At 54.9% G+C, this 41,445-nt stretch carries 38 protein-coding genes and 1 tRNA gene; 25 read left to right on the plus strand and 14 right to left on the minus strand.

The genetic code is table 11. The annotated features are described in order from the left end of the window. The first annotated feature begins 323 nt into the window (after positions 1-323). A complete protein-coding gene (locus tag Q0932_RS19175; RefSeq protein WP_299356668.1) occupies positions 324-569 on the plus strand; it encodes a hypothetical protein in 246 nt (81 codons plus the stop codon). Positions 570-787: 218 nt separating this feature from the next. Beyond that, positions 788-2,224: a DUF1214 domain-containing protein gene (locus Q0932_RS19180; protein ID WP_083599411.1), complete on the plus strand. Its 1,437-nt coding sequence runs from the start codon at positions 788-790 to the stop codon at positions 2,222-2,224. 409 nt (positions 2,225-2,633) lie between these two features. On the opposite strand, the gene Q0932_RS19185 is transcribed toward Q0932_RS19180, so the two are convergent. Beyond that, entirely contained in the window at positions 2,634-3,665 is a 1,032-nt protein-coding gene (locus Q0932_RS19185) for a Hint domain-containing protein (protein ID WP_299356674.1), read from the minus strand. Positions 3,666-4,155: 490 nt separating this feature from the next. Between Q0932_RS19185 and Q0932_RS19190 the strand changes: the two genes are divergently transcribed. Next, a complete protein-coding gene (locus Q0932_RS19190; RefSeq protein ID WP_299356676.1) occupies positions 4,156-4,551 on the plus strand; it encodes a nuclear transport factor 2 family protein in 396 nt (131 codons plus the stop codon). 807 nt (positions 4,552-5,358) lie between these two features. Here the strand turns inward: Q0932_RS19190 and Q0932_RS19195 are convergent. Further along, positions 5,359-7,410 (minus strand): ASKHA domain-containing protein, encoded by a 2,052-nt coding sequence (locus Q0932_RS19195; protein ID WP_299356678.1) that lies wholly within the window; start codon positions 7,408-7,410, stop codon positions 5,359-5,361. Positions 7,411-7,651: 241 nt separating this feature from the next. On the opposite strand from Q0932_RS19195, the gene guaB reads away from it, so the two are divergent. From guaB to Q0932_RS19210, 3 genes are all read left to right on the plus strand, one after another. Continuing rightward, positions 7,652-9,100: an IMP dehydrogenase gene (gene guaB, locus Q0932_RS19200; protein ID WP_299356680.1), complete on the plus strand. Its 1,449-nt coding sequence runs from the start codon at positions 7,652-7,654 to the stop codon at positions 9,098-9,100. Beyond that, entirely contained in the window at positions 9,100-10,263 is a 1,164-nt protein-coding gene (locus Q0932_RS19205) for an RsmB/NOP family class I SAM-dependent RNA methyltransferase (protein WP_299356682.1), read from the plus strand. Before guaB ends, Q0932_RS19205 begins: the two co-directional genes overlap by 1 nt. A gap of 91 nt (positions 10,264-10,354) precedes the next feature. After that, positions 10,355-12,649: an ATP-binding protein gene (locus tag Q0932_RS19210; RefSeq protein ID WP_299356685.1), complete on the plus strand. Its 2,295-nt coding sequence runs from the start codon at positions 10,355-10,357 to the stop codon at positions 12,647-12,649. Here the strand turns inward: Q0932_RS19210 and Q0932_RS19215 are convergent. Then, positions 12,646-13,242 carry a gamma-glutamyl kinase gene (locus Q0932_RS19215; RefSeq protein WP_299356688.1) on the minus strand — a complete coding sequence of 199 codons (597 nt, stop codon included), beginning with the start codon at positions 13,240-13,242 and terminating at the stop codon, positions 12,646-12,648. The two genes, Q0932_RS19210 and Q0932_RS19215, sit on opposite strands and share 4 nt — an antisense overlap. Positions 13,243-13,436: 194 nt before the next feature. Here Q0932_RS19215 and recA point away from each other — a divergent pair, with 194 nt between their 5' ends. From recA to Q0932_RS19235, 4 genes are all read left to right on the plus strand, one after another. Continuing rightward, on the plus strand, positions 13,437-14,519 hold the full coding sequence (gene recA / locus Q0932_RS19220; protein ID WP_299356690.1) for a recombinase RecA: 1,083 nt from the start codon (positions 13,437-13,439) through the stop codon (positions 14,517-14,519). A 180-nt stretch (positions 14,520-14,699) separates the two neighbouring features. After that, positions 14,700-17,357, plus strand: coding sequence for an alanine--tRNA ligase (gene alaS, locus Q0932_RS19225; RefSeq protein WP_299356692.1), 2,658 nt, complete (start codon positions 14,700-14,702; stop codon positions 17,355-17,357). A 4-nt stretch (positions 17,358-17,361) separates the two neighbouring features. Then, positions 17,362-17,649 (plus strand): DUF1330 domain-containing protein, encoded by a 288-nt coding sequence (locus tag Q0932_RS19230; protein WP_299356693.1) that lies wholly within the window; start codon positions 17,362-17,364, stop codon positions 17,647-17,649. Between the two features lie 108 nt (positions 17,650-17,757). Further along, positions 17,758-18,540, plus strand: coding sequence for a class II glutamine amidotransferase (locus tag Q0932_RS19235; RefSeq protein ID WP_299356694.1), 783 nt, complete (start codon positions 17,758-17,760; stop codon positions 18,538-18,540). Positions 18,541-18,543: 3 nt separating this feature from the next. Here Q0932_RS19235 and Q0932_RS19240 read toward each other — a convergent pair whose 3' ends face one another. The 4 genes from Q0932_RS19240 to Q0932_RS19255 form a co-directional block, all read right to left on the minus strand. Beyond that, a complete protein-coding gene (locus Q0932_RS19240; RefSeq protein ID WP_299356696.1) occupies positions 18,544-19,611 on the minus strand; it encodes a hypothetical protein in 1,068 nt (355 codons plus the stop codon). Positions 19,612-19,721: 110 nt separating this feature from the next. Beyond that, positions 19,722-21,542 carry a translational GTPase TypA gene (gene typA, locus Q0932_RS19245; protein WP_299356698.1) on the minus strand — a complete coding sequence of 607 codons (1,821 nt, stop codon included), beginning with the start codon at positions 21,540-21,542 and terminating at the stop codon, positions 19,722-19,724. Between the two features lie 60 nt (positions 21,543-21,602). Continuing rightward, the gene (locus Q0932_RS19250) at positions 21,603-21,938 is read right to left on the minus strand and encodes an SMR family transporter (RefSeq protein ID WP_299356701.1); all 336 of its coding nucleotides are present in this window, start codon (positions 21,936-21,938) and stop codon (positions 21,603-21,605) included. A 108-nt stretch (positions 21,939-22,046) separates the two neighbouring features. Further along, entirely contained in the window at positions 22,047-23,261 is a 1,215-nt protein-coding gene (locus Q0932_RS19255; RefSeq protein WP_299356702.1) for an NADP-dependent isocitrate dehydrogenase, read from the minus strand. 179 nt (positions 23,262-23,440) lie between these two features. Between Q0932_RS19255 and Q0932_RS19260 the strand changes: the two genes are divergently transcribed. Further along, positions 23,441-25,270, plus strand: coding sequence for a glycerophosphodiester phosphodiesterase family protein (locus Q0932_RS19260; RefSeq protein WP_299356703.1), 1,830 nt, complete (start codon positions 23,441-23,443; stop codon positions 25,268-25,270). Then, positions 25,257-25,847, plus strand: coding sequence for a hypothetical protein (locus tag Q0932_RS19265; protein ID WP_299356704.1), 591 nt, complete (start codon positions 25,257-25,259; stop codon positions 25,845-25,847). The genes Q0932_RS19260 and Q0932_RS19265 overlap by 14 nt, the downstream gene beginning before the upstream one ends. 35 nt (positions 25,848-25,882) lie before the next feature. Here Q0932_RS19265 and Q0932_RS19270 read toward each other — a convergent pair whose 3' ends face one another. The 3 genes from Q0932_RS19270 to Q0932_RS19280 are packed head-to-tail and all read right to left on the minus strand — an operon-like array spanning position 25,883 to position 27,375. Next, positions 25,883-26,485, minus strand: a complete 603-nt coding sequence (locus Q0932_RS19270; RefSeq protein WP_299356705.1) for an HD domain-containing protein — start codon at positions 26,483-26,485, stop codon at positions 25,883-25,885. Further along, entirely contained in the window at positions 26,482-26,715 is a 234-nt protein-coding gene (locus tag Q0932_RS19275) for a hypothetical protein (RefSeq protein WP_299356706.1), read from the minus strand. Before Q0932_RS19275 ends, Q0932_RS19270 begins: the two co-directional genes overlap by 4 nt. A gap of 3 nt (positions 26,716-26,718) precedes the next feature. After that, positions 26,719-27,375: an alpha/beta hydrolase gene (locus Q0932_RS19280; protein WP_299356707.1), complete on the minus strand. Its 657-nt coding sequence runs from the start codon at positions 27,373-27,375 to the stop codon at positions 26,719-26,721. 159 nt (positions 27,376-27,534) lie between these two features. Here Q0932_RS19280 and Q0932_RS19285 point away from each other — a divergent pair, with 159 nt between their 5' ends. The 12 genes from Q0932_RS19285 (at position 27,535) to Q0932_RS19340 (ending at position 35,856) form a co-directional block, all read left to right on the plus strand. Next, on the plus strand, positions 27,535-27,996 hold the full coding sequence (locus Q0932_RS19285; RefSeq protein ID WP_299356708.1) for an Rrf2 family transcriptional regulator: 462 nt from the start codon (positions 27,535-27,537) through the stop codon (positions 27,994-27,996). 46 nt (positions 27,997-28,042) lie between these two features. Continuing rightward, the gene (locus Q0932_RS19290; protein WP_299356709.1) at positions 28,043-29,086 is read left to right on the plus strand and encodes an aminotransferase class V-fold PLP-dependent enzyme; all 1,044 of its coding nucleotides are present in this window, start codon (positions 28,043-28,045) and stop codon (positions 29,084-29,086) included. A 17-nt stretch (positions 29,087-29,103) separates the two neighbouring features. Further along, positions 29,104-30,627: a Fe-S cluster assembly protein SufB gene (gene sufB / locus Q0932_RS19295; protein WP_299356710.1), complete on the plus strand. Its 1,524-nt coding sequence runs from the start codon at positions 29,104-29,106 to the stop codon at positions 30,625-30,627. Then, positions 30,620-30,826 (plus strand): hypothetical protein, encoded by a 207-nt coding sequence (locus Q0932_RS19300; protein WP_299356711.1) that lies wholly within the window; start codon positions 30,620-30,622, stop codon positions 30,824-30,826. Before sufB ends, Q0932_RS19300 begins: the two co-directional genes overlap by 8 nt. 1 nt (position 30,827) lies before the next feature. Then, entirely contained in the window at positions 30,828-31,034 is a 207-nt protein-coding gene (locus Q0932_RS19305; protein WP_299356712.1) for a hypothetical protein, read from the plus strand. After that, positions 31,034-31,348, plus strand: coding sequence for a heavy metal-binding domain-containing protein (locus Q0932_RS19310; protein ID WP_299356713.1), 315 nt, complete (start codon positions 31,034-31,036; stop codon positions 31,346-31,348). Before Q0932_RS19305 ends, Q0932_RS19310 begins: the two co-directional genes overlap by 1 nt. A 58-nt stretch (positions 31,349-31,406) precedes the next feature. Beyond that, positions 31,407-32,162, plus strand: coding sequence for a Fe-S cluster assembly ATPase SufC (sufC, locus tag Q0932_RS19315; RefSeq protein WP_299356714.1), 756 nt, complete (start codon positions 31,407-31,409; stop codon positions 32,160-32,162). Further along, entirely contained in the window at positions 32,162-33,448 is a 1,287-nt protein-coding gene (sufD, locus tag Q0932_RS19320; protein ID WP_299356716.1) for a Fe-S cluster assembly protein SufD, read from the plus strand. Before sufC ends, sufD begins: the two co-directional genes overlap by 1 nt. Further along, entirely contained in the window at positions 33,448-33,933 is a 486-nt protein-coding gene (locus Q0932_RS19325; protein ID WP_299356718.1) for a YIP1 family protein, read from the plus strand. The genes sufD and Q0932_RS19325 overlap by 1 nt, the downstream gene beginning before the upstream one ends. Then, a complete protein-coding gene (locus tag Q0932_RS19330; protein ID WP_299356720.1) occupies positions 33,930-34,508 on the plus strand; it encodes a Yip1 family protein in 579 nt (192 codons plus the stop codon). Before Q0932_RS19325 ends, Q0932_RS19330 begins: the two co-directional genes overlap by 4 nt. Continuing rightward, entirely contained in the window at positions 34,508-35,728 is a 1,221-nt protein-coding gene (locus Q0932_RS19335; RefSeq protein ID WP_299356722.1) for a cysteine desulfurase, read from the plus strand. Before Q0932_RS19330 ends, Q0932_RS19335 begins: the two co-directional genes overlap by 1 nt. A 51-nt stretch (positions 35,729-35,779) precedes the next feature. Then, a tRNA-Arg gene (locus tag Q0932_RS19340) sits at positions 35,780-35,856 on the plus strand. A 1,151-nt stretch (positions 35,857-37,007) separates the two neighbouring features. Here the strand turns inward: Q0932_RS19340 and Q0932_RS19345 are convergent. Both Q0932_RS19345 and Q0932_RS20590 read right to left on the minus strand, forming a co-directional pair. Beyond that, positions 37,008-38,186: a cation:proton antiporter gene (locus Q0932_RS19345; RefSeq protein ID WP_299356723.1), complete on the minus strand. Its 1,179-nt coding sequence runs from the start codon at positions 38,184-38,186 to the stop codon at positions 37,008-37,010. A 605-nt stretch (positions 38,187-38,791) separates the two neighbouring features. Further along, positions 38,792-39,178 (minus strand): GFA family protein, encoded by a 387-nt coding sequence (locus tag Q0932_RS20590; protein WP_366141436.1) that lies wholly within the window; start codon positions 39,176-39,178, stop codon positions 38,792-38,794. A 135-nt stretch (positions 39,179-39,313) separates the two neighbouring features. Between Q0932_RS20590 and Q0932_RS19350 the strand changes: the two genes are divergently transcribed. Further along, entirely contained in the window at positions 39,314-40,114 is an 801-nt protein-coding gene (locus tag Q0932_RS19350) for a methyltransferase domain-containing protein (RefSeq protein WP_299356725.1), read from the plus strand. A gap of 217 nt (positions 40,115-40,331) precedes the next feature. Here the strand turns inward: Q0932_RS19350 and Q0932_RS19355 are convergent, their stop codons facing one another. Together Q0932_RS19355 and Q0932_RS20595 are read right to left on the minus strand one after the other, a co-directional pair. After that, entirely contained in the window at positions 40,332-40,769 is a 438-nt protein-coding gene (locus Q0932_RS19355; RefSeq protein ID WP_299356727.1) for a thermonuclease family protein, read from the minus strand. 133 nt (positions 40,770-40,902) lie between these two features. Continuing rightward, positions 40,903-41,382, minus strand: coding sequence for a Hint domain-containing protein (locus tag Q0932_RS20595; protein ID WP_366141438.1), 480 nt, complete (start codon positions 41,380-41,382; stop codon positions 40,903-40,905). Positions 41,383-41,445: the final 63 nt, after the last annotated feature.

Raw genomic sequence — 41,445 nt, forward strand, 5'->3', positions numbered from 1 at the left:
TCAACAGGCCGGATACATATGAGCGACTTCCGAAAGCGTGCAAGAAATCATTTGCGAACAGCAGCCGGTACATACATTTGGGCCGTCTATACAATGGCCCATGGCAGAAATGCGCGGTTTGCATACGTTCATGCGAAGTGAAGCATCGGTCAAGATGGGCTCATTGCCGCCATTCGCTGCTCTGTGAGCGAACATTGCCCAGTTTCTAGCGATCAACACTGAACCCCCGCGAATTACCCAAGCAGGATATGGTGCGCCATCGTCATAGATTTTCTGGTTTGCATATAATTCGAAGCGGCGAGTAAAAAAACTTTGCAGGGGCAATGACCAAAACTTTGCGCGATTTCAATTGGGGAAATTCTGCCCGCTCTTTGCCCTTCTTGAAAAACACGGTGGGCAATTCAGAAACCAAAAAAACCTCTGACCCGTTGGGGTTAGAGGTTTTTTATGGCTCCGGCGGTAGGGATCGAACCTACGACCAATTGATTAACAGGCTCTTGTTGGAAGTCGATAACAAATTGTTTCAAAAAGCTAATTCCAAGCCTCTACAGGCGAACATTCCAGACTGAGTGAGCTTATGCCAATTTAGCAAATGCACCGGGATTTAGCGCGTAGCTCCGCAATACCTGAAGGACCGCAAAGCGGACAGTGCAGCCGTTGGACTTATTTCCAGAAACGGCAACACTCTCCCCTATGCTGACCTTGCTGGTCAGTCGGCTAATGTCCGGTCTGGGTGGAATTTTGATTTGCCCCCTAAAACCTTCTTAGTTGACTTACAGAAGTGACTATGTGCTCATTTCTGAGGTCCAATTTGGAGGAGGTTTTCATGCGCTCTGTTATTCTAGTATCTGCATCAGTCATCGGACTATCCAACCCGGTTGCTGCGGAATTCAGTTCAGCACAGCATGACTTGATATCTCGGCGCGCTTGTGAAGCTGCAATCTGGGCTATGCCGGCAGTCGCTGCATATGACATCGAGCTTTCTCTACAGCGTGACGCAGGTGCCACCCCCGGCGTCGTGGGTTACATGAGCGCGCCGATGGACGCGCGTCACGGGTTTCTGACAGCAAACGACGTCACGCCCTATACTTTTTCCGGACTTACGACAAAGGACGGGCCCATAGTCATCGAAGTACCGCCTGCCGGAGAAAAGGCTGCGTTCTTTGGAACCATCGTAAACGCATGGCAAGTACCGATTGTTGATGTTGGCACCACTGGTGAAGACGCCGGTTTGGGAGGTCGCTACTTGATCCTGCCTCCAGGCTATGACGGTGAGGTGCCTGAGGAAGGCTATATAATACATCGGTCCAACACCTTTGGAGTTCACTTCGCTTTCCGGCCCGTCGCAAAGAACGGTGGAACCCATGCCGATCAGGCAGCTTATGCTCAAACACTGCAATGGTACTCGTATGGGCAGGCTGATAACCCGCCGCCGACGGAATTTGTGGACACTAAGAAAAACCCTGTAAACACTTTGCCAGTTTACGACATGACCTATTTCACTGACATGAATACAGTCGTTCAAAGAGAACCGGTTCTGGAGCAGGACAAGGTGATGATGGCAATGCTCGCTTCACTTGGCATTGTTCGAGGCGAACCATTCGAACCCGACGAAGAAACGAAATCTGCTCTTCTTGAGGGTCTTGCCTGTGCATATGACTATTTACAGGAAGTTTTTGTTACTGAGGGCGGCGGCTTCAAACAGATTTGGGGCGATCGCCAATGGGGTGCATTCGCAATAAACCCGGAGCAAGCCAAACTTGGCTTCCCCTTCGTGAGTGACACTGAAGTCCTTATTGACCAGCGGGCGGCGCAGTACTTCTATCTCACCTATCTGCCAAAAAACCTCGGAGGCGGGACCTTTTACCTTGGCGGGTTGCGCGACAGTAGCGGCGAGATGCTGAACGGCACTGATACCTACAAATTGACCATTCCCGCTGACACTCCCGCAGAGGATTTCTGGTCGGTCATCGCCTACAGTATGAAGACAAAGGGCTTTTTCCAAGGTGCCGAACGGGTGGGTTTGGCGACGCCGAACTTGCCTGATATGCAGGTAAATGACGATGGATCAGCAGATGTTTTCTTTGCGCCACAACCGCCAGCAGGCATGGAGAACAACTGGATACCGACTGGCGAAGACTTTTTCTTGCTGTTCAGGCTTTATGGCCCAACCAAGGGCTGGCTTGAAAGTGGTTGGAAGCTGCCGGACGTTGTAAGACAGTAAGGATAAATCGCGGACCTTTTTTGGCTGAACAGCCGCGCTGCAGAAGTTAGTGTTGAGTACTTCAACGGATTTTCGTGCAAAAAGCAGCGAAGGTCCGGTTTCCACCCTTACAACCAGTTCGTGCGGATTGCAGCATTTGGAAGAATGGGCTCAAACGGGACCTTAGCTGTGCGATACCCGAAGGACCGGTGAGCGGACAAGGCGACCGTTGATCAGCCGAGTGTCAACGACAACTCCCGACCCAATGCTGACCTTGGTGCAAGCCGCAGCGAATGGCAGGAAAGAACTAAGCGACAAATGCTGAGCCTCGCAAAATCCAGTACTTCGGGCGGGAATGCGGCAGTTTACATCTGTTGGTTTGGAGAACCGCCATGCGAGAGAAGCAGGCTTTGGGCATTTTGGCCAAGATTTAACCCCAGCCCACCAATTTAGCCTCAAACTTTTTCAAAATAGGATAGGCAGAATTGTTTTCAAATCCTGCATCAGAGTGAGCGTATTTCGAAAAAATCTCGAGAAACTCAGCCTTGGCTTTTAGCGCTGAACCTGAGGCCGCCCATTCGCTTAGAAGAAGAGTTTCTGCGCTCAAGCCGTTGGCTTTTACGATGTAATGACTATCAAGCAAAAGATGGAAGTACTCGACCTCATCCATTCCCTCTTCAATGATGATAGTCGATCCATTGACCATGTGCTTTGCCGCAACAAGAACGCCGGAAACTCCAAACAGAAGCTCATTCAGGGCGCTCTCACAATACACGCGATGCTGCTGTGACAGCAAAATGTCACGGTATGGTCGATTGTGCCCTAAACTGCCGGCTGAAAGCCGGACGGGTCGTAGGTGGCGTGTTTTTAACCCGCTTAGCTTAACCTTTGAACCGCCAACCCAGAGAATTGGTTTTGGGCCATCTGAAGTGGACACCCTCTGTCCTACGTGGAGATGTTCGATTGGGACAGGACCGTTCGGAGTTTGTAGAAGCGTACCAGCGACAAAACAAGGTGGGGGTAAGGGCTCTAGGTCCGTTGGGGGGGGGCTGGTTTCCCATGGGGGCCCATTTGAATACCACGGGCCATCGCCAGGAGCGTAGTTGCCATCGCCTGGGCTAATCGTGATACCATCACCGGGGCCGCCGATTAGATCAAAATCGTCATCCTTTCCCCACCCAACGGCATCAACAGCTGTCAAAGTATCGTCCACCAGTACAAGAGCGTCCCTCTGCCCAGAGGGGGAAGACATTGGCCCCAGAACTTGAAGGTAATAAATGTAGCCGTCATCTGGATCAGACACGTAGGGTACTGATGTATCGACACGGTCAGCATCAACCGGAGTTGAACCATTTCCGGAGTGGTCATACTGCACCAGAAACCAATCGGCTAAATCTTCCCCGGGCGCGGCCCGAATGAAGACTTCACCTGTATCGATATTGAACGAGCTGATTTCAGCCATACTGTTCCCACACTTTACTTGAATACATCGATAATGGACAAATTTGAACAGGATTTGACTAGATTGTGCCTTTGGTTTGTTACTTCAGACCAGTCTTTGCGGCCAGTTCATGTCCGGACGCACAGGCCCTCGTCGACCTCAGGCCTCTAATTAGTTGAACACCGTACGAAAGCCGACTTTGGGTGCGCGAGCACCGGTTCGAGCCAGATTGTGAAATAGCTGCTCCGTTTTGCATAGCAGGCCTTAGCATATCCCGGAGCAGATGTCCGCTTCCCGCCCTTCTTACAGTTCGTGCTGATTGCAGCATCCGTCAGTTTGGGCTCATTGCGGTCATTCGCTGCATCTGCGAGCAATGAAACCCGTCGAAGGTCCGGTTAGCGGGACAAAGCTGTCATCTGTGAAACGCTCAAAGATGCAATCTTGATTGCACACGAATGTCCAATTAACGTTTCTGAAATTATGCTGTTTGGCGGTTTAGTAGGATATTTTGATGACACCTGATGTGCACACAGCCCGTAGCATTGCCCAAAGCCATTGCGATGCGTGGACGAACCAGACGCCTGACGTTGTTGCTGGCCGTTATGCAGAGCAAGCAACCATGATCATGAACGGTGGTGACCCAATGGCGAGCCCATCCCAAATTGGCGATATGGTGGCAGGTTTCATGGCTGACTTTCCCGACCTCGTTCTTAGCCTCGACAAGGTTCTCGTCGCAGATCATCATATGGTTTACGCATGGACGTTCGAAGGTCACTATAAAAAGACTGGAAACCGTGTTCGCTTCTCTGGTTGGGAAGAATGGGACTTGGATGACAATCTAAACGTGATCAAGTCGCTCGGTTGGTATGATGGCGCGGATTACGAACGCCAAGTTTCGGGAACATGACGGTATGTTAGCTCTCCCAACGTTCTGAAAGCTGCGCTTGTGACTTAGGTCCGCTCTAGGCTCATTGCTTCCATTCGCCGTTCCTGCAAAGTGCCGATATCAACCTTCAGGCAGTATAGTCAATCGCACGCCAAGGTCGAGGTAGAGAATCGCGTCGAGATGGTCAAGACCTCGTGCCTCTTGCCAGAAGCTGGCAAGCGGGGCAAACTTTCCATCAATTGGACGTGGGGTGGAGTAGCTATGCTGTATACGCGGATTTCGATTTTGGGAGTCGCACTGTGCGTGGGCTCAGCAGCACATGCGCAAGATTGGACCTATGCAAAGAGTTTTTTGCATCCTGAGGTGCCTGCGGAAGCGGTTTGCTTTGGAGTCGACTCACGTAAAGGATGGCAACGCATACCGGTATCTCCCGCGCCTGAAGGGAGGCGTATGGTTTATCTGGACAAAAGCGAATTGCCCGACGACGTGGACCCGATCTATGGAGATTGGACGGTAGATCGCAATGTGTACAGTCGCGTCGACAAGATGGGGCACAGGGGCCGAGATGAGGAGTCTTTAGAGCCATACAAAGCCTGAAAGTTCGATCAGAACCAACAGTTTGGCATCGTACTTCTTCGCGTGGACAATGGGACCAATTTGGTTCCGAGGGCGGACTCCAATATTTATTCAGTTTTCGCACGCAGTTCTATGGATTTTAGGATCAACGACGCAGATCAAGCGCTTGGCGACAATGCAGGAATCATGGTTTTGTGTTTCAACGCAGATTGAGCCACTGCTGCAACAGAAATCGTGGGCAGTGTGGCGGGCTTAGCCGCGCCGCCGCCGCCGTCTGCGCCCGCCGTCTTCTGCGTCACTTCCACCGCCGCCTGTATTGAAATTCACATCCGGGATGGTGACGATGGAATTCAGGATCGGGAAGGGTTCGACCGAGTTCGGAATGGCAGAGGCATTGACGAAGTGTTCCTGAAAGCGTGGCTCGATCGCTGTCTCGATCTTGTGGATCGCTCGCACGGTGTCTTCGATCTCGGCGCGGGCCTCTTGGTTCAACAGGGCAATGCGCGCGCCGGTGCCCGCGGCGTTACCAGCTGAGGTCACCTTGTTCAGTGGTGCGTCGGGGATCATGCCCAAAACCATTGCGTGCTTGGGACTGATATGGGCGCCAAAGGCGCCGGCCAGCACCACGCGGTCCACGGCTTCGACCTCAAACTTGTCCATCAACAGGCGCGCACCGGAATATAGGGCGGCCTTGGCCATTTGTATTTCCCGGATGTCGCGGTTGGTGACCGTGATCACTGGGCCGCCATTTTCCGAGCCATCATAGACCATATAGGAATAGGTCCGCCCATCAAGGAAGCAGCGGTCCGAGCCCGTCTGCTCGGGGCTGCCGATCAGACCGGGGCCGTCAACGATGCCCATCAGGCGCATTTCAGCCACCATCTCGATAATGCCAGAGCCACAAATGCCGGTCACACCGGTAGTGGCGATGGCTTGGTCAAATCCTTCTTCGTCTGACCAGATATCGGACCCGATCACACGGAAGCGGGGTGCCTTGGTGACGGGGTCAATCTCAACCCGCTCAATGGCACCGGGGGCTGCGCGCTGGCCAGAACTGATTTGCGCACCTTCAAAGGCCGGGCCGGTTGGCGAAGAACAGGCCAGCACTTTTTCCGTGTTGCCCAGGAGGATTTCGGCATTGGTGCCCACGTCGACAACCAGAACGAGGTCGTCTGATTTGTCCGGCGCCTCAGACAGCGCCACAGCCGCTGCGTCGGCGCCGACATGGCCTGCAATGCAGGGCAGGATATAGACCCGTGCTGACGGATGAATGTTGAGGTCGAGATCATCCGCCCTCATACGCAACGCATCCGATGTGGCCAGTGCAAAGGGCGCCTGACCCAGCTCAAAGGGATCAATGCCCAGGAAAAGGTGGTGCATGACAGGGTTGCAGACAAAGACTGCGTCCACGATCAGGGCCTTGTCAATCTCGGCTTCGGCGCTGATTTGAGTGAAGAGGGCATTCATACCTTCGCGCACGGCCACGGTCATTTCATCCGAGCCACTTGCGTTCATCATCGCATAGCTGACCCGGCTCATCAGGTCTTCGCCAAAGCGAATTTGCGGGTTCATGATGCCGGATGAGGCCACAACCTCACCCGATTGCAGGTCACACAAGTGCGCGGCGATGGTGGTTGAGCCCAGATCGACAGCCAATCCATAAACCGTGCCATCATAGTATCCCGGCCAGATATGCATGATGCGGGGGGCATTTTCAGTATCGCCAAGGTGAACAGCGCATGTCACTTTCCATGCGCCTTTGCGCAGGATTGGTTGCATTGATTGTAGAATGTGCAGATCTGCATGCACGTTGTCCAACGCCCACTGGTCCTTCAGCGCCATGCGCAGGCGTTCCAGATCGCCTGATGGGTCGTGCATGTCGGGTTCCTGAACCTCGACATAGAACAGCTTGGTCGAAGGGTTCATGGTGATGTCACGGGCTTCGGCGCGTTTGCGCACAACTTGTTTGTGAACCTGGCTTTCGGGTGGGACGTCGATCACCACATCGCCTTGAACCGTGGCCTGACACCCCAGACGGCGTCCCTCGATCAGGCCGCGTTTGTCCTGGTAGCGCTGTTCGACAGAATTCCACTCGCTGAGGGCGGTGTCTTCGACCGTGACGCCATGTTTTGAGAATTCACCATAAGACGGGGTGATCTGACATTTTGAGCAGATGCCGCGCCCGCCGCATACCGAGTCCAGATCGACACCCAATTGACGGGCGGCTGTCAGGATCGGCGTGCCGGTCGGAAAGTGGCCACGTTTGCCCGAGGGGGTAAAGATCACGAGGGGATCACTGCTCATCGAATTGCACCTGTCGTCTTGTTCGCGCGTTTCAGCATATCTGGCGCGTAAGCCCACGAAAGGCAAGGAGCGGCATGGAAAGGCCAAACCGCGGCATCGCTCAAAGATTTGAGGCCTCTGGCGGGAGTATTTTCGGCAATACGAAGCCAGACGGCGGGGTGTGGCGATATTTGGGGTTTCGCAAAGGCGCTGCCCATGTAATAGGGAAGCGCCAAACGAGGTCATCCCAAGGAGATGTGTGATGGAGATTCGTGAGGCTCTCACCTTTGACGATGTTTTGCTGGTTCCTGCGGCGTCCAGTGTCCTGCCAAGTACGGCGGATACGCGCACAAATGTGACGCGGTCGATCACCATGAACATCCCTTTGTTGTCCAGTGCGATGGACACGGTCACCGAGGCCCGCATGGCTATTGCCATGGCGCAGGCTGGTGGGATCGGCGTTATTCACAAGAACCTGGATGTCGAAGCGCAATCGCGCGAGGTGCGCCGCGTCAAACGGTTTGAATCCGGTATCGTTTACAATCCGGTCACCTTGACTCGTGACCAAACCATCGCGGATGCCCGCGCCTTGGTTGAACGCTACAACTTCACAGGCTTTCCGGTCGTCGATGAAAAGGGCCGGGTCGAAGGCATCGTCACCAACCGCGACATGCGGTTCTCAACTTCGGACGACATGCCTGTCAGTGCCGTGATGACGACAAACAATCTGGCCATTCTGCATGAGCCTGCCGACCTGGAAGAAGCCAAGAGCATGATGCGCGCACGGCGGATCGAGAAGCTGCTGGTCACCGATGGTGAAGGCAAGCTCACAGGGCTTTTGACCCTGAAAGACACCGAACAGGCGGTCTTGAACCCAACGGCCTGCAAAGACGATCTGGGACGTTTGCGCGTCGCAGCCGCCTCATCGGTTGGCGACAGCGGCTTTGCTCGTTCCGAACAACTGATTGATGCAGGCGTCGATATTGTTGTGGTCGACACGGCACATGGTCACTCCGAAGGCGTAATAGAGGCTGTGAAACGCATCAAAGCCCAGTCCAACGCCGTTCAGGTGATTGCGGGCAACGTCGCCACCGCCGAGGCCACCAAGGCGCTGATCGATGCTGGCGCGGATGCCGTCAAAGTCGGGATTGGTCCGGGGTCGATCTGTACGACGCGGATGGTGGCTGGGGTTGGTGTGCCTCAGTTGACTGCAATTGGTGATTGCGCCGCAGCAGCTGGTGACACACCTGTTATCGCCGATGGTGGCATCAAGTTCTCAGGCGATTTTGCCAAGGCAATTGCCGCAGGCGCAAGCTGTGCGATGGTCGGATCGATGATCGCAGGCACGGACGAAAGCCCCGGAGAAGTCATTTTGTATCAAGGTCGTAGCTTTAAGAGCTACCGTGGCATGGGTTCGCTTGGGGCGATGGCGCGTGGGTCGGCAGATCGGTACTTCCAGAAAGACGCCGCCAGTGACAAGCTGGTGCCAGAAGGCATCGAGGGGCAGGTGCCTTACAAGGGTGCGGCCGGGGCGGTCGTGCACCAACTGGTCGGCGGATTGCGCGCGGCGATGGGCTATACCGGCAACGCCACCGTGGCCGACATGCGCAAAAACTGTCGTTTCGTGAAAATCACCGGAGCCGGGCTGAAAGAAAGCCACGTGCATGATGTGCAGATCACTCGCGAAAGCCCGAACTACCGGGTCGGCTGATGACACCGGCAGCGCGGGTTCAGACAGCGATTGAGCTGCTCGATCAGATCTTTTCCGGCACGCCTGCCGAAAAGGCACTGACGGCATGGGCACGCCGCTCGCGCTTTGCAGGCTCAAAAGACCGGGCCGCCATCCGCGACCATGTCTATGACGGGTTGCGACGGCGTCGCTCGGCGTTGCCTGCGGGGCTAGACGAGACCGGACGCCACTTGATGCTCGGTCTGTTGCATCAGGACGAGGCTAATCTGGACGCGCTGTTTTCGGGCGCAACATATGCTCCTGACGAGTTAAACGCGCAGGAGCGTGCGGCTCTGGAAACCGTTTGGCCGCTGCCCGCTGATCTTCCGGAATGGATTGTCCCAAAGATGCAAGGCGCCCTCGGCCAGGGTTTTGAGGCCTCTGTTTCGGCCATGAGGCACCGCGCACCGGTCTTTTTGCGTGTGAACCTTCGCAAAATATCGCGCGATGCAGCGATTGCGACGTTGCAGGAAGATGGTGTTCTGTGCCGTGCCTCAGAACTGGCTGACACTGCGTTAGAAGTCTTTGAAGGCCCGAGAAAAATTGCACAATCGCGGGCCTATCTTGAAGGCTTGGTGGAATTGCAGGACGCGTCCAGCCAGGCGGCTATCCAAGGGTTACCGCTTACCGAGGGGATGCGCGTATTGGACTACTGCGCTGGCGGTGGCGGTAAAACACTGGCAATGGGCGGGCGTGTTGAAGGACAGTTTTGGGCCCATGATGCGAACCCTGCGCGTCTTCGCGATCTTCCGAACCGTGCGGAACGTGCAGGCTTGAGCGTTGTAATTGCAGATCACGCTCAACTGGAAAACGAACCTGGCTTTGATCTCGTGTTCTGTGATGTTCCCTGTTCCGGCACCGGTACTTGGCGTCGTACACCTGATGCGAAGTGGCGGTTTTCACCTGAAGATCTGGAAGATTTGTTCCGGGTGCAGTGCAACATTCTGAACAAAGCGAAAGCTACTGTTAAGATTGGTGGAATTCTGGTTTATGCGACATGTTCCGTGTTGCGTGAGGAGAATGAAATCCAAGTTGAGAAGTTTGTCTCCGATAACCCTGGTTTCTCTCTATTGCATTGCCAAAGATGGTCTTTGTTGCAGGGCTATGATGGGTTTTTCATCGCCCATTTGACGCGGAATGCCTAACATCTGTATACAACCTATGGGGGAGTATGTGGATTAAGCGGCTGTTAAGCCTTTAGCCGCATTTTGGCACAAGGTTTAGCAGGAGGCCCACGTGGCATTGTCAGCCGAAGAAATGACCGGGTTACCGCCACGTGCGGTTGGCCTGACGGTTTGGCCCGGACGGATGCTCTGGGCAATGGCGGCCGTGTTGATTTTGTCGTCTGCCTTGGCCGCTCATACACAGGTGAAACTGGGGCTCGGACTGAGTGGTGGCATCGTTGTGGCCTATGCTCTGGTCATGGCCTTGCGCCAAAATCTCCGGCGCCGGCACTCTTCTGCCGTGTCTCGTGCCTTGGGGGCGATCATTGCACGTGGACCGCATACCCAATTGCTCAGCGATACACATGGGGAAATCCTAGGGTCGAATGACGGTCCGGAGCTTGAAGGCCGCAATGTCACGTCTTTGCTGTCTTCTGACATGGCCGATCCACAGGGCTTTGTTCGCGCGCTATTGCGGCGGGCAGAGGCGGAAGGCCATGTCAGCGACCGTCTGATGCTACGCTCGGGGCGGCTGGGTTTGCATGTGTCCGCTTTAGGCGAGGGCTTCTTTCAGTGGCAAATCGAACGGTTGGATGCCGAAACGCCCGGCGCGGGACCTGGTGTGCCGCGTTTGCCCATGCTGACCGTCGGACAGCGGGACTCAATCCTGTTTATGAACGCTGCCGCCCGTGACTTACTGGGGGCGCGAAAGATGGCTTTGACGGACATTTTCGGCCGTCAGCCACCGCGCGTCTGCGAGATCAATACGATTGAGACCGACGTCGGCACCCGTCATTGCCTGGTGGCCGAGTTCCCTTTGTCTGCAGGCCGGCGCGAGATTTATCTGTTGCCAACCAATGTGCCTGCAATGCAGGGCGGGGCCATTCAGTTTGACGAACTGCCCGTGCCGTTGCTCAAAGTGGGCGTGGACGGTCAAATCCTCATGGCGAACCGGGCGGCGCGCGCATTGGTCAAGTCACCGGTCAGTGCCCGCACCAACTTGTCGGACCTGATGGAGGGGCTGGGGCGGTCGATCTCCGACTGGCTGGCCGAAGCCGCAGCCGGGCATGGAGAGCATCATTCCGAGTTCTTGTTGCTCAAGCGCAGTGATCGTGAGGTCTTTGTTCAAGTCAGCCTTAACCGCATGATTGAAGATGACGAGGTGTCGCTGATCGCGGTTCTGAGTGACGCGACCGAGCTAAAGTCACTCGAGGCACAATTTGTCCAAAGCCAGAAGATGCAAGCGATCGGACAGCTTGCAGGTGGCGTTGCGCATGATTTCAACAATCTCCTAACCGCAATTACCGGTCATTGTGATCTTTTGCTGCTGCGTCACAGTCAGGGTGATCCAGATTTCGGAGACCTTGTTCAAATCAATGAAAATGCCAACCGGGCCGCGGCCCTGGTCGGGCAGCTGCTGGCGTTTTCGCGAAAACAGAACCTCATGCCCGAAGTTATGGATCTACGTGACACTTTGGCGGATTTGACCCATTTGCTGAACCGACTGGTCGGAGAGCGGATTACACTCACGTTGTTGCATGATCCAAACTTGCGATCCATCCGGGCTGACAAACGGCAATTGGAACAAGTCCTGATGAATCTCGTCGTCAATGCCCGCGATGCAATGCAGGACGGCGGCGAAATTACGATTCGCACGGAAAGCCTGGTGCTCGAGGCACCGATGGAACGGGATCGTGCAACCGTTCCGGTGGGCAAATACGTCAGTGTCAAAGTTGCCGATGAAGGTTCGGGCATTCCGGCCGACAAATTGGCGAAAGTGTTTGAGCCATTCTACACAACCAAACGCACCGGTGAGGGCACTGGGCTTGGGTTGTCGATGGCCTATGGCATTGTGAAACAGACGGGCGGCTACATCTTTGTCGACAGTGTGGAAGACCGCGGAACCACCTTTACACTGCTGTTTCCGGCGCACGAACTTTATGAAGCAGCGGCGCCCAAGCCCAAAGCGGTGGAAGATCGCGCCCCAAGCAAAGACCGCAGTGGCGTGGTTCTTCTGGTGGAAGACGAAGCACCCGTGCGCAGCTTTGCGTCACGCGCGCTTCGATTGAACGGGTTTACCGTGTTGGAAGCTGGAACCGGGGAAGAAGCCTTGCAAATCCTCGAGGATCGCGATCTTCACGTGGACCTGTTTGTCAGCGATGTCGTGATGCCGGGGCTGGATGGCCCGGCCTGGGTTGCACAGGCGCGCGAGCAACGACCAAAGACACGTGTTGTGTTTATGTCAGGCTACGCCGAAGACAGCTTTCCAGACAAAAAGGCCAAGATCGAAGGGTCGGCATTCTTGCCAAAACCGTTCTCTCTCAAGGACTTGACTTCTATTGTTCAAGCGCAATGCGCGCCAATCTAGGCAATGCTGTCATAGAGATCGAACTCTTCAGAGCACTTTCTGCGCAACTTGGTTTCGATCCGTGGCGACAGGCTGAGGTCCATCTGCGGTGAGACGTTCTCCTGTTCCAGCGCGATCTTCATCTGCAGTCGGTCTTCCAGAAACCTAATGAACCCCGGCTGGTCTTCGTAACGGAACAAGTGCGTCACCGCGGTCCCGTTTGGCCGCGGCTCAAGAAACTTGGCCTGACTCCCGACATTCGCAAATGAGGGGCGGTCGCCTTTGGTATAGGCATCAACAAAATCATCAAAGCTAAGATCGTGTGTCGAGTTGCTCTGACCTTTCATGAAAGGCCGGCGCCGGTACCGATACCAACTACCCAACCAACTGACCGGTTCGCGCATCACCGCCACCGTTTCCATGTTCTCTTCTTTGCAGGCTTTCTCGAACATTGGGCGAAAAAAACGGTTGTAACGATAGACCGGCGCATGTTTCAGCTCGGGCGGATCCGAGATAATCATCGACGCCTTGGGTCCCAGAGCGGTTTCCAAAGCAGTGGTCCCGGTCTTGGGGACCGAAAGAAGAACAAGCTTTTCTTTCCAGAAAACAAGCATTTGCCAGCCTCAATATCGTGTTTTTGACATTATTTCTTGTGTGTAAACTACTCTTTAACTGTTCCACGAAAAAGTAAATTTAAGAAAAATCTATTGAAATGTTCTTGTTTTGATCTCATAAGGTTTGAGAACAATATGAGAACACAGGCAATCATTGCCGCCGCTGGCGGCGTGTGGAATAAGGGAGCAACCCCATGGCAACGGCAGAACTTTTTGAAATGAGCAGCAAGAAAACCGCAGACAAGCAAAAGGCGCTCGACAGCGCATTGGCCCAAATCGAACGTCAGTTCGGCAAGGGGTCCATTATGAAACTCGGGGCCGACAATCCCGTACAAGAAATTGAATCGACGTCGACCGGTTCTCTGGGGCTGGATATTGCCTTGGGTATTGGTGGCCTGCCCAAAGGCCGCATCATTGAAATTTACGGACCTGAAAGCTCGGGCAAGACCACGCTGACGCTGCATTGTGTGGCTGAAGAGCAGAAAAAAGGCGGAGTATGTGCCTTTGTCGACGCAGAACACGCGCTGGACCCGCTTTATGCCAAAAAGCTTGGCGTTGACCTGGACGAGTTGCTGATTTCCCAGCCAGACACTGGCGAGCAGGCGCTTGAGATCACAGACACTCTGGTGCGCTCGGGTGCGGTGAACATGGTCGTCGTAGATTCGGTGGCCGCTCTGACACCGAAATCGGAACTTGAAGGTGACATGGGCGACTCAAGCGTTGGTGTTCAGGCCCGCCTGATGAGCCAGGCTATGCGTAAACTGACCGGATCGATCGCACGGTCAAACTGCATGGTGATCTTTATCAACCAGATTCGGATGAAGATCGGCGTAATGTTCGGCAGCCCTGAAACAACGACGGGCGGTAACGCTCTGAAATTCTACTCCTCCGTCCGGCTCGACATTCGCCGCATTGGCGCGGTCAAGGATCGCGATGAAATCGTTGGCAACGCCACCCGCGTTAAGGTCGTCAAGAACAAGGTCGCGCCTCCGTTCAAGCAGGTTGAGTTTGACATCATGTATGGCGAGGGGATCTCGAAAAACGGTGAATTGCTGGATCTGGGTGTGGCCGCAGGTGTTGTGGCCAAGTCTGGATCGTGGTTCAGCTATGGCGACGAGCGGATTGGGCAGGGTCGTGAAAACGCCAAGCAGTTCCTGCGAGAAAACAAATCAGTCGCCTATGAGATCGAAGACAAAATCCGTGCAGCACACGGGTTGGATTTCGATATGCCCAAAGGTGAAGAAGACAATGATGTCCTGATGGAGGACGACGGCTAAGCCCGCCTGTCTCCGTCAACGGGTCTATTGTCCCGAGCGTAACAATGGGCCACTCCAGATCGGAGTGGCCCTTTCCTTTTTTGCAAGGCGTGCTTGCGGATGTTTTGACATGTGGACAGGGACGGGCAGGGGTTATAAACCCCGATGGAACACGTAATTCCAGACGCGAGCGAGCCTCTCATGCCCAGCCTGAACGACATCCGGTCGACCTTTTTGAACTATTTCGCCAATCAGGGCCACGAAGTTGTGCAATCCTCACCGTTGGTACCGCGCAACGATCCGACCTTGATGTTCGTGAACTCGGGCATGGTGCAGTTCAAGAACCTGTTTACCGGCGTCGAACATCGTGACTATCAACGCGCCACCACCAGCCAAAAGTGCGTCCGCGCCGGCGGCAAGCATAACGATCTGGATAACGTCGGCTACACCGCACGCCACCACACGTTTTTTGAGATGCTCGGCAACTTCTCATTCGGGGACTATTTCAAAGACGACGCCATCCCGTTCGCTTGGAACCTGATCACCAAGGAGTTCGGGATCGACCCAAACAAGCTTTATACAACCGTGTATCACACTGACGATGAAGCCTATGACATTTGGAAGAAGATCGGCGTTCCGGAAGACCGGATCATCCGTATCGCGACCTCGGATAACTTCTGGCAGATGGGCCCGACTGGCCCTTGCGGCCCTTGCACCGAGATTTTCTATGACCATGGTGACCACATCTGGGGAGGCCCTCCGGGCAGTCCGGAAGAAGACGGTGACCGGTTCATCGAGATCTGGAACATCGTTTTCATGCAGAACGAGCAGTTCGAAGACGGCTCCATGCGGGCTCTGGACATGCAGTCGATCGACACCGGTATGGGGCTGGAACGGATCGGCGCGCTCTTGCAGGGCAGCCATGACAACTATGACACCGACCTTTTCAAATCGCTGATTGAAGCGTCGGCCAACGCAACCTCGACCGATCCTTATGGCGACAAGAACGTGCATCACCGTGTGATTGCGGACCATTTGCGCTCGACTTCCTTCCTGATCGCGGACGGCGTGATGCCGTCTAATGATGGTCGTGGGTATGTTCTGCGTCGCATTATGCGGCGCGCCATGCGTCATGCGCATCTTTTGGGGGCCAAAGACCCCGTCATGTACCGTTTGGTGCCATCGCTGATCGGCCAGATGGGCGCAGCATATCCGGAACTGGGGCAGGCTCAGGCCTTGATCGAAGAAACCCTGAAGCTTGAAGAAACCCGTTTCAAACAAACTCTGGATCGCGGCCTGAAGTTGCTGGATGACGAACTTGCCGGTTTGGACGACGATGCACCGCTGGCCGGGGCCGCGGCCTTCAAGCTCTATGACACTTACGGCTTCCCACTGGATCTCACACAGGACGCGTTGCGCGAAAAGGGCCGCGACGTGGACACAGATGGTTTTGACGCGGCAATGGCCGAGCAAAAAGCCAAGGCGCGCGCGGCATGGGCGGGTTCGGGCGAAGCGGCCGACAGCACCATTTGGTTCGACATTGCCGAAAACAAAGGTACAACCGATTTCCTGGGCTATGACACGGAAGTCGCCGAAGGGCAGGTGCTTGCACTGGTCAAAGATGGTGGCGAGGCCGAGACGGCGCGCAAAGGCGACAGCGTTCAGATCGTTTTGAACCAAACGCCGTTTTATGCCGAAAGCGGTGGCCAGGTGGGCGACACCGGCGAGATTCGCGTTGAGGGTGGTCTGGCCCGTGTCACGGACACCAAAAAAGCTGCAGGTGTGGTCATTCACATGGCCGAGATCACCGAGGGTGAGGTGGCCGTCGGGGCTGGTGCCGTTCTTGAGGTCGATCATGCGCGCCGGACGGCAATCCGCGCCAATCACTCGGCAACGCACCTGCTGCACGAGGCGCTGCGCGAGACGCTGGGCGATCACGTGGCACAGCGCGGCAGCTTGAACGCCGACGATCGTCTGCGGTTTGATTTCAGCCATGCCAAGGCGCTGTCGTCAGAGGAACTGCACAAGGTCGGCACCGACGTGAACGCCTATATCCGTCAGAACACGGCCGTTGAGACCCGGATTATGACGCCGGATGATGCGCGCGAGATTGGCGCGCAGGCGCTCTTTGGCGAGAAATACGGCGACGAAGTGCGTGTTGTGTCGATGGGCCGGGCTGACACCGGTAAGGGTCTGGATGGAAACACCTATTCTCTGGAATTGTGCGGAGGCACCCACGTGAAACAGACCGGCGATATCGGTCTCTGCGTGATCCTTGGCGACTCGGCATCCTCAGCGGGCGTGCGCCGGATTGAAGCCCTGACCGGCGAGGCGGCATTTGCCCACCTGGAGCGCGAAGCCGGTCGCATGGCCGAGGTCGCCGGTGCCCTTAAAGCGCAACCGGTTGATGTTCTAGACCGTCTCAAAGCGATGATGGACGAGCGCAAGGCACTGCAAAACGAAGTCGCGCAATTGCGTCGTGAACTGGCTATGGCTGGTGGCGCCGGGCAGGGTGGTGCACCCGATGACAAACAGATCGCGGGTGTGAAATTCTTTGCGCAGGTGATTTCGGGCGTCACGGGGCGCGACTTGCCGCCGTTGATCGATGAACACAAGGCCCGCATGGAAAGCGGCGCGGTGCTGTTGATCGCAGATGCCGGCGACAAAGCCGCAGTGGCCGCAGGCGTAACAGCAGATTTGACCGGAGCAGTCTCAGCCGTTGACCTCGTACGCGCAGCTGTGGAAGCCTTGGGTGGTAAAGGCGGTGGAGGCCGTCCCGACATGGCGCAAGGTGGCGCCAAGGATGCAACCAAGGCCGATGCAGCGATTGCCGCTGCCGAAGCCGTGATCGGAGGATAATCCCATGGGAGCACTTTGGATTGCTCATGTGACTGTGACGGACGCTGACGCCTATGGCAAATATGCCGAGTTGGCAGGACCGGCGATTGCCAAACATGGCGGGCATTTCATCGCCCGGGCTGGCCGGTTTGTTCAGCTTGAGGGCAAAGAACGCCCACGCAATGTCGTGGCGAAGTTTCCCGATGTAGACAGCGCCGTCGCCTGCTATCACAGCCCTGAGTACCAAGAAGCTCTTAGCCATGCGCGTGGCGCGTCGGAACGGGAGCTGATGGTTGTGGAAACCAGCGAGTAGAATACATTTTTCTGTTTCGGGCGCCCCTCGAAATAACTTACTAAAACACTACGGAAATATTGAACTCTGTTCCAAAATGCCTTAGGGGCATGGGAAAAGGAGTTCACTATGTGCCGTTGGGCCGCGTATACCGGACAGGAGTGTTACCTCGAAGATGTCGTAACACGCCCTGATCACTCTCTCATTCACCAAAGCGTTCAGGCGGATGAGTGCAAGACTCAGACAAACGCTGATGGTGTTGGGGTGGCATGGTATGGCACGCGGCTGGAACCGGGCCTCTACCGGGAAACCCATCCCGCGTGGTCTGATCCGAACCTCAAGTCATTGACCGCACAAGTGAAATCCGCGTTGTTTCTGGCCCATGTCCGGGCCTCGACGGGAACCGCAACCAGCCGTAACAATTGCCATCCTTTTGCGGTTGGGCGGTGGTCTTTCATGCACAATGGGCAGGTGGGGGGCTTTGAAACCTTTCGTCGCCGGGCCGATATGCTTATCCCGGATAACCTCTATCATGAACGCAAAGGCGCGACCGACAGCGAAGTAATGTTCCTATTGGCTCTGGTCGAAGGTCTGGACGAAGATCCCAAGGGTGCGATGGAACTGTCGGTCGGCATTCTGCAACGCATGAGCCAATCCAAAGGCAGCGCCCCGCATATGCGGATTGGTGCGGCATTTTCAGATGGGGAAACCTTGTATGCGATCCGTTATGCCTCGGATGCGCGCGCGCCAACGGTCTATCACCGCTGGTGTGACACGCGGCAAGGTCGCGCAGTGGTAAGCGAACCGTTGTTTGCAAACGAGGATGGATGGGAGGCGGTCCCAGCCGGGTCATTCTGCCGTTTTCATGCAGATGGGCGCTTTGACATCGAACCGTTCAAGCCACCTCTCTGATCGTCAGACCAGAAAGAACCTGACCGCCCACAACAGAAACCCGGCATGCAAGAGCGGGTAGATCCAGATCACCAGATAGCGATCAACCTTGCGCGCCAGTACTTCTTTGCCGCTGGTCTTGAGACGTCGCAACGCAATGTTCACCAAAACAGTTGAGCCCGTTATGACAAACATGGCCACGAACAAGGAATCCATGAACGTCAGATAGCCTAGTCGCGGCAGGGTCGTCGAAATCGCAAAATTGAAGGCCACAAAGACCAAGAGGTTGGCTGAGGCCATATCAATGCGCCGACGGTATTCCTCAAGAAAGAATGTCGCCCAGCTGACAAACAGGATGATGATCAGAGGCAAGAGGATGCGCAGAATGTAGTATAGAACGTGTCGCTTGGCCTCAAACTGCAAGGCGACCATCGAGGTTTCGTGCCCGCCAATACCCTCCACCGTAGTGGAGAAAATCGTCGGGTTCTGCAGGATCCACTCTTCTTCACCCAGAGTATCGCCCATGCCGGTCTCGTCCTCCAGAGGGTGAAATTCGACAAACTCTGTCGGAAGAAGCGATGATATCTCTACAAAAAATGTCTGGGTATCAAAAGGATACCGGGCAAAGTCAAAGTGTGGCGCCTGGAGCGTTGTGGTGAACCGTTCGGCATAGCTGACTTGTCCGGTCTCGGTCACAATGATCGTCGTTTGCTGTGTAAAACGCCGACCTTGCTGGTTTCGGATGATAAAGAATGGGGGCTGCGCCCCAACTTCATCCAAGAGTTCGCGAAAGCTCTCGACGCTGTAAGTGCGAAGTGGCGCGCCTTGGGTCACATTCCGTTCGGCCAGCTCAGGAAAGTTCAACTGGAGGAACAGCGTCCCCACTACTCCAAAATTCTCGGCCTGCTGATCGACAAAGGTGATTTGGTCAATGGTGATTCCCACGCCAACCTGTTTAGGGGTACCGTTTTCGGATTGGTACTCAACAATCCCGATCTCACCCAGCCCTTCTGCTTGGGCGGAGGGTGCGAAAACCAGAGCGGTAATGCAAAAGAACGCAACAAAGAGCGGTTGGAAAAATCTGTGAGTCATGGTGGCCTGAAAACTATTTCGCCCAGCTTCGGGGAAAACTGGCTTTGACTCAAGTGCTGGAACAAAAAGGGCGACCTAAATGGCCGCCCCGTTCATAACTTGCTGACGCATTACTTTGCTGCCTTGGACATCCGCTTGCGTTCATGTGGATCCAAATAGCGTTTACGCAACCGAATGCTGTTTGGCGTTACTTCTACCAATTCGTCATCGTTGATATAGGCAATGGCCTCTTCCAGCGACAGTGTGATCGGCGTGGTCAGGCGCACGGCCTCATCGGTTCCACTGGCCCGGACGTTGGTCAGTTTTTTGCCTTTCAGCGGGTTCACTTCCAGATCGTTTTCACGGCTGTGTTCGCCAATGATCATGCCGGTGTAGACCTGCGCTTGGGCGCCGATCATCATCTTGCCGCGATCTTCTAGGTTCCACAGAGCAAAGGCCACCGAGGTACCGTTTTCCATCGAGATCAACACACCTGCGCGGCGGCCTGCGATGGCGCCTTTGTAGGGGGTCCAACCGTGGAATACGCGGTTCAGAACACCGGTGCCGCGGGTATCCGTCAAAAACTCACCGTGATATCCGATCAGGCCACGTGACGGGACATGTGCGATGATACGGGTCTTGCCCGCGCCGGCGGGGCGCATCTCGACCAGATCACCTTTGCGGGCGCCAGTCAGTTTCTCGATCACAGCGCCCGAGTATTCGTCATCCACGTCGATCGTGGCTTCTTCGACGGGCTCCATGCGCTGGCCATCTTCTTCGCGCATAATCACCTGTGGACGCGAGATCGACAGTTCAAAGCCTTCGCGACGCATGTTCTCAATCAGAACACCCATCTGCAGTTCGCCGCGGCCAGAGACTTCAAAAGCCTCGCCGCCCGGCGTGTCAGCAATTTTGATCGCGACGTTGGATTCAGCTTCTTTCATCAGACGGTCACGGATCACGCGTGACTGGACCTTTTTGCCGTCACGACCTGCCAGAGGTGAGTCGTTGATGCCAAATGTCACTGTGATGGTGGGGGGATCGATGGGCTGTGCTTCCAGCGGCTCGTCAACGGCCAATGCGCAGATCGTGTCTGCCACAGTGGCTTTGCTCATACCGGCCAATGAGACGATGTCGCCAGCTTGCGCTTCTTCGATGTCCTGTTGTGCCAGTCCGCGGAAGGCTTGGATCTTAGTCACTCGGAATTGCTCGATCTTTTGACCGATACGGGTCAGAGCCTGGACCGTCGCGCCAACGCGTAGCGTGCCGGATTCAACGCGACCTGTCAGAAGACGGCCCACAAAGGGGTCAGAGCCCAGTGTGGTGGCCAGCATGCGGAAATCTTCGCCCTGATGCGCCAGTTGTTTTGGAACCGGAACATGGTTCACGATCAGGTTGAAAAGCGCGTGCAGGTCCTTGCGCGGCCCGTCCAGCTCGGCGTCAGCCCAGCCCGAACGGCCCGAAGCATACATATGCGGGAAATCCAACTGATCGTCATTGGCTTCGAGTGAGGCGAAGAGGTCAAACACCTCGTCAAGCGCGCGATCAGGCTCGGCGTCAGGCTTGTCGACCTTGTTCAGCACCACGATCGGGCGCAGACCCAAGGCCAGTGCCTTGGAGGTCACGAATTTGGTTTGTGGCATCGGGCCTTCGGCCGCATCCACCAGCAGCACAACTCCGTCGACCATCGACAGGATGCGCTCGACCTCGCCGCCAAAGTCGGCGTGGCCGGGCGTATCAACGATATTGATCCGCGTGCCCTTCCACTCGACACTGGTGGGCTTGGCGAAAATCGTGATGCCACGTTCGCGTTCCAGATCGTTGGAATCCATCGCCCGCTCGGCGACGTCCTGATTTTCGCGGAACGCGCCGGACTGCTTCAGCAACTCATCCACAAGGGTGGTTTTGCCGTGGTCAACGTGCGCGATGATGGCGATATTACGAAGGTCCATAAGGTATCTCTTTCCTGTTCGCGCCCGCCCTATATTGCACGCGCAGAAAAGGCCAGCCCTTTAATGCGACACGGTTTTGGAAAACAGGTGGATGATTAGGATACCGACGATGATCAGCCCCATGCCCATAACCGCAGGCAGGTCCAGTTTTTGATGGAACACAAAATAGCCGATGATCGCGATGAACACGATGCCAAACCCTGACCATATGGCATAGGTGATGCCAACAGGGATGTACTTGAGTGTCAGCCCCATCAGGTAAAATGAGATGGCATAGGCCACCACGACGGTCAGCGCAGGCCATAGTCTGGTAAACTGCTGGCTGGCCTGCAGCGCCGATGTGCCGATGGTTTCAAACAGAACGGCGGCAATCAGGAACATAAAACCTTTGGGCATGAGACTCTCGCACATTTGTGGTGGTTGAGAGGCCCATTTACGCGAAATCGCCCCAGAGTGAGGGGCGATTTGCGACATCATAGAGCTGATTTTGAGCTTTTGCTCAGTTTATCCTGCCAGCGCCTTGTTCAGGTTTTCGTCGATCTTCTCAAGGAACCCCATTGTGGTCAGCCAGCCCTGATCGGGGCCAACTAGCAGCGCGAGGTCCTTGGTCATCGATCCGCTTTCCACGGTTTCGATGATCACGCGCTCTAGCGTTTCGGCAAAGGCACGCAGAGCGATGTTCCCGTCCAGCTTGGCGCGATGTTTCAACCCGCCAGTCCACGCATAGATGGATGCAATAGAGTTGGTTGAGGTTTGCTCGCCCTTCTGGTGCTGGCGATAATGGCGGGTGACGGTGCCATGTGCCGCTTCGGCCTCAACAATCTTGCCGTCCGGTGTCATTAGTTGAGAGGTCATCAGGCCCAACGAGCCGAACCCTTGTGCCACAGTGTCGGACTGTACGTCGCCATCATAGTTCTTGCAGGCCCAGACGAACTTGCCGTTCCATTTCATCGCGCACGCCACCATGTCGTCGATCAGGCGGTGTTCGTACCAAATGCCGGCTTCTTTGAATTTGTCTGCAAATTCCTCTTCATAGACCTGCTGGAATAGGTCCTTAAAACGCCCGTCATAAGCCTTGAGGATGGTGTTCTTGGTCGAAAGATACACAGGCCAGCCAAGGTTCAGGCCATAGTTCAGTGACGCGCGCGCAAAGTCGATGATGGACGAATCCAAATTGTACATCGCCTGATAGACCCCGGCAGAAGGCGCATCATATACGTCGCGCTCAATCACTGTCCCGTCTTCACCGACAAACTTCATGGTCAGTTTGCCTGCACCTGGAAAGGTAAAGTCTGTTGCTTTGTACTGATCGCCAAAGGCGTGGCGTCCGACAACGATCGGGTTGGTCCAGCCGGGCACAAGCCGTGGGACGTTGCGACAGATGATGGGCTGACGAAACACAACACCACCAAGGATGTTGCGGATCGTACCATTGGGCGAGCGCCACATCTTTTTTAGACCAAATTCTTCGACGCGCGCCTCATCCGGTGTGATTGTTGCACATTTCACCGCAACACCGACCTCTTTGGTCTTTTCAGCCGCATCAATCGTGATCTGATCTTCGGTGCGATCACGTTCCTCGATGCCCAGGTCATAGTACAACAGGTCCAAATCCAGATAGGGAAGGATCAGTTTGTCCTTGATGAACTGCCACATGATGCGGGTCATTTCATCGCCATCCATTTCGACGATGGGGTTGTCGACTTTGATTTTGGTCATGGGACGTGCCTTTGTTGGTTGTGGGTCACTTTGGTCCGTCCTTAGCCCGGATCAACGCCCATGAAAAGAGTTGTATGCATTGGTATACAGAAAAACTCTTGCTGAGTTTAGGGGGAAGTCTCGCTTAATCGTATCACAGGCGCTAGCTTGAGCCCGATAGGTTTCTGAAGGGAAGAAGAATGCGCGAAATGACGGTTCAGACGGCCTTTGGTCAGGCATGGGCGTTGAAACGGCCTTTGTTGGCATCGACGTTGGTTGTGAACATTCTGCTCACCGCCTTTATGGCGCCGTTTATGGCGTTGGTGATGCGATCCTTGCTGAGCCTGTCCGGGCAACCGGCCCTGTCGGATTTCGACATTGCAGTGTTCCTGTTTTCACCAATTGGCTTTGCGGCCTTAATCATAGTCGCAGGGTTGGCCATTTCTCTGCAGGTCATGAACATCGCCTTTATGATGTCGGCCGCGCTGGGAGCCCGGCAAACCGGATCTTTTGAAGTGGGGCAAGGATTGGCCATCTTGATGCAGCGCTGGCGAGCTGTGTTGTCCTTTGCTGTGCGCCTTGCGTTGCGCATCTTGGCAATTGCTTTGCCTTTCGTCGCTGTCGCCGGGGGAATTTACCTGACATGGCTGACTGAGTTTGACATCAATTTCTACCTCAGCACGCGCCCGCCTGTTTTCTTCGGCGTGGTTGCTGGCGCAGGCGCCGTGGTGGCCATTGGCGCGCTTTTGCTCGTTCGCCAGCTTGTGGGATGGTCCTTGGCTCTGTCGCTGGTTCTGTTCGAGGATATCGCGCCCGGCAAAAGCTTTGCGCTCAGCGTTGAAAAGATGGAGGGGCACCGCAAGGCATTGCTGGTGAAACTGATTGTATGGGGCGTCGTCGCGTCCATATTGGGCAGTCTTCTTTTTGCAACGACTGGCGTTGTTGCCGATGCTTTCCTTGCGTTTTTTCATTCGGATATCAGGGTTTTGGCCCGCGTTCTTGTCGCGTTTGCCTTGATTTGGGCTGCGCTCAATCTGTTGGTCACGTCGATCTGCTCTGGCGCCTTGGCGGTTCTTTTGATGGATTACGCCGGATGGCCGGGTATGTCGCGCCCTGTGCCGCCCTCAAAGGCGCGCTCATTAAAGGTGTTGATCCTCATCGGCGGGCTGACATGTGCGGTCTTCGGGGTGCTTGGCGTGGTCGGACTTGCACAGACAAAGGTCGCAGATCAGGTCGAAGTGATTGCGCATCGAGGGGCCGCCGGAAGCCGGCCTGAGAACACAATGGCGTCGATTGAACAGGCCATCCAAGATGCGGCGGATTGGGTTGAGATTGACGTTCAGGAAACCGCTGATGACCAAGTGATCGTGATTCATGACAGTGATTTCATGAAAATTGGCGGGGATCCGATCAAGGTTTGGGACGCGACGATGGACGATGTCGCACGCATTGATATCGGCAGCTGGTTTGACCCCTCCTATGCGGATCAGCGCGCGCCTTTGTTGTCGGACGTTCTGGAAACGGCGAAAGACCGCGCCGGAGTGCTGATCGAGTTGAAATACTACGGGCATGATGTGGCGTTGGAACAGCGCGTGGCTGGTATCGTCACTGCAACGGGTATGGAGACGCAAGTTAAAGCGATGTCGCTGAAACTGCCTGCCGTGCAAAAGATGAAAGCCATCCGGCCGGATTGGGAGGTCGGACTGTTGTCCTCGGCGTCTGCCGGGCGCATTTGGGAATTGGACATTGACTTCCTTGCGGTCAACAAGGCCGCGGTCAGCACGCGACTGGTGCGCGAGATGCGCAGTGCGGGCAAGAAACTCTATGTTTGGACGGTGAATGAACCGCTTGAGATGTCGCGGATGATCTCAATGGGGGTCGACGGTCTGATCACGGACGAACCCGCGTTGGCACGGGATGTCATTAGCCAACGACGTGACCTCAGCAGTGCTGAACGGCTGGTGTTGGCATTGGCCAACTTTGTTGGCGTAGCTGCCGAAGTGGGAACCTACCGTGATGACTCTCCGTAGAACTCTAAAAAAAACCGCCTTTGGTGCGAGCTTGTCTTTGTGTTTGGTCTGTGTTGCGCAGGCTGATGAGGGCACGCCAGAACCACTAGGGTTTGTCGATCAGATTGAGCTTGGCGCGCATCAGCGGTTGATTGACCAGCGTCAACGCCCGGAAAGCCAGCTGAATGCCTTTACCACGGATGGCTGTTCCGGTGGCATGTCCGCCACATGGGACATGATGGCGAGATGGTTTCCCGAGTTCGATGATCTGCATCAGGGGACGCCACCATGGCAAGACTGTTGTGTTACGCATGACCGCGCCTATCACTTGGGAGGCGTAGATTTGGATGCACGCGCCAGCTTTGACGCGCGCCTTGAAGCTGATGAGATCCTGCGCCAATGCGTCAAAGAGACGGCTGAGATCCGTCGTGACGCCTTGCGGGCACAGTATGACCTGAGCGATGAGCGCATCGATCAGGCCTATGATCTGATCTCAGCCAGCATGTTTGATGCCGTGCGTGTCGGAGGGGGGCCGTGTTCCGGATTGACCTGGCGTTGGGGGTATGGCTGGCCGCATTGCGGCCTGTTTGCAAAATAAACAGTTAGATTTCAGATCAATGCAGGGCGAAGCTGTTAGTTTTTTGCAAACCAGTAAGCAATCCGGTCCTTCAGAAACGCCCACACGGCCGGGGCGCCTTTTTCGACTTTCCAGCCAACGCGATCCTCAAGCTGTTGTCGGGTCACGTTGTATTCTGGCCATGTGCCACCGTCCGTTTCCAGATTACAGATCACCGGCTGAACGCGGTCCACCGATTTGGCGAACACGGCGTCATCGCTCTCGGCAGCTTCGAACTCATCCCAGAGCTCTCGAAACGCGTCCCGCTGATCGTCTGGCAACAGGCCAAATATGCGATCCGCTGCACGGGCCTCGGCAGCCTGTGTCTCAGCGCTGCCATGCGCCGCGCCACCTTTGGCGTGCACAGGCACATCCCCAACATCGATTTCAACCAGATCGTGGATTAGCAACATCTTGATAACTCGGTCAATATTGACCGGTTTCACGGCATGTTCAGCCAAAACCATCGCGTAAAGGGCAATATGCCAACTGTGCTCACCAGAGTTCTCACGGCGCGTGCTGTCGAGAATCTTGGTTGCCCGCAGAACGGTCTTGAGCCGGTCGGCTTCGTTCAAAAAGGCGATCTGACCGGCCAGACGATCCAGCGCGGGATCGGTCATTTAGACTTTAACTCGTAGCCTGCAGCCTTGAGCCGCTCGGCCAATTGTGCGCGGCCGCGTTCTTCGGCGGTATGCACCCGCACAGCGGTCATAAACGCCTCGTGCAGAGTGGATGACGTGGCTTCAAGCGTGTCGGACATATCCTGGATAAGTTGATGATCATCCAGGAGTTTCTGTGCTTTCAGCGCGTCCAGCGCCAGCTTGTTGGCGATGTCGTCGTAGTAGGCCATGTCTTAGCGTGACGTCTCAGTCAATCGGCGCTTCACGTAATCGGTCACATTGCCGGTCATCGTGTTCATGTACTCTTCGGTTTCAAAGAAGTGACCGGACCCTTCAATCTCTTGATGGGTGATGGTGATGCCTTTTTGCTCGTGCAGTTTATTGACCAGCGTATGGGTGTCGGCAGGCGGTGCAACCCGGTCCGAAGTTCCGTTGATGATCAGGCCCGAAGACGGGCAGGGGGCGAGGAACGAAAAGTCATACATGTTTGCGGGCGGTGCGACCGAGATAAACCCGGTGATCTCGGGGCGACGCATCAGCAATTGCATACCGATCCATGCGCCAAACGAAAAGCCAGCAACCCAACAATGCTTGGAATTGTTGTTCATCGACTGAAGGTAATCCAAGGCTGAAGCTGCATCTGACAGCTCGCCAACACCCTGGTCATATTCACCTTGGCTGCGACCAACGCCACGGAAATTGAACCGCAAAACGGTGAACCCCATGTTGTAGAACGCATAGTGGAGGTTATAGACCACCTTGTTGTTCATTGTTCCGCCAAATTGCGGATGCGGATGCAGGACGATCGCAATCGGTGCATCCTTTTCTTTTTGCGGATGATAGCGGCCTTCAAGGCGGCCTTCGGGTCCGGCGAAAATGACCTCGGGCATAGGATTCCCTGTCTCCTGCGGGGGTGCCGAGGTAATTCTTGACGAATTTACTTAGGCACCTTAGAACGGTTCTAAGAAAGTATCCGGTTATTACCGGAAGCGCTCCAAGCGATTTACGGGTTGCGGCGCTGAACGTCAATCAATTGCTGAGGGTGTCTCGTGAAACTATCGACCAAAGGCCGTTATGCGGTTGTGGCACTCAGCGATATTGCTCTGCAGGCCGAGGGCCAGCTGGTGACGTTGTCCGAAATTTCCGAACGTCAGGATATCTCATTGCCTTATCTTGAGCAGTTGTTTGTGAAGCTGCGGCGCGCGGGCTTGGTTGAAAGTGTGCGTGGACCAGGTGGGGGCTATCGACTAGCCAAACCAACCTCTGAGATTCGCGTGGTTGATATTCTTGGCGCTGTGGATGAGACCGTGTCGGCCCTGCACACCGGTGCTGGTGCCACAGGCGGCTCGTCGGGATCGCGGGCGCAATCCATGTCCAACCGTTTGTGGGAGTGCTTGTCGGCCCATGTCTACGTGTTCTTACACCAGACCCGTCTGAGTGATGTGGTCGGTAATGATCTTGTACCGTGTCCTGCCGTTCCGGGGATTTTCGCGGTTGTAGATACGGAATAACGGCCAAGACAATGTTTTTGAACGTATTTTGGAAAGGCAATAGGTGATGGTGCGGGTTTACCTCGACCATAATGCAACGGCGCCCCTGCGGTCTGAAGCCCGCGACGCGATGATTGCGGCGATGGATGTGTTAGGCAATCCGTCCAGCGTCCACGCCGAAGGGCGCGCGGCCAAATCCGTTTTGGAACGTGCACGCGGTGATCTGTCTGAGGCATTGGGCGCGGACGGCGCAGATATTGTTTTTACCTCGGGCGCAACAGAAGGGGCCGCATTGGCCTTGGCCGGTCGGGGCTTGCGATCCGCTGATGTCGAACATGATGCCGTGGCGGCCTGGATCACACCCGATCTCGCGGTCGACCAGCACGGTGCCGTTGCTGTGAAATACCCGGCGCAGGCCTGCGTGCAGTTGGCAAATTCTGAGACCGGAATCCTGCAAGACTTGCCTCAAGGATTGGCGGTGAGCGATATGACGCAGGGCTTTGGCAAGCTGCCTGTGGCCTTCAACTGGTCTGGCGCCACAGTGGCGCTCAGTTCGGCTCATAAGCTGGGTGGCCCAAAGGGCATTGGCGCGGTTATCATCAAGCGTGGCACGGATCTTGCTGCGCAGCTCAAAGGGGGCGGTCAGGAGATGGGCCGCCGTGCGGGCACCGAAAACATCATTGGTGCAGCTGGCTTTGCGGCGGCTGCCGTGGCGGCACAGCGCGATTTGTCCGACGGCGTGTGGGACCGGGTTGCATCTTTGCGTGATTTACTGGAAGAGACCCTTGCCGTTGAGGCAAAGAATACCATTTTTGTCGGGAAAGGCCTGAAACGCCTGCCCAACACCGTCTGTCTGGCCACACCCGGCTGGAAGGGCGAAACACAGGTCATGCAGATGGATCTTGCTGGGTATGCCATATCGGCGGGCTCGGCCTGTTCATCGGGAAAGGTGCGCGCAAGCCGCGTCCTTAAGGCCATGGGTTATGCAGATGATGTCGCCGCAGGGGCGATCCGGGTCTCGCTGGGGCCTGAGACAACGAAACAGGACGTACTGGGCTTTGCGAACGCGTGGCTGGCCCAACACAGGAAACACCGCGCTCGCGCGGCTTGAGCGAACAGGAGAGCGAGATGGCCATTTTGGACCAGGTTGAGGTGAAAGACGGTGTCGATCAGGAAACTGTCGATGCCGTGCGCGAAGTTGGTGGCAGCTACAAGTATGGCTGGGAAACCGACATTGAAATGGAATACGCCCCCAAAGGGCTGACCGAAGATATCGTGCGTCTGATTTCGGAAAAGAATGAAGAGCCTGAGTGGATGACTGAGTGGCGTCTTGAGGCTTTTGCCCGCTGGAAACAGCTGAAAGAGCCGGATTGGGCGATGCTCGATTACCCCGAGGTCGATTTCCAGGACCAGTACTATTATGCCCGTCCCAAAAGCATGGAAGAAAAACCAAAGTCATTGGACGAGGTTGATCCCAAACTATTGGCAACATACGAAAGACTGGGCATCCCGCTGAAAGAACAGATGATCCTTGCCGGCGTTGAAGGCGCCGAAAACGCCCCCGCCGAAGGTCGTAAGGTTGCCGTGGATGCGGTGTTTGACTCGGTCAGCGTTGGCACGACATTCCAGAAGGAACTGCAAGACGCGGGCGTAATTTTCTGCTCGATCACGGAAGCGGTGAAAAACCACCCCGAGTTGGTGCGCAAATATCTGGGGTCGGTTGTGCCTGTTTCGGACAACTTTTACGCCACGCTCAACAGTGCGGTCTATTCCGATGGCTCGTTTGTTTATGTGCCACCGGGCGTGCGCTGCCCGATGGAACTGTCGACCTATTTCCGCATTAACGCGGAAAACACCGGTCAGTTTGAACGCACATTGATCATCGCCGACAAAGGGTCTTACGTCAGCTATCTTGAAGGCTGTACCGCGCCGCAACGCGACACCTCGCAACTGCACGCCGCTGTGGTTGAGATCATCATCGAAGAAGACGCCGAGGTGAAATACTCGACCGTTCAGAACTGGTATCCCGGCGATGAGAACGGCAAGGGTGGGATCTATAACTTTGTGACCAAACGCGCCGATTGTCGGGGCGACCGCTCCAAGGTGATGTGGACGCAAGTGGAAACCGGTTCAGCCGTAACCTGGAAGTACCCGTCTTGCATTCTGCGCGGTGACGACAGCCAGGGCGAGTTCTACTCAATCGCCATCACCAACAACCATCAGCAGGCCGACACTGGCACCAAGATGATCCATCTTGGTAAAAACACCAAGTCGCGCATTGTGTCCAAGGGCATCAGCGCGGGCTTTGCCCAGAACACCTATCGCGGGCAGGTCTCTATGCATCCCAAGGCCAAGGACGGCCGCAACTACACGCAATGTGACTCGCTTCTGATTGGCGATAAATGCGGGGCGCACACGGTGCCCTATATCGAAGTCCGCAACAACTCGGCGCGGGTGGAACACGAGGCGACGACGTCCAAGGTGGATGACGACCAGATGTTCTATTGCCGCCAGCGTGGCATGGACGAGGAAGAGGCCGTCGCACTGATCGTCAACGGTTTCGCCAAGGAAGTTCTGCAGGCGCTGCCGATGGAGTTTGCCATGGAAGCACAGCAGCTTGTGGCGATTTCGCTGGAGGGATCCGTTGGCTAATACAAGCGCAAAAATTGAAGGCTGGCTGCCCTATGCTCTGCCGGTCCTCGGCGGTCTTTTGGGCGTGGTCTGGGTCAATATCGCTGCCTGGAGTTACATCAACCCGGTCATTGCCGTTGTGGTGGGCGCCTTGTTGGGGCGTGTGGCTGCGATTGTCGTGACTCGCGCGATGCGCAAATCCCGGCGGAAAGGGCCCTAAGATGGAAACGCTCCACCAGTTGATGCAGCAATCGGTTGGCGTGGGCGCCGGTATGGCGCTTGGCAGTGCTGTGGGCTTTGGCATCCGCAAGCACCGCAATGGCACAGGCGAAGGTCTAATCGGCGGCTCAGTGTTTGTAACCTCTGCGGTCTGCGGCATGGTCGCAATGGGCGCCATGATGTTTTTGATTTGGCTGGGGATTTTCTGATGATCGTCACCACCACACCTTCCATCGAAGGCCGCAAGATCACCGATTACAAGGGCATCGTCGTAGGCGAGGCCATCATGGGCGCCAACGTGGTGCGCGATATCTTTGCCTCGATCACGGACATCGTGGGCGGGCGCTCGGGTGCTTATGAAACAAAACTGCAGGACGCGCGCGAAACCGCGCTGGACGAACTGCAATCCCGCGCTGAAGCGCTGGGGGCTGACGCCGTTGTCGGCGTCGATCTGGATTACGAAGTTGTGGGAGACACGATGTTGATGGTTTCGGCCAGCGGCACTGCGGTCACCTTGGGATAAATTGACATAGAAACCGGCGGCGCGCGAACCCGTCATTTGGACGATTGAAGGAAAAAAGATGCTGGAAATCAAAGGCCTGAAGGTCAAACTTGAAGAAGAAGACAAGCAAATCCTCAAAGGGGTCGACCTGACCGTTGAGGCGGGCAAGGTCCATGCCATCATGGGGCCAAACGGCTCGGGCAAGTCGACCTTGTCCTATGTCCTTTCGGGGCGCGATGGGTATGAAGTGACCGGTGGCAGTGCGACGCTCTTGGGCGACGATCTCTTGGACATGGAAACCGAAGAACGCGCAGCTGCGGGCCTGTTTCTGGCGTTCCAATACCCGGTGGAAATTCCCGGCGTGGGCAACATGACCTTTCTGCGCACGGCTGTGAATGCCCAACGTAAGGCGCGCGGAGAAGAAGAAATGAGCGCCGCTGAGTTCCTTAAGGTTGTTCGGGCCAAGGCCAAAACCCTTAAGATCGACGCCGATATGCTGAAACGCCCGGTGAACGTCGGATTCTCGGGTGGCGAGAAAAAACGTAATGAAATCCTGCAGATGGCCATGCTTGAACCCAAGATGTGTATTCTGGATGAGACCGACTCGGGTCTTGATGTCGATGCCATGAAGCTGGTGTCCGAAGGCGTTAACGCACTGCGGGATGAGGGACGTGGGTTCCTTGTTATCACACACTATCAACGCCTGTTGGACCATATTAAACCTGACGTCGTGCACATCATGGCCGATGGCCGCATCGTCAAATCCGGTGGCCCCGAGCTGGCTCTCGAAGTCGAAAATAACGGGTATGCCGACATTCTGGCGGAGACAGCGTAATGGCGCTGGATGATCTGAAAACCTCCGCGACCGAGGGGCGGTTGTCGTCGATGACACTGCCCGACGTCGGATGCACCGCCGAGGCTCGCCAAGACGCGCTGGCCCGCGTGCGGGCGATGGGTCTGCCTCAGCGTCGGGATGAGTACTGGAAATGGACACGTCCCGACACCTTTGTGCAAACCGAAGCCCCCAGGGCCTCGTTGTTTCACATGGACGAAACACCGCTGTTCGACGCGGTAGATCGCCTGAAAATCGTCTTTGTGGACGGGGTCTATAGCGCCGAACGCTCTGACGACCTCAGCCTTGAGGGCGTGCAGATTGATCGCCTTGAAGACATCTGCTGCACAGATGAGCATTGGGCAGAAGATCTCTATGGCACGCTGGAAGCGGCGGGTCAGGTTCCGGTCGAACGCCCTCTTGCAGCACTGAACACCGCATTTGCCGGTGATGGGGTTGCGATCCGTGTGACGGGCAAGGTCTCCAAGCCGATCAGTCTTATGTACACGCATGAATCTGAAGTTTCGGATGTATTCCTGCACCACATTATTCGCGTGGAAACCGGCGCCGAACTGACCATTCTTGAAAACGGCCCGGCGGCTGCGCGTTTTAACAAGTGCATGGAGATCGACATCGCCGATGGCGGCACTCTGCATCATGTGCGTGCGCAAGGTCGCGATCATGAGCGCCGCGCGGTGACACATATGTTCGCGCGTCTGGGTGAAGAGTCTGTGTTCAAGAGCTTTACGCTGACCGCAAACGGCGTGCTGACCCGCAACGAAGCGGTTGTGGAGCTGACTGGTGACAATGCCGTGGTGCATATCGCCGGCGCTTGTGTTGGCGACGGGGACTTTCACCACGACGACACCGTGTTCATCACCCACAAAGGGGTAAACTGCGAAAGCCGTCAGGTGTTCAAAAAGGTGCTGTGCAACGGCGCGACGGGCGTTTTCCAAGGCAAGATTTTGGTGAAACAATCGGCTCAGAAAACAGATGGTTACCAGATTAGCCAATCATTGTTGCTGGACGAAGACAGCCAATTTTATGCCAAGCCCGAGTTGGAAATCTACGCCGATGACGTGGCCTGTTCGCATGGCTCAACGTCAGGTGCGATTGATGAGGACGCTCTGTTCTACCTTCGCGCACGTGGTGTTCCGCATGATATGGCGACCGACCTTTTGACGCTGGCCTTCCTAGCCGAAGCCTTGGACGAGATTGAAGATGAGGCCCTTGCGGCAGACCTCTACACGCGTCTTGAAGGTTGGCTGGTTCGGAGACGCCACGGCTAATGTCTGTGATAGGCGACATCGTTGCGACATATGGCGGGCCACGCAAAGTTGTGGCGCGTCATTTGGCGATGGGCCAGCGCGAGGACAGGGTGCTTGTCATTCTGATGGCCGCTTGTGTGATGCTGTTTGTGGCATCCTGGCCCTTCAACGCCCGGCGCGCGCATCTTGAGGCGATCGACATGGGGCCACTCATGGGGGGCTCGCTGTTCGCGTTGATGTTCATGGCGCCACTGTTGTTTTATGTCTTGTCAGCCATTGTTGGGTTTGTTCTGGCGCGTTTTGGCTGGAAGGGCGGCGGTTATGGCAGCCGCTTTGCAATGTTCTGGGCGCTTCTGGCAACCTCTCCGGTTTTACTGTTGCACGGCTTGGTGCGGGGCTTTATCGGCCCGGGCGTACAGGAGCAAGTCGTCGGCCTGATCTGGTTCGTTTTGTTCATGTGGTTCTGGATTTCAGGCCTCTGGCAAGCCGGAAGATCTGCCGCATGACGTTTCTGCGTGCCCTTTTTGTGCAGACGATCGTCGCACCAGATAACGCCGCGCGGGTGATCGCCGGGATGAACCTGTCGCGCGAGGCAGGCTGGATGGCATTGTTGCTGGCAGCGATCCTGAACACGCTGATCTACTTCACTAATATCGCACTGGTGCCAGTCCCGGATGACTTCTGGGTGCCGATCATTCGCACACCGCTTACCTATCTTGTGGCGTCGTTTTCGTTGACGGTGGTACTGGTTTTTGCGCTGTTCTGGGCGGGCCAGATGCTCAAGGGTCAGGCCCGTTTGCCGGTGTTGGTGAGCCTCGTGGCGTGGCTCTTTTGCGTCCAAAGTGCTGCAGATTTGCTGTTTGTTGCATTGTTCTTGTTTGTGCCGATGCTGGCGGGGGTGTTTTCGCTGGCTGCCGGGCTGTATGGCATCTGGATTTTGATTAACTTTATCACGGTCGCTCAGGGGTTTCCCGACAGAGGCAAGGCCGTTATGACAATTGTCTTGGCGCTCATGGGGCTGGTAGTGGGGCTGTCGCTCTTTCTGTCGGTCACTGGGCTGACAGCGATGGGAATACGCTGATGTACGATGTAAAACAGGTTCGTTCGGATTTTCCGATCCTTTCGCGTGAGGTCAATGGCAAGCCCTTGGTCTATCTCGACAACGGCGCATCGGCGCAAAAGCCGCAGGTGGTGATTGACGCAATCACGCAAGCGTACTCTCAGGAATATGCAAATGTTCACAGAGGGTTGCACTATCTTTCTAACCTTGCGACCGACAAGTATGAGGCTGTGCGCGGCATCATTGCACAGTTCCTGAATGCCGCGTCCGAGGATGAGATTGTGCTGAACTCGGGCACCACCGAAGGTATCAACATGGTGGCCTATGGCTGGGCCATGCCACGCCTGCAGGCCGGTGATGAGATCATCCTGTCGGTCATGGAGCATCACGCCAACATCGTGCCTTGGCACTTCCTGCGCGAGCGACAGGGTGTGGTGATCAAATGGGTTGATGTGGACGCCACCGGCGCGCTCGATCCGCAGGCCGTGATTGACGCCATCACACCAAAGACGAAACTGATTGCCGTCACCCAGTGTTCCAACGTTCTGGGCACAATGGTTGATGTCAAAGCCATCACGCAAGGCGCCCATGCCAAAGGTGTGCCCGTGCTGGTGGATGGCTCACAAGGTGCGGTTCACGCCCCTGTCGATGTGCAGGACATCGGCTGCGATTTCTATGCCATCACGGGCCACAAGTTGTACGGTCCTTCCGGTTCTGGCGCTATTTATTGCAAATCCGAACGCATGGCCGAGATGCGCCCGTTTCTTGGCGGTGGCGACATGATCAAAGAGGTCTCGAAAGAGGGCGTCATCTATAACGACCCTCCAATGATGTTTGAGGCCGGGACACCAGGCATTGTTCAGACCATCGGTCTGGGCGTGGCACTTGAGTACATGATGGACCTTGGTATGGAACACATTGCAGCGCACGAAGCGTCGTTGCGTGACTATGCCATGCAGCGCCTTGGTGGGTTGAACTGGCTGCAGGTACAGGGAACAACCGTCGACAAAGCCGCGATCTTTTCCTTTACGCTGGATGGTGCCGCGCATGCCCATGACATCTCAACCATCCTTGACAAAAAGGGTGTTGCGGTGCGGGCAGGGCATCACTGTGCCGGTCCTTTGATGGATCATCTTGGCGTAACTGCGACCTGTCGGGCCTCCTTTGGGCTTTATAATACAACGGACGAAGTCGACACGCTGATCGACGCGTTGGAACTGGCGCATGAATTGTTTGCCTGAAGACAAAATCCGATTGCGGGGCGCGGTCTCGGTGGCTATACCCGCGCTCAGGCACCCGTAGCTCAGCTGGATAGAGCGCTGCCCTCCGAAGGCAGAGGCCAGAGGTTCGAATCCTCTCGGGTGCGCCATCACATATCGATAACTAATTGTTTATTATGTTATTTTAAAGTTGAGGGAAAATATGTTCCCCCAATTGTTCCCTCTGTTGAAATCTGGATACAGTTTTTACTACTTGTTGTTAGACTTGAAATTCTGTTTCCGTGTCGGGCACTGGTAGGCCTTTTAGCAGTCGCAAATATTCAAGACCCCTAGATCAAAGAGCCTTGCTGTAGGATGAAAGACAATAGGCCAAGTTCCGGAACTTGGGCGAACTATGGAAGCAGGCTGAGGATTTGAGGGATTGCAGTCCAATATGTCTTCGTAATCTGGGCGCGAATTTACTCTAGACAATTGTTTTTTGGATATTCAATTTCTTAGTCCGGTTTTCCAAAAGCCTTTTCTATACTTTTGTACAGGAAAGATAACCCCGCTCACCCCTACACTTGCCAGTTACTTTTAGCAGGCGTTTTAACTCGGGGCTTGGAGTCACCAATTGCGCGAAGCGATAGGGCCGACGCAATAAGAAACACAGCAATTAGTAGAAGTTCGTCGTGTGGCAGCTTTGACACCCACTCAAATGTCGAAAGCCTTTCTAGTATGACTTGCCACTCGGAGATTTGCGTATTTTTGAGCACCTGCTCGCTCACCCGAAACAGCGAGATGGCCAGACCGGATATCGAAATCAAGAATAGGATAGATGCAAATAGCGTGAACATTAGACTACTCCTATGGCCCCTTGTCTGCAGGTTTTGCACAGTTTTCGGGCCTAAGTTTGCCGAAATGATGGTATAAATTGAACTCTGCGACAGACAAGGCGAGCAATGTCGAGCCAAAGAAAAGCGGAGCCGAAGCCCCACCAGTTTCTATTGTTTGGAGGGCCGCTCAACACTTTCTACCTAGCTCTAACCATTCAGCTAAGCGAAGCTGATCAATCTCCGCAAATTTGGCTCGAGCTGCATCGACAAGGCTAACAATCGCATCTTTGGTTTTCGGTTCTAGCTTGTCAGTGAAAATTTGCGACCATCAGATCAAGCATCCCAACCAATCATTTAATAAGGCTGATTGCGTTATCGGTGTTATGGTACGCTTCAATGTGTTGGGTTGATACAGCTAAGTGGCAAAGGCTTCAGGTCTGAACATTCCGGCAATGCGTGTTGCAATGCCAAATGGATGCTTGGAGCTAAACATCTTGCTTTGCCTCTAACGCATTAACTCGTTTGATCGCGTAAAGAGTCGCAAATGGCCCAATCAATTCGAAGGCAATTGTAGTGCTAACAGTCAAAGCCATGATCGATTCTGACCATTGTGGGAAGTGCTTGCTTGCAACCAGTGCCATACCGATTGCTACCCCCGCTTGCGGCATTAAAGCGATCCCAAACCAAGGACGTTGTGCCACCGGAGCGTTTCCGAGGCGTGCGCCGACCCACCCACCGAAAACGCGTGCGACTGACCGAAGGGTAAGATACGCACCACCGACGATGCCCACCGTTTTGAGGTCGCCTAAATCTAAGGATGCACCCGCAAGGAGGAAAAACAAAATCATGAATGGCCATTGAATGTGCTCGATTTCATGAAACGCTTTAGTGTGGTGGCGAGCAGTATTTACGATGACCATGCCAGCGGTCATGCCGCTGATAAGGTAAGAAAGCTGAAATTGGAGCGATAAACCTGCGGTTAGGAACACAAGTGCTAGCGCTTCAATCTGCAACGGTTGACCCTTTGATAGCCGACCGGTGAGGAAGGCAGCAGGCATTCCAATGACCAGACCGAGTGCAATGGAGCCACCAAGTTCATAGAGTACTCCGAACAAGGCATTGGTGTCAGATTGGCCTCCAAGAGACTCCACGAAAACAATTATGAACCCAAAAGCGATGAGGCCCCACGCATCATCTATAGCCACGACGCCTTTCAATGTGCGCGTGAAGGTGTTGTCCACACCGGATTGCCGGATGACGTCTTGAGTTGCAGCAGGTGCCGTTGCTGTGGCGACTGCTCCAAGAATCAGGGCAACCCCTAGATCCAACCCCATAAGCCAAAGCCCCATTGCTACAAATGCAATTGTAAACAGAACGATTGAAATCGAGATAAATAGAATCTGCTTTCCGTGTTCAGCAAGGTTGCGTTTGGTGAGTGAGCTGCCGAGCAGAAAGGCAACCAGAGTCAGCGCCGAAATCGACAACATTTCGTACCAAGCGCTGAGGTCGGTTGGGATCAGGCTGAGCCCTGAGTCGCCCGCAATGAGCCCGCAGCCCAAGAGCAAAGTAACCCTCGGTAAACGGGTTCGCTGACCAATCTGATCTGCGATGAGGCCAACAGAAAACAAGGCACCGAGCGCTATGAAGATTGTGGCTAAGTCCATATCAGTTGATTGCTCTTATTAAAAATCATGTTGGCGCTTTTTTTAACCGCTGAAAGCGTTGCAAGCCCTCTGCTAACTGCTAAGCCTAGGACGAAATGAGCTATTTGTGATAAGAAAAACCCCGCTACGGGGACGCAACGGGGCGCACTTCATTGAAATACCACTCACGAGCCTAATAACAGGCAAGAAGATTATCGCAGAAGTATTCCAATGTCGGAATGTGGTGAATTGTCCGATGTCGTTAGGTAAGCTTTCTTGGCGCCAGACGAAGCCTCCCACCGTATCCAAACAAGCATCATCTGAAGTGCTTTTTCTCATTTGGTGTTGATTTTACTTGGAAGTCACCTCTGGAACCTCCCTTAACTACAGTGAAGCTCAATAGGTAAAGGCCAATTTGCGCGTCTCAGTCCTTTCCGGAGTACGCTGAAGATTCTTGCCTAGGCTCTGGGCCGATGGACCGATCCTTGCGCCAATGGCAGCTTCGACTGTGAGCAGACCCTGACGAAAACGGTATTATGATCGAGATCCGGACAAAGTGAACTTTCGCCGCGGTTGCGCCAATGGCGGCCATTGGGTGGCCGGAAGGTGTTAAACGTTTTACCAAGCTATTGGTTCAAACTTGGCTGGTCCCATGTCTGTGCTGCTTCGGTGTAGATGGATCGGCTGGGCATATACTCTTCTGGCTCATCGAGGGAGGACGCATGAACATACACACAGTGCGCCATACGCTCGCTTCGACGCGTCAAAGGTGAGCCACAGGTTGGACAAAAAACGCTCCAAGTGGATCGGCCTGATCCACCAGTCATTTGGTATTCCGAGTAAGGGCCAACAAGCTGGAATGATGCAGCAACCAAAGGGAACATCTCCGAATGTCCAGTTCCGGTGAGGCGTTGACAATCGCGACAATAGCATCGGAACGTCGATACATCTGAAGCCTCTCCCAGATAACGGATCGCGCCGCATTTACATCCTCCGGAGATCGTTTTTGTCATTCATTCCGCTCCCAAAGCTTCATTCGCTATCCCCGATACTCCAGTCGCACACTTCTTTGATAAAGTTTGCGCGTGTCTTTGGTGATGCTACGGTCCTTGTGTGAAAAATTCCAGAGTTGTTGGAGGGGAGTTGATATGGCTGATCCGTTTCAAAATGTGGATGCTGCGGGAGAAGAGTTCATTTCTGCGTTTGCGGACTCCATGGATGAACGCCAATCTGACCCCACGATGGAGAAAATCGTTTCAAAATACCTTGGGAGACTGGAATTTTCTGAAGATAGTTTGACAGTTGAAGTCGGCTGCGGTGCGGGGGCTGTCACACGACGTATTGCCGAGAAAGCCCACCCCGGTCGAGTCATTGGCTTCGAGCCATCCGTAGGTTTTGTAAATGAAGCAAAAGCACGGGTGGGGAAATACGACAATGTGGAGTTTGTGGTCGCAGATGGAGCCTCGCTGCCGCTAGATGATGGGGCAGTCGATATTCTTGTTTTGCATACGGTGCTTACTCACGTTAAAGACCCAGAACCGCTTTTGACTGAGGCTCGTCGCGTCTTGAAATCCGGTGGGTATTTGGTTGTATGCGATGCCGACTTTTCAAAGGCGTCGTTGGGTAACATGCCAAACGATCCTCTGGATGCTTGCGCCAAGGTATTTGTCAGTGAATTCGTCACCGACCCGCATGCGGTTGCGAAATTGCAAGGGCTTGCTACGAACGCCGGGTTTTCAGTCCAAGACCTCAGTTTTCAGAGCCGGAGCGTTTTGGATAATGACCAAATGCTCCCTTGGGTCGAGGAAACCGGTAAGGTGCTGATGAAGCGTGGAGAAATCGGCGAAGCATTGCACAACGGCTTAGTTGCCGAATACCGCCGTCGTGCCAAGGAAGGTACACTCTATGGCTATCAGGTTTTTGCAACACTAATAGCTAGATGCCCGTAAGCAAACCCCGATACGGACATTCGCCGCAAAGCAGAAACCAAGCCAAAGGGCTCACACCTGCCGTTAGCTATCCCATGTAAGAACCCATCCAACTCGAAAAGTGTCATGCAATCTTTGGGTTTATCACTTGAAGACAAGAACTCGTCGAGTTTAGCTAAATCACGCATGTTGGATCAGACTTTTGTTACAGCTTGTGCAGCAGGCAATTTTTACGGGTTCAATCACACCAGAATTCATCTCCATCAGGCCAGCTTCTGGCCAACCCTTCAGAAATAAGGATGTCGCCAACGTTTTTGCCGCCGATCCTGATCTTAGCTAGCGTTCGCCCATATTTGTCTTTGCCATCTCGATCGATTGTGAACTCATTTTCATTCAACAGTTCAAGCAAGCGGCTAGATGCTTTACTCGCGAGTGCCTTCTCTGATTGGCCGCCGCAAACATTCGTCGTTGGTTCGGGGGTGTCGAAATCCTTGAGCCTTATCTTTTCGCCTTCGAACCAAATCGTATCTCCGTCGACGACACAGGTGACCCTCTTGGCTGATCCACATTTTTCTATGGTTGAGGACTGGGCTATCGCATCAAATGAAAGGATTGCTGCTATTGCAAGAATAGCAATGACAATCACAACTCTCGCTAAGCGTAAAATTTTTGTCATTCGTGTTGCCTGAACTTGGTTTTTGCAAAGATGGTTCAATAGGCGCGAAACAAGCAAGAGGCGAATTGTCCTATCCCAGCACCCTCCATTGGGAACCATGGCGGGGCTTGTGTTGTGCCAAACACGAATGGAGTTATGGAGCGGTCTGGCACCATATTCCATCTACGAGAACATCTTCCGGCTGGCCGCAATGAAACAAATGGTACGTGAAGCTAGATAGAGAAGGTCGGATAATACGGGGTCGACCGGCCAAGTCGCGTGCGAGCACAGGTTTTCCGCCGTGTCTTGTCGGTAAAATGGTTTGTGCTGGTGACATGCAAACATCGGTCAGGGGGAGGTTTGGACCCAGAGTGCCGCGTCCAATTTGAACCGGCAACGCGTCAGGAACATCAAAAGTGAAATCTCTGTCCAAGCTCAACTGGTCAACCCAAACTACTTTTCGAAAATGCCCAGACCTCGTTTTGACTGGGTCATGAAGGCGGAGCGCTTCAATTGGCAGGTTGCCAAAAGACGTCATCACTTTTGTTTTCCCGAGAAAGCCCGATAGGGTCCAAACGCCCGTGAACTCGTTTTCCTCTGCGCAGTCAGCATCAGAAAAATTGAGCAGCCCTATCTGACGGGTCCAAGTTGATTGTTAGTGCATGATCGGCCTGGGTTCCATTGGTATGATGGTTTC

Source organism: uncultured Shimia sp. (assembly GCF_947498095.1).
In the GTDB taxonomy this organism is placed as follows: Bacteria; Pseudomonadota; Alphaproteobacteria; order Rhodobacterales; family Rhodobacteraceae; genus Shimia.

What these genes read in the sequence shown, in the direction of transcription:
- Q0932_RS19190 (WP_299356676.1), top strand. Translation starts at nt 4,156, where the DNA reads ATGACACCTGATGTGCACACAGCCCGTAGCATTGCCCAAAGCCATTGC.
- Q0932_RS19310 (WP_299356713.1), top strand. Translation starts at nt 31,034, where the DNA reads ATGATCGTCACCACCACACCTTCCATCGAAGGCCGCAAGATCACCGAT.
- Q0932_RS19195 (WP_299356678.1), bottom strand. Translation starts at nt 7,410, where the DNA reads ATGAGCAGTGATCCCCTCGTGATCTTTACCCCCTCGGGCAAACGTGGC.
- typA (WP_299356698.1), bottom strand. Translation starts at nt 21,542, where the DNA reads ATGGACCTTCGTAATATCGCCATCATCGCGCACGTTGACCACGGCAAA.
- Q0932_RS19350 (WP_299356725.1), top strand. Translation starts at nt 39,314, where the DNA reads ATGGCTGATCCGTTTCAAAATGTGGATGCTGCGGGAGAAGAGTTCATT.
- Q0932_RS19335 (WP_299356722.1), top strand. Translation starts at nt 34,508, where the DNA reads ATGTACGATGTAAAACAGGTTCGTTCGGATTTTCCGATCCTTTCGCGT.
- Q0932_RS19345 (WP_299356723.1), bottom strand. Translation starts at nt 38,186, where the DNA reads ATGGACTTAGCCACAATCTTCATAGCGCTCGGTGCCTTGTTTTCTGTT.
- Q0932_RS19325 (WP_299356718.1), top strand. Translation starts at nt 33,448, where the DNA reads ATGTCTGTGATAGGCGACATCGTTGCGACATATGGCGGGCCACGCAAA.
- Q0932_RS19290 (WP_299356709.1), top strand. Translation starts at nt 28,043, where the DNA reads ATGGTGCGGGTTTACCTCGACCATAATGCAACGGCGCCCCTGCGGTCT.
- Q0932_RS19305 (WP_299356712.1), top strand. Translation starts at nt 30,828, where the DNA reads ATGGAAACGCTCCACCAGTTGATGCAGCAATCGGTTGGCGTGGGCGCC.
- Q0932_RS19215 (WP_299356688.1), bottom strand. Translation starts at nt 13,242, where the DNA reads ATGCTTGTTTTCTGGAAAGAAAAGCTTGTTCTTCTTTCGGTCCCCAAG.
- Q0932_RS19260 (WP_299356703.1), top strand. Translation starts at nt 23,441, where the DNA reads ATGCGCGAAATGACGGTTCAGACGGCCTTTGGTCAGGCATGGGCGTTG.
- Q0932_RS19265 (WP_299356704.1), top strand. Translation starts at nt 25,257, where the DNA reads ATGACTCTCCGTAGAACTCTAAAAAAAACCGCCTTTGGTGCGAGCTTG.
- Q0932_RS19235 (WP_299356694.1), top strand. Translation starts at nt 17,758, where the DNA reads ATGTGCCGTTGGGCCGCGTATACCGGACAGGAGTGTTACCTCGAAGAT.
- Q0932_RS19255 (WP_299356702.1), bottom strand. Translation starts at nt 23,261, where the DNA reads ATGACCAAAATCAAAGTCGACAACCCCATCGTCGAAATGGATGGCGAT.
- Q0932_RS19275 (WP_299356706.1), bottom strand. Translation starts at nt 26,715, where the DNA reads ATGGCCTACTACGACGACATCGCCAACAAGCTGGCGCTGGACGCGCTG.
- Q0932_RS19240 (WP_299356696.1), bottom strand. Translation starts at nt 19,611, where the DNA reads ATGACTCACAGATTTTTCCAACCGCTCTTTGTTGCGTTCTTTTGCATT.
- sufD (WP_299356716.1), top strand. Translation starts at nt 32,162, where the DNA reads ATGGCGCTGGATGATCTGAAAACCTCCGCGACCGAGGGGCGGTTGTCG.
- alaS (WP_299356692.1), top strand. Translation starts at nt 14,700, where the DNA reads ATGCCCAGCCTGAACGACATCCGGTCGACCTTTTTGAACTATTTCGCC.
- Q0932_RS19250 (WP_299356701.1), bottom strand. Translation starts at nt 21,938, where the DNA reads ATGCCCAAAGGTTTTATGTTCCTGATTGCCGCCGTTCTGTTTGAAACC.
- recA (WP_299356690.1), top strand. Translation starts at nt 13,437, where the DNA reads ATGGCAACGGCAGAACTTTTTGAAATGAGCAGCAAGAAAACCGCAGAC.
- Q0932_RS19180 (WP_083599411.1), top strand. Translation starts at nt 788, where the DNA reads ATGTGCTCATTTCTGAGGTCCAATTTGGAGGAGGTTTTCATGCGCTCT.
- Q0932_RS19185 (WP_299356674.1), bottom strand. Translation starts at nt 3,665, where the DNA reads ATGGCTGAAATCAGCTCGTTCAATATCGATACAGGTGAAGTCTTCATT.
- Q0932_RS19175 (WP_299356668.1), top strand. Translation starts at nt 324, where the DNA reads ATGACCAAAACTTTGCGCGATTTCAATTGGGGAAATTCTGCCCGCTCT.
- Q0932_RS19330 (WP_299356720.1), top strand. Translation starts at nt 33,930, where the DNA reads ATGACGTTTCTGCGTGCCCTTTTTGTGCAGACGATCGTCGCACCAGAT.
- Q0932_RS19205 (WP_299356682.1), top strand. Translation starts at nt 9,100, where the DNA reads ATGACACCGGCAGCGCGGGTTCAGACAGCGATTGAGCTGCTCGATCAG.
- Q0932_RS19280 (WP_299356707.1), bottom strand. Translation starts at nt 27,375, where the DNA reads ATGCCCGAGGTCATTTTCGCCGGACCCGAAGGCCGCCTTGAAGGCCGC.
- sufB (WP_299356710.1), top strand. Translation starts at nt 29,104, where the DNA reads ATGGCCATTTTGGACCAGGTTGAGGTGAAAGACGGTGTCGATCAGGAA.
- Q0932_RS19355 (WP_299356727.1), bottom strand. Translation starts at nt 40,769, where the DNA reads ATGACAAAAATTTTACGCTTAGCGAGAGTTGTGATTGTCATTGCTATT.
- Q0932_RS19270 (WP_299356705.1), bottom strand. Translation starts at nt 26,485, where the DNA reads ATGACCGATCCCGCGCTGGATCGTCTGGCCGGTCAGATCGCCTTTTTG.
- sufC (WP_299356714.1), top strand. Translation starts at nt 31,407, where the DNA reads ATGCTGGAAATCAAAGGCCTGAAGGTCAAACTTGAAGAAGAAGACAAG.
- Q0932_RS19230 (WP_299356693.1), top strand. Translation starts at nt 17,362, where the DNA reads ATGGGAGCACTTTGGATTGCTCATGTGACTGTGACGGACGCTGACGCC.
- guaB (WP_299356680.1), top strand. Translation starts at nt 7,652, where the DNA reads ATGGAGATTCGTGAGGCTCTCACCTTTGACGATGTTTTGCTGGTTCCT.
- Q0932_RS20590 (WP_366141436.1), bottom strand. Translation starts at nt 39,178, where the DNA reads ATGACAAAAACGATCTCCGGAGGATGTAAATGCGGCGCGATCCGTTAT.